Source organism: Bradyrhizobium elkanii WSM2783 (assembly GCF_000472865.1).
In the GTDB taxonomy this organism is placed as follows: domain Bacteria; phylum Pseudomonadota; class Alphaproteobacteria; order Rhizobiales; family Xanthobacteraceae; genus Bradyrhizobium; species Bradyrhizobium elkanii_A.
In genome coordinates this window covers 57524-114471 of the sequence record NZ_AXAP01000007.1, presented here as the reverse complement: position 1 = coordinate 114471, position 56948 = coordinate 57524, and the positions used below count along the sequence as shown (strand labels likewise).

48 protein-coding genes, 1 tRNA gene and 2 pseudogenes (1 of these 51 cut by a window edge) are annotated in these 56948 nt (G+C 62.2%); 32 read left to right on the top strand and 19 right to left on the bottom strand.

Translation table 11 applies throughout. The features are described 5' to 3' along the window. Positions 1-531: 531 nt before the first annotated feature. The gene (locus tag YY7_RS0109240; RefSeq protein ID WP_028162987.1) at positions 532-792 is read right to left on the bottom strand and encodes a hypothetical protein; all 261 of its coding nucleotides are present in this window, start codon (positions 790-792) and stop codon (positions 532-534) included. Between the two features lie 129 nt (positions 793-921). Here YY7_RS0109240 and YY7_RS0109235 point away from each other — a divergent pair, with 129 nt between their 5' ends. From YY7_RS0109235 to YY7_RS0109225, 3 genes are read left to right on the top strand one after another with little or no spacing between them, the layout of a single operon-like run. Continuing rightward, positions 922-2994, top strand: a complete 2073-nt coding sequence (locus YY7_RS0109235) for a M3 family metallopeptidase (RefSeq protein ID WP_028162986.1) — start codon at positions 922-924, stop codon at positions 2992-2994. A 10-nt stretch (positions 2995-3004) separates the two neighbouring features. Further along, positions 3005-3640 (top strand): DUF1007 family protein, encoded by a 636-nt coding sequence (locus tag YY7_RS0109230; RefSeq protein WP_028162985.1) that lies wholly within the window; start codon positions 3005-3007, stop codon positions 3638-3640. Next, the gene (locus YY7_RS0109225) at positions 3637-4743 is read left to right on the top strand and encodes a nickel/cobalt transporter (protein ID WP_028162984.1); all 1107 of its coding nucleotides are present in this window, start codon (positions 3637-3639) and stop codon (positions 4741-4743) included. Before YY7_RS0109230 ends, YY7_RS0109225 begins: the two co-directional genes overlap by 4 nt. 130 nt (positions 4744-4873) lie before the next feature. Here YY7_RS0109225 and YY7_RS0109220 read toward each other — a convergent pair whose 3' ends face one another. Next, positions 4874-5272: an MAPEG family protein gene (locus YY7_RS0109220; protein WP_028162983.1), complete on the bottom strand. Its 399-nt coding sequence runs from the start codon at positions 5270-5272 to the stop codon at positions 4874-4876. Between the two features lie 87 nt (positions 5273-5359). Between YY7_RS0109220 and hemH the strand changes: the two genes are divergently transcribed. The 3 genes from hemH to YY7_RS0109205 all read left to right on the top strand — a co-directional run bounded on the left by hemH (position 5360) and on the right by YY7_RS0109205 (position 8102). Beyond that, positions 5360-6394 (top strand): ferrochelatase, encoded by a 1035-nt coding sequence (gene hemH / locus YY7_RS0109215; RefSeq protein ID WP_028162982.1) that lies wholly within the window; start codon positions 5360-5362, stop codon positions 6392-6394. A gap of 215 nt (positions 6395-6609) precedes the next feature. Beyond that, on the top strand, positions 6610-7608 hold the full coding sequence (locus YY7_RS0109210; protein ID WP_028162981.1) for an SPFH domain-containing protein: 999 nt from the start codon (positions 6610-6612) through the stop codon (positions 7606-7608). Positions 7609-7655: 47 nt separating this feature from the next. After that, complete coding sequence (locus YY7_RS0109205) at positions 7656-8102, top strand: NfeD family protein (protein WP_028162980.1); 447 nt, start codon at positions 7656-7658, stop codon at positions 8100-8102. A 1125-nt stretch (positions 8103-9227) separates the two neighbouring features. Here the strand turns inward: YY7_RS0109205 and YY7_RS0109200 are convergent. Continuing rightward, positions 9228-10241, bottom strand: coding sequence for a KpsF/GutQ family sugar-phosphate isomerase (locus YY7_RS0109200; protein WP_028162979.1), 1014 nt, complete (start codon positions 10239-10241; stop codon positions 9228-9230). A 206-nt stretch (positions 10242-10447) separates the two neighbouring features. Between YY7_RS0109200 and YY7_RS0109195 the strand changes: the two genes are divergently transcribed. Continuing rightward, entirely contained in the window at positions 10448-12169 is a 1722-nt protein-coding gene (locus YY7_RS0109195; RefSeq protein ID WP_035689639.1) for an outer membrane beta-barrel protein, read from the top strand. 154 nt (positions 12170-12323) lie between these two features. On the opposite strand, the gene YY7_RS0109190 is transcribed toward YY7_RS0109195, so the two are convergent. Then, complete coding sequence (locus YY7_RS0109190; RefSeq protein ID WP_028162977.1) at positions 12324-13781, bottom strand: glutamate synthase subunit beta; 1458 nt, start codon at positions 13779-13781, stop codon at positions 12324-12326. Between the two features lie 183 nt (positions 13782-13964). After that, the gene (gene gltB / locus YY7_RS0109185) at positions 13965-18698 is read right to left on the bottom strand and encodes a glutamate synthase large subunit (protein ID WP_028162976.1); all 4734 of its coding nucleotides are present in this window, start codon (positions 18696-18698) and stop codon (positions 13965-13967) included. Between the two features lie 456 nt (positions 18699-19154). On the opposite strand from gltB, the gene YY7_RS0109180 reads away from it, so the two are divergent. Further along, the gene (locus tag YY7_RS0109180) at positions 19155-19865 is read left to right on the top strand and encodes a hypothetical protein (protein WP_028162975.1); all 711 of its coding nucleotides are present in this window, start codon (positions 19155-19157) and stop codon (positions 19863-19865) included. Positions 19866-20060: 195 nt separating this feature from the next. Here YY7_RS0109180 and YY7_RS0109175 read toward each other — a convergent pair whose 3' ends face one another. Beyond that, positions 20061-20531 (bottom strand): Hsp20 family protein, encoded by a 471-nt coding sequence (locus YY7_RS0109175; protein WP_028162974.1) that lies wholly within the window; start codon positions 20529-20531, stop codon positions 20061-20063. A 218-nt stretch (positions 20532-20749) separates the two neighbouring features. Here YY7_RS0109175 and YY7_RS0109170 point away from each other — a divergent pair, with 218 nt between their 5' ends. After that, entirely contained in the window at positions 20750-21697 is a 948-nt protein-coding gene (locus YY7_RS0109170) for an alpha/beta fold hydrolase (RefSeq protein WP_028162973.1), read from the top strand. A gap of 17 nt (positions 21698-21714) precedes the next feature. Here YY7_RS0109170 and YY7_RS0109165 read toward each other — a convergent pair whose 3' ends face one another. Both YY7_RS0109165 and YY7_RS0109160 read right to left on the bottom strand, forming a co-directional pair. Next, on the bottom strand, positions 21715-22455 hold the full coding sequence (locus YY7_RS0109165) for a di-heme-cytochrome C peroxidase (RefSeq protein WP_028162972.1): 741 nt from the start codon (positions 22453-22455) through the stop codon (positions 21715-21717). Positions 22456-22703: 248 nt separating this feature from the next. Beyond that, entirely contained in the window at positions 22704-24497 is a 1794-nt protein-coding gene (locus tag YY7_RS0109160) for an adenylate/guanylate cyclase domain-containing protein (RefSeq protein ID WP_028162971.1), read from the bottom strand. Positions 24498-24735: 238 nt separating this feature from the next. Here YY7_RS0109160 and YY7_RS0109155 point away from each other — a divergent pair, with 238 nt between their 5' ends. Beyond that, positions 24736-25371: a LysE family translocator gene (locus YY7_RS0109155; RefSeq protein WP_028162970.1), complete on the top strand. Its 636-nt coding sequence runs from the start codon at positions 24736-24738 to the stop codon at positions 25369-25371. Between the two features lie 15 nt (positions 25372-25386). Here the strand turns inward: YY7_RS0109155 and YY7_RS0109150 are convergent, their stop codons facing one another. Continuing rightward, the gene (locus YY7_RS0109150) at positions 25387-26139 is read right to left on the bottom strand and encodes a sulfite exporter TauE/SafE family protein (protein WP_028162969.1); all 753 of its coding nucleotides are present in this window, start codon (positions 26137-26139) and stop codon (positions 25387-25389) included. Positions 26140-26228: 89 nt separating this feature from the next. On the opposite strand from YY7_RS0109150, the pseudogene YY7_RS51145 reads away from it, so the two are divergent. Beyond that, a pseudogene (locus tag YY7_RS51145) lies at positions 26229-27118 on the top strand (LysR substrate-binding domain-containing protein). A gap of 12 nt (positions 27119-27130) precedes the next feature. Here YY7_RS51145 and hisN read toward each other — a convergent pair. Both hisN and YY7_RS0109135 read right to left on the bottom strand, forming a co-directional pair. Next, positions 27131-27910: a histidinol-phosphatase gene (gene hisN, locus YY7_RS0109140; protein WP_028162968.1), complete on the bottom strand. Its 780-nt coding sequence runs from the start codon at positions 27908-27910 to the stop codon at positions 27131-27133. 594 nt (positions 27911-28504) lie between these two features. Beyond that, on the bottom strand, positions 28505-29392 hold the full coding sequence (locus YY7_RS0109135) for an N-formylglutamate amidohydrolase (RefSeq protein ID WP_028162967.1): 888 nt from the start codon (positions 29390-29392) through the stop codon (positions 28505-28507). 310 nt (positions 29393-29702) lie between these two features. On the opposite strand from YY7_RS0109135, the gene cpdR reads away from it, so the two are divergent. Continuing rightward, complete coding sequence (cpdR, locus tag YY7_RS0109130; RefSeq protein WP_027583737.1) at positions 29703-30062, top strand: cell cycle two-component system response regulator CpdR; 360 nt, start codon at positions 29703-29705, stop codon at positions 30060-30062. A gap of 81 nt (positions 30063-30143) precedes the next feature. Further along, a tRNA-Val gene (locus YY7_RS0109125) sits at positions 30144-30218 on the top strand. Positions 30219-30472: 254 nt separating this feature from the next. On the opposite strand, the gene YY7_RS0109120 is transcribed toward YY7_RS0109125, so the two are convergent. From YY7_RS0109120 to YY7_RS0109110, 3 genes are read right to left on the bottom strand one after another with little or no spacing between them, the layout of a single operon-like run. After that, entirely contained in the window at positions 30473-32092 is a 1620-nt protein-coding gene (locus YY7_RS0109120; RefSeq protein WP_028162966.1) for a recombinase family protein, read from the bottom strand. Then, positions 32089-32598 (bottom strand): DUF2924 domain-containing protein, encoded by a 510-nt coding sequence (locus YY7_RS51140; RefSeq protein WP_051396616.1) that lies wholly within the window; start codon positions 32596-32598, stop codon positions 32089-32091. The genes YY7_RS0109120 and YY7_RS51140 overlap by 4 nt, the downstream gene beginning before the upstream one ends. 4 nt (positions 32599-32602) lie before the next feature. Continuing rightward, entirely contained in the window at positions 32603-32851 is a 249-nt protein-coding gene (locus YY7_RS0109110) for a DUF3489 domain-containing protein (RefSeq protein WP_051396615.1), read from the bottom strand. 493 nt (positions 32852-33344) lie between these two features. On the opposite strand from YY7_RS0109110, the gene YY7_RS0109105 reads away from it, so the two are divergent. The 11 genes from YY7_RS0109105 (at position 33345) to YY7_RS60155 (ending at position 42520) form a co-directional block, all read left to right on the top strand. Next, the gene (locus YY7_RS0109105) at positions 33345-34634 is read left to right on the top strand and encodes a tyrosine-type recombinase/integrase (protein WP_028162964.1); all 1290 of its coding nucleotides are present in this window, start codon (positions 33345-33347) and stop codon (positions 34632-34634) included. 2 nt (positions 34635-34636) lie between these two features. Further along, complete coding sequence (locus YY7_RS0109100; protein ID WP_028162963.1) at positions 34637-35218, top strand: hypothetical protein; 582 nt, start codon at positions 34637-34639, stop codon at positions 35216-35218. 93 nt (positions 35219-35311) lie between these two features. Then, positions 35312-35509, top strand: a complete 198-nt coding sequence (locus YY7_RS0109095; RefSeq protein WP_028162962.1) for a hypothetical protein — start codon at positions 35312-35314, stop codon at positions 35507-35509. 77 nt (positions 35510-35586) lie between these two features. Next, positions 35587-36318, top strand: coding sequence for an MT-A70 family methyltransferase (locus tag YY7_RS51135; protein ID WP_063623365.1), 732 nt, complete (start codon positions 35587-35589; stop codon positions 36316-36318). 255 nt (positions 36319-36573) lie between these two features. Beyond that, positions 36574-37641: a DNA polymerase III subunit beta gene (locus tag YY7_RS0109085; RefSeq protein WP_196237240.1), complete on the top strand. Its 1068-nt coding sequence runs from the start codon at positions 36574-36576 to the stop codon at positions 37639-37641. Next, on the top strand, positions 37634-37885 hold the full coding sequence (locus tag YY7_RS0109080; protein ID WP_028162960.1) for a hypothetical protein: 252 nt from the start codon (positions 37634-37636) through the stop codon (positions 37883-37885). Before YY7_RS0109085 ends, YY7_RS0109080 begins: the two co-directional genes overlap by 8 nt. Then, positions 37882-38883, top strand: a complete 1002-nt coding sequence (locus YY7_RS56430; protein WP_051396614.1) for a DUF7146 domain-containing protein — start codon at positions 37882-37884, stop codon at positions 38881-38883. The genes YY7_RS0109080 and YY7_RS56430 overlap by 4 nt, the downstream gene beginning before the upstream one ends. After that, a complete protein-coding gene (locus tag YY7_RS0109070; RefSeq protein ID WP_028162959.1) occupies positions 38876-41398 on the top strand; it encodes a hypothetical protein in 2523 nt (840 codons plus the stop codon). The genes YY7_RS56430 and YY7_RS0109070 overlap by 8 nt, the downstream gene beginning before the upstream one ends. A 101-nt stretch (positions 41399-41499) precedes the next feature. Further along, positions 41500-41724 (top strand): hypothetical protein, encoded by a 225-nt coding sequence (locus YY7_RS0109065; RefSeq protein WP_028162958.1) that lies wholly within the window; start codon positions 41500-41502, stop codon positions 41722-41724. Between the two features lie 96 nt (positions 41725-41820). Next, complete coding sequence (locus YY7_RS0109060; protein WP_028162957.1) at positions 41821-42375, top strand: hypothetical protein; 555 nt, start codon at positions 41821-41823, stop codon at positions 42373-42375. After that, the gene (locus YY7_RS60155; RefSeq protein WP_155255101.1) at positions 42335-42520 is read left to right on the top strand and encodes a hypothetical protein; all 186 of its coding nucleotides are present in this window, start codon (positions 42335-42337) and stop codon (positions 42518-42520) included. The genes YY7_RS0109060 and YY7_RS60155 overlap by 41 nt, the downstream gene beginning before the upstream one ends. A gap of 892 nt (positions 42521-43412) precedes the next feature. On the opposite strand, the gene YY7_RS51125 is transcribed toward YY7_RS60155, so the two are convergent. The 3 genes and pseudogenes from YY7_RS51125 to YY7_RS0109025 form a co-directional block, all read right to left on the bottom strand. After that, positions 43413-43595, bottom strand: a complete 183-nt coding sequence (locus YY7_RS51125; protein WP_051396623.1) for a hypothetical protein — start codon at positions 43593-43595, stop codon at positions 43413-43415. 906 nt (positions 43596-44501) lie between these two features. Further along, positions 44502-44851 (bottom strand): annotated as a pseudogene (locus YY7_RS57915) (transposase); the annotation flags it as partial. Between the two features lie 411 nt (positions 44852-45262). Continuing rightward, entirely contained in the window at positions 45263-45904 is a 642-nt protein-coding gene (locus YY7_RS0109025; protein WP_028162955.1) for a hypothetical protein, read from the bottom strand. Positions 45905-46396: 492 nt separating this feature from the next. On the opposite strand from YY7_RS0109025, the gene YY7_RS0109020 reads away from it, so the two are divergent. The 3 genes from YY7_RS0109020 to YY7_RS51120 all read left to right on the top strand — a co-directional run bounded on the left by YY7_RS0109020 (position 46397) and on the right by YY7_RS51120 (position 49865). Next, positions 46397-47668 carry a cytochrome b gene (locus YY7_RS0109020; protein ID WP_051396613.1) on the top strand — a complete coding sequence of 424 codons (1272 nt, stop codon included), beginning with the start codon at positions 46397-46399 and terminating at the stop codon, positions 47666-47668. Positions 47669-47762: 94 nt separating this feature from the next. Then, positions 47763-47984 (top strand): hypothetical protein, encoded by a 222-nt coding sequence (locus tag YY7_RS0109015; protein ID WP_028162953.1) that lies wholly within the window; start codon positions 47763-47765, stop codon positions 47982-47984. An 816-nt stretch (positions 47985-48800) separates the two neighbouring features. Further along, positions 48801-49865, top strand: coding sequence for a transglycosylase (locus tag YY7_RS51120; RefSeq protein WP_245287228.1), 1065 nt, complete (start codon positions 48801-48803; stop codon positions 49863-49865). A gap of 414 nt (positions 49866-50279) precedes the next feature. Here YY7_RS51120 and YY7_RS56425 read toward each other — a convergent pair whose 3' ends face one another. Next, a complete protein-coding gene (locus YY7_RS56425; RefSeq protein ID WP_080663638.1) occupies positions 50280-51704 on the bottom strand; it encodes a sensor histidine kinase in 1425 nt (474 codons plus the stop codon). Beyond that, positions 51701-52384: a response regulator gene (locus YY7_RS0108995; RefSeq protein ID WP_028162951.1), complete on the bottom strand. Its 684-nt coding sequence runs from the start codon at positions 52382-52384 to the stop codon at positions 51701-51703. Before YY7_RS0108995 ends, YY7_RS56425 begins: the two co-directional genes overlap by 4 nt. 314 nt (positions 52385-52698) lie before the next feature. On the opposite strand from YY7_RS0108995, the gene YY7_RS0108985 reads away from it, so the two are divergent. The 5 genes from YY7_RS0108985 to YY7_RS0108965 form a co-directional block, all read left to right on the top strand. Beyond that, positions 52699-53250 (top strand): hypothetical protein, encoded by a 552-nt coding sequence (locus tag YY7_RS0108985; protein WP_155255100.1) that lies wholly within the window; start codon positions 52699-52701, stop codon positions 53248-53250. A 69-nt stretch (positions 53251-53319) separates the two neighbouring features. Continuing rightward, positions 53320-54321 carry a YncE family protein gene (locus tag YY7_RS0108980; protein ID WP_035689633.1) on the top strand — a complete coding sequence of 334 codons (1002 nt, stop codon included), beginning with the start codon at positions 53320-53322 and terminating at the stop codon, positions 54319-54321. A gap of 124 nt (positions 54322-54445) precedes the next feature. Beyond that, entirely contained in the window at positions 54446-55564 is a 1119-nt protein-coding gene (locus tag YY7_RS0108975; RefSeq protein ID WP_035689632.1) for a DUF3182 family protein, read from the top strand. 329 nt (positions 55565-55893) lie between these two features. Then, complete coding sequence (locus YY7_RS0108970; RefSeq protein WP_028162947.1) at positions 55894-56262, top strand: hypothetical protein; 369 nt, start codon at positions 55894-55896, stop codon at positions 56260-56262. An 8-nt stretch (positions 56263-56270) separates the two neighbouring features. After that, positions 56271-56948: the 5' end (the start) of a hypothetical protein gene (locus YY7_RS0108965; protein WP_028162946.1), read on the top strand. The gene runs 720 nt beyond the window's last position; 678 of the gene's 1398 nt are visible here — the first part of the coding sequence; its start codon is at positions 56271-56273; its stop codon lies off the right edge, out of view.

Here is a 56948-nt window from a genome sequence, read left to right as displayed (position 1 = left end):
CCGTGGATTGGTTGGGAGATTTCCCGCCCGCTCACCTGGCAATGAAGGACAAGCCTTTTCAGTAGCCCGCGCCGGCGTTGGAATGCCGGTAGAGACCAAAAAAGCCCGCTCCGTCGTTGCTTTAAGTCGCGTCCCCCGTTGAGAGCGGGGTGCGCCGGTTCGCCTCCGGCTGCCAGTCACGGTTGCAAGAGATGGAGAGACCTTCATCGGCATCCCTTGAGAGAGATGCTGGCCGCTTCAGAGGCGACCCTCGGTTCTTCATCCCTTGGCGGCTGTCCGGCCTCTTGTCCGGATACCTACCGACTGACACACGACCACAGGCACGTGCGAAATTGGGCAAGGTTGGAAATAAGTGTTTTGACTCAGCCGCGCAAGAATTTTTTTGGGCTGCGCGCAGATTTCCCTAACGCGAGCTTGCGATTGTTTGTCGCTGCACGCGCGCACCGCGTCGAATATGAATGGACGTTAAGAGAAGCTAGCAGTCGGCTGCGCGTTTGGAGCCTTCTGCCACAGTGTTTTCGCAGTCGCGCCTCACGCGCGCCGCGTGAACGGCTCGATGCGCTGCGCCGCGCGGATGAACGCGATCATCACGAGGACGCCGAGCGCGAACAGCACCGCTTGCAGGATGTGCGCGGCGGTGTCCTCGAGCCCGAGCAGGATCGCGAGCGCCCAGCCGCCGGCGAAGGCAGCGCCGAACACTTCCGCGCCGATCAGGATCGCCGCGCTGATCACGGTGATCACGCTCGGCCAGACGATCTGGCGGTTGCCGGTGGAGGAGGGCTGCAGGCTCATGGAAGAAGGTCCTTTTTGAGGGGCGCAATGTCCCTGAAATGGGCCCTGCGATCAAGCGCAAAAGGCCCAAAATTGCCGCCCGGTGTGGTATAGTTTGCCGCAATATCTTGGACAAAAATAGGATTTCGCATGTCGGCAAGTTCGCAAGGTTTGGCCAACCCGCTGCTGCAGGGCTGGCAGACGCCGTTCGAGACGCCGCCCTTCGACGAGATCAAGCCCGAGCATTTCCTGCCCGCCTTCGAGCAGGCCTTTGCCGATCACTCCGCCGAGATCGGCGCGATCGTCCACGATCCGGCGGCGCCGGACTTCGACAACACCATCACCGCGCTGGAGCGTTCCGGCAAGCTGCTCTCCAAGGTCTCGGCGGTGTTCTATGACCTGGTGTCGGCGCACTCCAATCCGGCGATCCTGGAGATCGACAAGGAAGTCTCCTTGCGGATGGCGCGGCACTGGAACCCGATCATGATGAACGCCGTGCTGTTCGGCCGCATCGCGCTCTTGCACCAGAACCGCGCCTCGCTCGGCCTGAGCGGCGAACAGCTCAGGCTGCTGGAGCGCACCTATACGCGCTTCCGCCGCGCCGGCGCCGGCCTCGACGACGCCGCCAAGGCGCGGATGGCCGCGATCAACGAGCGGCTCGCCCATCTCGGCACCAGCTTCAGCCACCATCTGCTCGGCGACGAGCAGGACTGGTTCATGGAGCTCGGCGAGGACGACCGCGCCGGGCTGTCGGACAGCTTTGTCGCCGCCGCCAAGGCCGCGGCGGAAGAGCGCGGGATGGCCGGCAAGGCGATCGTGACGCTGTCGCGCTCCTCGGTCGAGCCGTTCCTGAAAACCTCCGATCGCCGCGACCTGCGCGAAAAGGTCTTCAAGGCCTTCACCGCGCGTGGCGACAATGGCAACGCCCACGACAACAACGCGACCATCGTCGAGATCCTGGCGCTGCGCGAGGAAGCCGCCAAGATCATGGGCTTCCCGAACTACGCCTCCTACCGGCTCGAGGATTCCATGGCGAAAACGCCGGACGCCGTGCGCGGCCTCTTGGAGCGGGTCTGGAAGCCGGCGCGGGCGCGGGCGCTCGCCGACCGCGACGCGATGCAGGAGCTGATCGCGGAGGAGGGCGGCAATTTTGCGCTGGCAGCCTGGGATTGGCGCTACTACGCCGAGAAGCTTCGGCAGATCAGCGCCAATTTCGATGACGCCGCGATCAAGCCCTATCTTGTGCTCGACCACATGATCGAGGCCGCCTTCGACTGCGCCACCCGCCTGTTCGGCGTCACCTTCGAGGAGCGCAAGGATATCCCGGCCTGGCACCCCGACGTCCGGGTCTGGGAAGTCAGGGATCGCGACGGCAAGCACAAGGCGCTGTTCTACGGCGACTATTACGCCCGCCCCTCGAAGCGCTCCGGCGCCTGGATGACCTCGCTGCGCGATCAGCAGCAGCTCGACGGCGCGGTTGCCCCGCTCGTCATCAATGTCTGCAATTTCGCCAAGGGCGCGGGCGGCGAGCCCGCGCTGCTGTCGCCGGACGATGCCCGCACCCTGTTCCACGAATTCGGCCACGGCCTGCACGGCATGCTGTCCAACGTCACCTATCCCTCGCTGTCGGGCACCTCCGTGTTCACCGATTTCGTCGAGCTGCCGTCGCAGCTTTACGAGCACTGGCAGGAGCGGCCGGAGGTGCTGCAGCGCTTCGCAAGGCACTATGAGACCGGCGAGCCGCTGCCGGACGATCTCCTGCGGCGCTTCGTCGCCGCGCGGAAGTTCAACCAGGGTTTTGCCACCGTGGAGTTCGTATCCTCGGCGCTGATCGACCTCGAATTCCACACCCAGCCGGCCGAAGCCAGCCGCGACGTCAGGGCCTTCGAGAAGCAGGAGCTCGAGAAGATCGGCATGCCCGCCGAGATCGCGCTGCGGCACCGGCCGACCCAGTTCGGCCACATCTTCTCCGGCGACCACTATGCCGCCGGTTATTACAGCTACATGTGGTCGGAGGTGATGGACGCGGACGCCTTCGGCGCCTTCGAGGAGGCCGGCGACATCTTCGATCCCGCGACCGCAAAGCGCCTGCTCGACGACATCTATTCGTCGGGCGGCTCGCGCGATCCGGAAGAGGCCTATGTCGCCTTCCGCGGTCGCGAGCCGGAGCCGGATGCACTGCTCCGCCGGCGCGGGCTGCTCGAGACTGCCGAGGCCGCCTGAAGTGAGGCGCATGTCCCGCAACTGGCTCGGCCTCCTGGCCGCCGGCGCCGTGATGCTCGGCACGGCCGCCGCACAAGCCCATCCGCATGTCTGGATTACCGCCAGGAGCGAGGTGATCTATGCGCCCGACGGCACCATCACCGGCGTCCGCCACGCCTGGACTTTCGACGACATGTTCTCGACCTATGCGCTGCAGGGCATCGAGGCCAAGACCAAGGGCGCCTACACCCGCGAGGAGCTGGCGCCGCTCGCCCAGACCAATGTCGAGTCGCTGAAGGAATACGCCTACTTCACCTTCGCCAAGGCCGACGGCAAGAAGCAGAAATTCACCGAGCCGGTCGATTATTTCCTCGAATACAACAACACGGAATTGACGCTGCACTTCACGCTGCCGGCGAAGACGCCGTTCAAGACCAGGCAGCTTTCGCTCGAAGTGTTCGACCCCGCCTTCTTCATCGACTTCAAATATGCCGACAAGGACCCCGCCAAGCTGGTCGGCGCACCGGCCGACTGCAAGCTGCAATTCCAGCGGCCGAATGACGGCACCGCGAGCGCGCAGCAGCTCGGGGAGCAGAACTTCCTGAGCGGCGAAAGCTCCAACTTCGGCGCGATGTTCGCCAACAAGATCGTGGTGGAGTGTCCATGAAGCAGGGATCATCCGTCGCGCGTAGCCTGGCGATTGCCGCCGTGGCGCTCGCAGTCTTTGCGCTGGCCGATGCCGCGATGCATGCGCTGTCAGCGCAAAATCCGTTCGGCGCCCCGCGACGGGCGGCCGAGCCGCAGGTCGGCGGTATCATCGGCTGGCTGCTCGCCAAGCAGGGGGAATTCTACCGCGAGATTTCCGCGTCCATCCGTGTTGCCAAGACCGACGGCTATGCAGTCTGGACGTTGCTTGGCGTCTCCTTCGCTTACGGGATCTTCCACGCCGCCGGTCCCGGCCATGGTAAGGCGGTGATCTCCTCCTATCTGGTCGCCAACCGGGAAACCGCGCGGCGCGGCATTGCGCTGTCGTTTGCATCGGCCCTGATGCAGTCGCTGGTCGCGGTGGTGATCGTCGGCATCTTCGCCTGGCTGCTCAATGCCACCGCCAAGACCATGTGCGGCGCGGAGAGGGTGATCGAGATCGTCAGCTACGCCCTGATCGCGGCGTTCGGCGCGCGACTAGTCTGGAGCAAGGGCGGCGGATTCTTCCGCGCGCTGCAGACGCATGTGCCGGAACCGGCCATCGCCGGCGTCCCACTTCGTCGGCATGATCACGGTCACCATCATCGGGACCATCATCATGACCACGGCCATGATCATCACCACGATCAGGGCCACGGCCACCAGCACGGCCACGCGCACGCGCATGTCCATGACGAGCATTGCGGCCATTCGCACGGACCCAAGCCGAGCGAGCTCGCCGGTCCCGGCGGCTGGCGGCGTGGCTTAAGCGCGATCGTGACCGTTGGCATTCGGCCCTGCTCGGGCGCCATCCTGGTGCTGGTGTTCGCGCTGGCGCAGGGCCTGTTCTGGGCCGGCATCGCCGCAACCTTCGTGATGGGGCTCGGCACCGCGATCACGGTGGCCACCATCGCGATCCTCGCCGTCTCCGCCCGCGGCGTGGCCCAGCGCCTGAGCGCCGGTCGCGACGGCGGCGGCACGCTCTTCATGCGCGGCATTGAGTTCGCTGCGGCCGGTCTGGTGCTGCTGTTCGGGCTCGGCCTGTTGTTCGGCTACCTCGCCGCCGAACGCGTCACGTGCCTCTAAAGTCACCTCTCCCGCTTGCGGGAGAGGTCGGCGCGCAGCGCCGGGTGAGGGTTCTCTCCGCGCAAAGACACTCTCTGTTCTTTTCGCGGAGAGAGCCCTCACCCCGACCCTCTCCCGCAAGTGGGAGAACTTAGACCGTCAAATACCCCCTTATCATCGGCAGGAAAAAAATCGCGACATTGATCGTAAAACCGATGGTCCAGAGGATCGAGCGCAGGGTTGGACGGTTGCCGAGATAGGTGAAGACGTAAGCGATCCGCACGATCAGGAACAGCACCGCGAGCTCATCGATCAGCCGTAACGGTCCCACGCGGAATTCGGCGAGCAGCACGGCGAAGGCGAAGAACGGAAACGCCTCGATCCCGTTCTGGTGGGCGCCGAGCGCGCGGGCCCGGATCGGGTCGTCGTAGAAGGCGGGATCGCGCGGGTTGGAATTGTCGAAACGGCCGCTCGCAGTCCACTTGGCGGCTGCGAGCGTCAACAGATACAGCATCAACGTTCCGAACACGCACCATTCGGCAACCGTCATGGTTCCTCCCCCGCATTGCGGAGGGGAGCCTAGCTAACGGTGCGTTGTCTTGACAAGAATGGGGCAACGCGCGAAGCCACGGCCGTCATGACCGTGGCCGTCCCAGTCCGAAACACGACGCCGGCAGCGCAAGCCCAGCCGGATCGCATCGGCGTGCTGCTGGTCAATCTCGGCACGCCCGACACCGCCGACGCCCCGGGCGTGCGGGTCTATTTGAGGGAATTCCTCTCCGACCCGCGCGTGATCGAGGATCAGGGGCTGCTGTGGAAGCTGATCCTCAACGGCATCATCCTGCGCACGCGGCCGCGCACCAAGGCTCTCGACTACCGGAAGATCTGGAATACCGAGAAGGACGAGTCGCCGCTGAAGACGATCACGCGGTCGCAGGCCGAGAAGCTAGCGGCGGCGATCGGGGAAGATCATGTCGTGGTCGATTGGGCGATGCGCTACGGCAATCCCTCGATCCGGGCGGGGATCGAGGCGCTGACGGCGCAGGGCTGTAACCGGCTGTTGGTGGTGCCGCTCTATCCGCAATATTCCGCCGCGACATCGGCGACCGTCTGCGACGAGGCGTTCCGGGTGCTCTCCAGCTTGCGTGCGCAGCCGACCTTGCGGGTGTCCTCGCCATACTATGACGATCCTGTCTATATCGACGCGCTCTCGGTTTCGATCAACGCGCACCTGGCGACGCTGCCGTTCGAGCCGGAATTGATCCTGGCCTCCTTCCACGGCATGCCGCAGAAATATGTCGATCAGGGTGATCCCTATTTCGCCCAGTGCGTCGCCACGACGGAAAGCCTGCGCAAGCGCCTCGGGCTCGATGCCTCCAGGCTGATGCTGACCTTCCAGTCGCGCTTCGGCAACGATGTCTGGCTGCAGCCCTATACCGACAAGACCGTCGAAAAGCTCGCCAAGGACGGCGTGCGACGAATTGCCGTCGTCACGCCCGGTTTCTCCGCCGACTGTCTGGAGACGCTGGAAGAGATCGCGCAGGAGAACGCGCACATCTTCAAGCAAAATGGCGGCGAGCAGTTTGCGGCGATTCCCTGCCTGAACGACAGCGAGCCCGGCATGGACGTGATCCGCCAACTCGTGCTGCGCGAACTCCAGGGCTGGATTTAGCCGAGTTGGGACCACGGTACGCTCCCTCTCCCGCAAGCGGGAGAGGCGAAGTCGAGCGCAGCGCCTGACACATCATTTACGTTCGCAGGCTATATCTGGCAGCCTCGCAAACCGCTCCTTAACTATGTGTCAACCAACAGCCGGCTGAACCGGCGTTGCGGTTTTGCAGACCAAATGCAGGGCCGCGCCGGCTTTCGCCGGTCTTGGAGGACTTTATGAGTGGTTTCGACATTTTCGCCATCGCCCTTGTTCTGCTCGTCATCGTCACGCTGTTCGCCGGGGTCAAGACCGTTCCGCAGGGCTATGGCTGGACCATCGAGCGCTTCGGCAAATACACCCGCACGTTGCTCCCCGGCCTCAATCTCATCGTGCCCTATTTCGACCGCATCGGGCGCAAGATGAATATGATGGAGCAGGTGATCGACATCCCCGAGCAGGAGGTGATCACCAAGGACAATGCCACCGTCACCGTTGACGGCGTTGCCTTCTTCCAGGTGTTCGACGCCGCGAAGGCGAGCTACGAAGTCGCCAATTTGCACCAGGCGATCACGGTGCTGACCATGACCAACATCCGCTCGGTGATGGGTTCGATGGACCTCGACCAGGTGCTGTCGCATCGCGATGAGATCAACGAGCGGCTGCTCCGCGTCGTCGACGCCGCGGTCTCGCCCTGGGGCGTCAAGGTCAATCGCATCGAGATCAAGGACATCGTGCCGCCGGCGGATCTCGTGGAGGCGATGGGCCGGCAGATGAAGGCCGAGCGCGTCAAGCGCGCCGACATCCTGCAGGCGGAAGGCCAGCGGCAATCGGAGATTTTGCGCGCCGAGGGTGCCAAGCAGGGACAAATCCTGCAGGCCGAAGGCCGCCGCGAAGCCGCCTTCCGCGACGCCGAAGCGCGCGAGCGACTGGCGGAGGCTGAGGCGAAGGCAACGCAGATGGTGTCCGAAGCGATCGCGAGGGGCGACGTCGCCGCACTGAACTACTTCATCGCCGACAAGTACATCAAGGCGTTCGGGCAGTTGGCGGAAGCGCCGAACCAGAAGATCGTGATGCTGCCGATCGAGGCATCGAGCGTGCTCGGCTCGCTTGCCGGCATCGGCGAGATCGCGCGCGCCACCTTCGGCGAAAGCACAGCTTCAGCAGCCGCCGCCGCGCGCCGCTCCTCGGTGCCGCCGGCCGGCCCGACGCCGCCGCCAATCGCGCCGGAGCGGTGAGGGCGCGGGCGTGCTAGCATTGCGTCTGCGGAATTAGAGGTCGTGTCATGACCGAGATGTTTTCGACACTGGGTAACTGGAACTGGCTGATCTTCGGCTTCATCCTGATGGCGCTGGAATTGGCGGCGCCCGGCGTGTTCCTGTTCTGGCTCGGGCTATCAGCACTCATGGTCGGACTGGTGTCGTTCGTCATCAATCCGCTTTGGCAGACGCAGTTCCTGATGTTCGCCGCGTTCGCGGTCGCTGCCGTGCCGGCATGGCGGCACTTCGCCAAGAGCGGGACCTCGGCGAGAGCGAGCAGCCCATTCCTCAACCGGCGCACCGAAGCCCTGATCGGCCGCGAGTTCACGCTGGAGAAGCCGATCATCGACGGCTCAGGCACGGTACGGATCGATGACACGATCTGGCGCGTCGCCGGCCCCGACGCCCCAGCCGGCAGCCGCGTCAAGGTTGTCAGCGCCGACGGCGCCAGTTTGACGGTGGCGGCGGCGTAGTGATGCAGGGCGGATTGGCTTTTCCCCCCGCGTCCTCCCGCGCGAACAGCGTAATCCGTCATTCCCTCGCCGCAAAATCCCACCGTCATTCCGGGGCGCGCGAAGCGCGAGCCCGGAATCCATTCGTCCACTTGCGCAAGCGGAAAAATGGATTCTCCGATGTGCAATTGCACATCATAGCTCGATGCTATCGCATCGCCCCGGCATGACAGCCGCCGTCATTGCGAGCCAGCGGGTCGCGCGAACGCGCGCCCCGCTGGCTCGCAATGACGACGTGGATGCTTTGGGTGCGACAAATCAACTCGACGGGCAAATCAGCCCAAAGTCTGTCCATCCCCTGCGCGAAAAATATTCCGCTTTCGCCGTCGGGCAAATCAGTGATTTAACTCCGCGCGTCTCACCCGAGAGAGGGGCGGCTCGCGATCGTCACGAACGTTGCGGTGAGATGCGGTGGACGCGATGGGTGTGACTGACGAGCACACGTATCACGGACGGCGAAGTCGTGTGGTCCTGGCGCCCCGACGCTGGCGCTAAGTCCTGGGGGATGGAAACATCCCTAAGGGCGACGGTGGCAAGAAAGCCCGGTCACCGAGGAGAGCACGAAGTAAGCCGTAAAACCATCGCGCAGGGAAAGCCGGAATGCTTCGGTTGAACCTGTGGTCCTACCCCCGTGCTTTTTGTTGCACGGGACCCACGGGTGCAACCAGCACCCGGCTTTCCCTGCGCCCTCTGATATCGAGGAGGGTGGAAAGTGACGCAAAGCTCGGGCAGTTCATGCCGCGAGAACGCGAACTCACATCCCCTCCGCTGTTTGACATTTGGATCAGAACTCGCGGCGACGCCGTAGGGTGGGCAAAGCGAAGCGTGCCCACCACCGCGAGCACGGCGTTGGATGGTGGGCACGCTTCGCTTTGCCCACCCTACAACCTCAAGCGCAACCACCCGCTTGCACTACAACAACTGCCTGTGGTTATGGCTCCCTGCTTTCGCAGGGACGACAGCGGTGCGCGGTTCGACGGAATCGTAGGATGGGTAGAGCGCAGCGAAACCCATCATTGGCGCCGCTTGCTTCGTCGCGATGGGTTTCGCTGCGCTCTACCCATCCTACGATCTTCCAGTGCCAGCCTACGCCACGCCCGCGCGCAGGAAGTCGTGGAAATGCACGATGCCGACCGGCTTGCCGGCGTCGACGACGATCAGCGCGGTGACCTTCGACGAATTCAACAATTCCAGCGCCTCGCCGGCCAGCGTGTCGCGGCCGATGGTTTTCGGATTCTTGGTCATGACGTCGTCGACGACGGCGGTCATCAAGTCGGAGCGCATATGGCGGCGGAGGTCGCCGTCGGTGACGATGCCGACGAGATGGCTGCGGCGGTCGACGATGCCGACACAGCCAAAACCCTTCGAGGTCATCTCGACCAGCGCGTCCGACATCCTGGTGCCGAGCGGCTTCAGCGGCACGGCCTCGCCGGCATGCATGAGGTCGCGGGTATATTTCAGCATCGCCCCGAGCTTGCCGCCGGGATGCAGCACGCTGAAATCGGTTGAGGTGAAGCCGCGGCCTTCCAGCAGCGCAATCGCCAGCGCATCGCCGAGCGCGAGCATCATCAGCGAGGAGGTGGTCGGCGCCAGATTATGCGGGCAGGCCTCGCGCGCCTTCGGCAGCGTCAGCGCGATATCGGCGGCCTTGCTCAGGCTCGAGCCCTTTTCCGCTGTTATCGCGATCACGGGAATGCCGAAGCGCGCGGCGTAAGAGATCAGGTTCTTCATCTCCGGCTGCTCGCCGGACCATGACAGCGCCAGGATGACGTCGTCGGCGGTGATCATGCCGAGATCGCCATGGCTCGCTTCGGCGGCATGGACGAAGAACGCCGGCGTGCCGGTGGAGGCAAAGGTCGCCGCGACCTTGCGGCCGATGTGACCTGATTTGCCGAGCCCGGTGACGATCAGCCGTCCCTTGGCGTTGCGGATCATCTCCGCCGCCGCGGCAAAGGGCGCCCCGAGGTCGGAGCGGAGCGCGGCGTCGATCGCGGCGACACCGCTGGCTTCCGCCTCCAGCGTCCGCAGCGCCGATTGTACGGCGGCGTCAGCGGGCTCGGTGTCCGACGATTTCGGCATCAGCGGCTTGGGCTTGGCCATATCTCTTTACCAGAAGGTCTGTTTCCAGGGGGGAGGGGCGGTGCGCCCAGAGCCGTCTCCCTTAGCACGGCCGGCGGCGGCAGGCGACGCGGCCAGCCGCTCTCAACGAGCCATTAACCATAATTGTTTTAACTCCATTAAGGACGTTCTCGGCCCCGTTCCGCGTTTGCCGTGTAAGTCAAGGAATTTGTTGAGGTATTTCTATCGTGGGACGAGGGCGAGCAAGGGGCCGGGCTGGGCGCGCGCGCTATTTGCGCGCGCCTGTCGTGTGCCTTGCCGCGCTCGCGGTGAGCGGCCCCTTCGCGCAGGCCCAGACGGTCACGCCCGATTTGTTCAGCCCGTCGCGCACGACCCAGGTGGCGCCGCCTGATTCGCCCCTGCGCAGGACCGCGGCAGAGCTGGCCGATCCGCTCAACGATCCACGATTGCGTGACCGGGATCGCGATGGCCGCGCGCCGTCACGTATTGGCCAGGTCCCGTCTTACGGCCTGCCGGCTGCGAACGGCGCCTCGACGTCAGGCTATGACTCGCTCAACCGCAAACGCCAGCAGCCGAAATATTATCCGGCGCAGGCGAGGCCGAAACGGCCCCCCGGCCCCGGCACGCCGCCGCCCGCGCCACCGCCGAGGACTCTGGCCGGACAATTGCGCCTATCGATCCCGCCGTCGGAGACCGCCAACAAGCCGCCGGTGCCGCCGGCAATGGCCGGCAGTGTGGTGGGCCAGCCGCCGCGCAAGCGGCTTAAGGTCGACGATGATCCATTCGGCGCGGTCGGCGATTATGCCGGCAGCTTCCTGATCAAGTCCGCGGTTGAACTCAGCGCCGGCTATGAAACCAATCCTGGCCGGCTGTCGGTGCCACAGGGCTCGCCGACCTACGTGATCGCCCCGGAATTCCTGGCGGTGTCCAACTGGGAGCGCCACGCGCTGGTCGCGGACCTGCGCGGCTCCTTCACCGGCTACACCCAAAACCTGACGCCGAACGCCGATGGCACAGCGCTCTCCGCGCCGCTCGATATCGATCGCCCCAACTTCATCGGCCATATCGATGGGCGGCTCGACGTCACCCGTGACACAAGGCTGATGGGGCAGGCGCGGCTGCTCGTCTCCACCGACATCCCCGGCAGTCCGAACGTGCCGGCGGGTCTCGCCAGGTACCCGATCTACACCACGGTCGGCGGCACCTTCGGCGTCGACCAGAATTTCAATCGCCTGCAGGTCTCCGCAGGAGCCACCGTCGACCGCACCGATTACCAATGGTCCAGGCTCACCGACGGCTCGTTGGACTCGAACGATGACCGCAACTTCAGCCAGTACGGCGGCGTCGCGCGCGTCAGCTACGAAGTGAACCCTGCGGTCAAGCCGTTCGTGGAAATCCAGGGCGACAGCCGCGTCCATGATCTGCGGCTCGACCGCTCGGGCTTCGCGCGGGATTCCGTGGGCGGCTATGCGAAGGCCGGCTCGTCCTTCGAGTTCTCGCGGCTGTTGTTCGGCGAAGTCTCGATCGGCTACGCCGCCCGCAACTATCAGGATCCGCGGCTGAACCGGCTGGATGGCCTGCTCACCACGGCATCGCTGACCTGGACCGCGACGCCGCTGACGACGGCCAAATTCTATTCCGACACCCAGCTCGCCGAGACCACGCTGCCCGGCACATCAGGCGTGCTGGCGCGCACCTACACCGTCGAGGTCGATCACGACTTCCGCCGCTGGCTGACCGCGATCGGCAGGTTCACCTACGGCACGCTCGACTACCAGGGCGACAACCGCCTGGACAAGATCTACTCGCTGTCAGGCGACCTCATCTACAAGATGACCCGCAGCCTCTGGATCAAGGGCACCGTCCGTCACGACGTCCTCGACTCCAACGTGCCGGGATCGAGCTCCCAGTCGACGGTCATGCTGCTGGGCGTCAGGGTGCAGAATTGAGGGAAAAAGCGGGTGCCTCATTCTCCGTCATGCCCCGCGCAGGCGGGGCATCCAGTACGCGGAAGCTTCTCGGCTTATGCTCCGACGCTGATGGAATACTGGGTCACCCGCCTTCGCGGGTGACGACAGTTGAGAGTGGTGCCGGCGCGGCGCACTACCGCGGTAGATCCGTCTTGCCCATCAGGAACGTGTCGATCGCGCGGGCGCAGAGGCGGCCTTCGCGGATGGCCCAGACCACCAGCGACTGGCCGCGGCGCATGTCGCCGGCGGAGAAGACGTTGGGCAATGAGGTCTGGTAGTCGCTCGTGTTGGCGCGGACGTTGCCGCGCTGGTCGAGGTCGACCGCGAGCTGCTTGAGCAGGCCGTCGTGCACGGGATGCACGAAGCCCATCGCCAGCAGCACGAGCTCGGCGTCGAGTACGAACTCGGTGCCGGGCAGGGGCTTGAACTTGTCGTCGACCTTGATGCAGTGCAGCTTCTTTACCTTGCCGCCAGTGCCCTCGAACTTCTGGGTCAGCACGGCGTATTCCCGGATCGCGCCTTCGGCCTGGCTCGACGAGATCCGCATCTTCAACGGCCAGTTCGGCCAGGTCACGCCCTTGTTCTCGCGCTCCGGCGGCGCCGCCATGATCTCGAGCTGGGTCACGGACTTGGCGCCCTGGCGCAGCGAGGTGCCGATGCAGTCGGAGCCGGTGTCGCCGCCGCCGATCACCACCACATGCTTGTCCTTGGCCAGGATGTCGGTCGCGCCGTTGAGCGGCTCGCCGGAGACGCGGCGGTTCTGCTGCGGCAGGAAGTCCATCGCGAAATGGATGCCGTCGAGATCGCGGCCGGGGATGGGGAGGTCGCGCGGGGCTTCCGCGCCGCCGGTCAGCGCGATCGCGTCGTACTGGCTCTGCAGATCGCTTGGATCGATCGCGCCGGGTGCATCGCCTCCGACTTGGGCGCCGTAATGGAAGGTGACGCCTTCGGCCTCCATTTGCGTGACGCGGCGATCGATAATGCCCTTCTCCATCTTGAAGTCGGGAATGCCGTAGCGAAGGAGGCCGCCCGCCTTGGCATACTTCTCATAGACATGCACGTCGTGCCCGGCGCGCGCGAGCTGCTGCGCGCAGGCCATGCCCGCCGGCCCCGCGCCGATCACCGCGACCTTCTTGCCCGTCTTCTCGGCCGGGACTTCCGGCTTCAGCCAGCCATTGTCCCAGGCGCGGTCGACGATCGCGCATTCGATGGTCTTGATGGTGACGGGGTTGTCGTCGATGTTGAGCGTGCAGGACGCCTCGCACGGCGCCGGACAGATGCGGCCGGTGAATTCGGGGAAGTTGTTGGTCGAATGCAGGTTGCGCGAGGCTTCTTCCCAATTGCCCTGATAGACGAGGTCGTTCCAGTCGGGGATCTGGTTGTTGACCGGGCAGCCGGGTGTGCCCGGCGCGACCGAGCCGGTGCCGTGGCAGTAGGGAATGCCGCAGTTCATGCAGCGCGCGGCCTGATCGCGGAGGTCCTTCTCGCTGAGCGGAATGACGAACTCGTGGAAATGCTTCAGCCGCTCGGTGACCGGCGTGTACTTGCGGTCGTGCCGCTCGATCTCGAGGAAACCTGTGATCTTTCCCATTAAGCCTGAGGCCCCTGCACCTGGTTCGTCTTGTTTCGTCATCCGGGCTCGCGTCACGCGCCCCGTTAGACCCTCATCCTGAGGACCGGCGCTCGCGCCGCGTCTCGAAGGATGAAGGCCGGTATCCTGGCCTCATGGTTCGAAGACGGCGCTTTGCGCCTCCTCACCATGAGGGTCTTGTGACTACGCTCCGATCGCGATTTTCGGCTCCGCGTCGGCGTTCGCCTTCATTTCCTTCAGTGCGCGACGGTACTCGACCGGCATCACCTTGCGGAATTTCGGCAGCCACGCCTTCCAGTCCGCCAGGATCTCGGCGGCTTTCTTCGAGCCGGTCAGCTTGGCGTGCCGCGTGACCAGCACATGGAGCCGTTCGACATCGGAATCAAGCAGGTTCTGGAACACGTCGACCCGGCCATGCGCCTCGAGATCGCCGGCATGGTGATAGGTGGCGGCGTTGATCATCTCTTCCGACAGCACCGGTTCCAGCTCGACCATCGAGAGGTTGCACAGTTTCGGGAAGTCGCCGGCTTCGTCCAGGACATAGGCGATACCGCCGGACATGCCCGCCGCGAAGTTCCGGCCGGTCTTGCCGAGCACGACGACGATGCCGCCGGTCATGTATTCGCAGCAATGATCGCCGGCGCCCTCGACGACCGCGACCGCGCCGGAATTGCGCACGGCGAAGCGTTCGCCGGCGATGCCGCGGAAGTAGCATTCGCCCTCGACCGCGCCGTACATCACTGTGTTGCCGACGATGATCGACTCCTCCGGCACGATGCCGGAATTCTTCGGCGGCTTGACGATGAGGCGTCCACCAGAAAGGCCCTTGCCGACATAGTCGTTGCCTTCACCTTCGAGCTCGAAGGTGACGCCCTTGGCAAGCCACGCGCCGAATGCCTGGCCCGCGGTACCCTTGAGGCTGACATGGATGGTATCGAGCGGCAGGCCTTCATGGCCGTAGATCTTCGCCACCTGGCCCGACAGCATCGCGCCGGCAGAGCGGTCGGTGTTGTTGATCTCCTCTTCGATTCTGACCGGCGCGCCACGGTCGAGCGCGGCGCGGGCCTTCTCGATCAGGCGACGGTCGAGCACGGCTTCAAGATGATGGTTCTGGGCCTCCGAATGGTAGATCTTCTGGCCCTTCTCCTCCTTCTGCCGCACGAACAGGCGCGAGAAATCGAGGCCCTTGGCTTTCCAATGCGCGACCAGCGAGGTCTGGTCGAGCATCTGGGTCTGGCCGACCATCTCGTCGAACGTCCGGTAGCCGAGCGTCGCCATGATCTCGCGCACTTCCTCGGCGACGAAGAAGAAGTAGTTGATCACGTGCTCGGGCTGGCCGGTGAATCGCTTGCGCAGGACCGGGTCCTGGGTAGCGACGCCGACCGGGCAGGTGTTGAGATGGCACTTGCGCATCATGATGCAGCCGGCCGCGATCAAGGGCGCCGTGGCGAAGCCGAACTCGTCGGCCCCGAGCAGCGCGCCGATCACGACATCACGCCCGGTGCGGAAGCCGCCGTCGACCTGCACCGAGATGCGGCTGCGCAGCCGCTCGCGCACCAGCGTCTGGTGAGTTTCGGCGAGCCCGATCTCCCACGGGCTGCCGGCATGCTTGATCGAGGTGAGGGGCGAGGCACCGGTGCCGCCCTCGAAGCCCGCGATCGTCACATGGTCGGCACGCGCCTTCGCGACACCGGCGGCAACCGTGCCGACGCCGATCTCGGAGACGAGCTTGACCGACACGTCGCCGTCCGGATTGACGTTCTTCAGGTCGTAGATCAGCTGCGCCAGGTCCTCGATCGAATAGATGTCGTGGTGCGGCGGCGGCGAGATCAGGCCGACGCCGGGCGTCGAATGGCGGACGCGGGCGATCGTCGCGTCGACCTTGTGGCCGGGCAACTGGCCGCCTTCGCCGGGCTTGGCGCCCTGTGCCATCTTGATCTGCATCATGTCGGAATTGACGAGATATTCCGTCGTCACGCCGAAGCGGCCCGAGGCGACCTGCTTGATCGCCGAGCGCATGCTGTCGCCGTTCGGCAGCGGCTTGAAGCGATCGGATTCCTCGCCGCCTTCGCCGGTGTTGGACTTGCCGCCGATCCGGTTCATCGCGATCGCGAGCGTGGTGTGCGCCTCGCGCGAGATCGAGCCGAACGACATCGCGCCCGTGGAGAAGCGCTTGACGATCTCCTTGGCCGGCTCGACCTCCTCGAGCTTCACCGGCTTGCGCTTCTCTTCCGCCGCAGTCTTGATGCGGAACAGGCCGCGCAGCGTGAGCAGCCGCTCCTGCTGCTCGTTCAGGATCTTGGCAAATGCGCGATAACGCTCGAGCGAGTTGCCGCGCACGGCGTGCTGCAGCGTCGAGACCGACTCGGCGGTCCAGGCGTGATCCTCGCCGCGGGTGCGGTAAGCGTACTCGCCGCCGACATCGAGCGCGGTCTTGTAGACCTGGGCGTCGCCGAACGCATCGGCATGCCGACGCGCGGTTTCCTCGGCGATCTCACCCAGCCCCACGCCTTCGATGCGGGTGTGGGTGCCGGCAAAATACTTGCCGACGAAATCGGCCTTCAGTCCGACGGCGTCGAAGATCTGCGCGCCGCAATAGGACTGGTAGGTCGAGATGCCCATCTTGGACATCACCTTGAGCAAGCCCTTGCCGATCGACTTGATGTAGCGCTTGACGATCTCCTTGTCGTCGAGCCCGCCCGGCAGGCGGTCCTTCATCGCGATGATGGTCTCGAATGCGAGATAGGGATTGATCGCCTCCGCGCCGTAGCCGGCGAGACAGGCGAAATGGTGCACTTCGCGCGGCTCGCCGGATTCGACCACGAGGCCGACCGACGTACGCAAGCCGGTGCGGATCAAATGATGATGCACGGCGGCGCAGGCGAGCAGCGCGGGGATCGGGATGCGGTCGGTGCCCGTCATGCGGTCGGACAGGATGATGATGTTGATGCCTTCGCGCACCGCGCCCTCGGCGCGCGCGCAGAGCTCATCCAGCACCTGCTCCATGCCGGCAGCGCCGAAGCCGGCGTGGAAGGTGGTGTCCAGCGTGCGCGACTTGAAATGCGTCTCGGCGACATCGGAGATCGAGCGGATCTTCTCCAGATCCGCGTCGGTCAGGATCGGCTGGCGCACTTCGAGGCGCTTGGTCGAGGCGAGCCCCTGCAGGTCGAACAGGTTCGGCCGCGGCCCGATGATCGAGACGAGGCTCATCACCAGCTCCTCGCGGATCGGGTCGATCGGCGGGTTCGTCACCTGCGCGAAGTTCTGCTTGAAATAGGTGAACAGCGGCTTCGGCTTATCCGACAGCGCCGAGATCGGCGTGTCGTTGCCCATCGAGCCCGCGGCTTCTTCGCCGGTTGCCGCCATCGGCGTCATCAGGATGTTGATGTCTTCCTGCGAATAGCCGAATGCCTGCTGGCGGTCGAGCAGCGGCAGGTTCGAACGCACGCTCTTGGTCGGCGCATCCGGCAACTCTTCGAGCTGCATCTGGGTGCGGGCCAGCCAGTCGCGATAGGGATGGCTCTTGGCCAGATCGGCCTTGATCTCGTCGTCGGGAATGAGGCGGCCCTGCTCGAGATCGACGAGCAGCATCTTGCCCGGCTGCAGCCGCCACTTGGTGACGATCTGGTCCTCCGGGATCTTCAGCACGCCCATTTCGGACGCCATCACGATGCGGTCGTCTTTTGTCACCAGATAGCGCGCCGGGCGGAGCCCGTTACGATCCAAGGTCGCGCCGATCTTGCGGCCGTCGGTGAAGGCGATCGCGGCCGGGCCGTCCCACGGCTCCATCATCGCGGCGTGATATTCGTAGAAGGCGCGGCGCTCTTCATCCATCAAGGGATTGCCGGCCCACGCTTCCGGAATCATCATCATCACCGCGTGCGGCAGCGAGTAGCCGCCCTGCACCAGGAATTCGAGCGCGTTGTCGAAGCAGGCGGTGTCGCTCTGGCCTTCATAGGAAATCGGCCAGAGCCGGCTGATGTCCTTGCCGTAGAGCTCCGAATGCACGGAAGCTTGCCGCGCCGCCATCCAGTTGACGTTGCCGCGCAGCGTGTTGATCTCGCCGTTATGGGCGATCATGCGATAGGGATGCGCCAGCGACCAGGCCGGGAAGGTGTTGGTCGAGAAGCGCTGGTGCACCAGCGCCAGCGCGCTCGCGAAATCGTCCTCGTGCAGGTCGGGATAATACTTGCCGAGCTGATCGGCCAGGAACATGCCCTTGTAGATCACGGTGCGGCACGAGAACGAGACCGGGTAGTAGCCGGCCATGCCGCGATCGCGGCGCTGATAGATCGCCTGCGAGATCGACTTGCGCAGGATGTAGAGCCGGCGCTCGAACTCGTCCTCGGTCTTGCCGACGCCGTTGCGGCCGATGAATACCTGCAGGTGATAGGGCTCGGTCGGCTTCACGGTGACGCCGAGGGAGGAGTTGTCGGTCGGCACGTCGCGCCAGCCGAGCAGCTTGAAGCCCTCGTTCTTGATCTCGTCGGCGATGATGCTCTTGATGACGTTGCGCCAGGCGGCGTCGCGCGGCAGGAACAGCGCGCCGATTGCATAGTCGCCCGGCTGCGGCAGCTTGAAGCCAAGCTCGGCCGCCTTGCGCGCGAAGAAAGCGTGCGGGATCTGCACCAGGATGCCGGCGCCGTCACCGGCGCGCGGATCGGCGCCGACCGCGCCGCGGTGCTCGAGGTTGCAAAGAATGTTCAGCGCGTCGGAGACGATCTGGTGCGAGGGCTTGCCCTTGATGTTGGCGATGAAGCCGACGCCGCAGGCATCCTTCTCCAGGCTCGGGTCGTACATGCCTTCGGCTTTGGGACGCCAATCGTGTTCGCGCGCCGGTTCGTCCGCTTTCGAGGCTGCGGCCGCCGACAACGTCTCTGTCACGATGGTTTCGCGCTCGAATTCCGACCCGCTCATGTTTCCTCTCAAATAAGGCTAAAGGGCCTCACGGTCGTTGGCGCACCTTGGGCGTTGCGGCACCCACCGGGGCCACCGCTCGTCCTCCGCGAGCCGCAATGTCTTAAATCAGGCGAGGAGCGTTCAACGTCCCTGAGGAACGGCCTTGCCCGCAGCATTCTCGGAGCCCGAAGGGCCGAGTTTCCGTTGCAATCCCTATGCCGGGAATTGCTCCGCGATTAAGACAGCTATACTGTCCTAACTCCGACCTTGCCAAATTTTTTTCTATCACACAAGCGCATGAGAGTCCTCGTCCGCATGTAGTTTTGCGCGGTGCGCGACGGGAGGGCCGCCCCCGATTTGAAGCAAACGCGCCGTGATCCGGCCCAAGGACCGCCGGAATTGCCGCTGAAGTTTCCCGCGGGCGCCAGAGGGCAAAAATGCTCCACGCCCAGCGTCTTACAGGAGCTACCGGTGATGAAGCTGTTTACGGGATGGGTCTTGTCTGCGGGCCTCGTTCTGGCGGCCCCGACCGCCAATGCGCAGTTGCTGGCGCCCAATCACGTCGAAAATCCGCTGGTCGTGACCGTGTCCGACTTCGACGGCCCCTATGCGGCGATGCCGCCGGAGGTGCCGGCGCCGCGCTATGGGCCAGCCTACGAACCCGGGCTGCTGCCGCCGATCGAAGTCTACGCCGTGCTGCGCGAAAACGGGTTCCTGCCGCTCGGCATCCCGCGGCAGCACGGGCTGGTCTACACGATCGCGGTCATCGAGCCCGGCGGCAGCGACGGCAGGCTGGTGATTGACGCGCGCAGCGGGCGTATCGTCCGCTTCATTCCGGATGACGGGATGGATGACGATTACCGAGGCGATCTGAGCGGCGCCTATGGCGCTGCCGGACCGTTGCCGCCGGCAACCCCTGTTCGCAGCAGCGTGCCGCGGCCGCCGGCCCCGATTCCGCATGTGGCGAGCCGGACCGTGCCGAAGCCCAGGCCGAACCCGCTAGCCGCGAAGCGCGCGCCGGAACCGGCCCAGCAATCAGCCGCCGTGCAGCAGAAGCCCGCGGAGACCCAGCAGGCCATTCCGCCGGCTGCCGCCCCGACCGTCGGCCAGGTCAAGCCGGCTGCTGCCGCCGCGCCGATCATTCTGCCGACCCAGGAAATGCCGCAGGTGCAGGGCTTGGAGTAGCAAACGTTCCTGTCATTCCGGGGCGATGCGTGAGCGTCGAACCCGGAATCCATTTCGCCGCCGACACCCGTGGCCAAATGGATTCCGGGCCTGCGCCTGACGGCGCATCCCGGAATGACGGAGGGGAAACAAAAACGCCCCGGTTTCCCGGGGCGTTTTGCGTTCGGCCAATATCTGCCGAAGCTGCTGCCGCGATTAGGCGGCGGCCTTGGAGCCGTCGGCGACCTGCGGTGCGGCGGAGCCGGTCGTGATCGGAATGCTGCGCGGTTTCTTGGCCTCGGGAATCTCGCGAATGAGGTCGACGTGGAGCAGGCCGTTCTCAAGCGAAGCGCTCTTCACCTGTACGAAGTCGGCGAGCTGGAACGCGCGCTCAAAGGCCCGAGAGGCGATGCCGCGATAGAGAACGTTGGTATTGTCCTTGCCATTCTCGTTGGCGGTCTTCTCGCCCTTGATCGTCAGCGTGTTTTCCTTCGCGACGATGGAAAGCTCAGCCTCGGAGAAGCCGGAAACCGCAACGCTGATGCGGTAGGCGTTCTCGCCGGTGCGCTCGATGTTGTAGGGGGGATAGCCGGGGCTGCCGTCCGAAGTCGCCTGATCGAGCAGGTTGAAAAAGCGGTCGAAGCCGACGGTGGAACGATAGAACGGGGTCAGATCGTAGGTACGCATGATAGTCCTCCAATGAGCGACTGATTCGATTGCCCGCCCGCCATCGGGCCGGGCTTTAGTCTGTGTGCAGCCTGATGTTCCGGTTCCGAAACACTGGTAGCGGCCTGGACGAAGATGATATGGGTGGGGCCATCAGGCGTTCAAGAGGCGGAAATATCGTCGCTTTTTGGCGCTCACGCCCTTGATTCCCGCCGTCTCTCACCTTGCGGTTCCCCTTCATGACGCTCGTCTCCATTCCAGCCAATCCGGTTCCGGAAGACGTCGTCAGCGGCACCATCAAGACGCCTGATCGCGCTGAATTGCGCTTTGCGCGATGGGCGCCGCCGCCGGGCCGCAAGGGGACAGTCTGCGTGTTCACCGGCCGCAGCGAGATGATCGAGAAATATTTCGAGACCGTGCGCGATCTGCGCGACCGCGGCTTTGCGGTGGCGATGATCGATTGGCGCGGGCAGGGCCATTCCTCGCGGCAGTTGCGCGATCCACGCAAAGGCTACGTGCGCAGCTTTGCCGATTACGAGATCGACGTCGAAACCTTCATACAGCAGGTGGTGCTGCCGGATTGTCCGCCGCCCTATTTCGCGCTGGCGCATTCGATGGGCGGGGCCGTGATGCTGCGCATCGCGCATGCCGGCAAACGCTGGTTCGATCGCATGGTGCTGTCGGCACCGATGATCGACCTGCCGGGACGCCGCACCTCATTTATCCCATCCGCGCTGCTGCGGATCATGCGGCTTGCCGGCCAGGGCGGACGCTACGTTCCGGGCGGCAGCGACGATCTGGTCGGGCTTTCGCCCTTCATCAACAATCCGCTTACCAGCGATCCCGTCCGCTTTGCGCGCAACGCGGCGATCCTCGAAGAAGACGCAACGCTCGGGCTCGGCGCGCCGACGGTCGCCTGGGCCGACACCGCCTTCAAGGCGATGCGCACGTTCCGCGAATATTACTATCCCTCGCAGATCCGCCAGCCGATCCTGATGCTGGCGGCGAGCAACGACACCGTGGTCTCGACGCCTGCGATCGAGGAGTTCGCCTATCACTTGCGCGCCGGCTCGCATCTCGTGATCGCCGGCTCGAAGCACGAGATCCTGCAGGAGCAGGACCGCTACCGCGCGCAGTTCTGGGCGGCGTTCGACGCCTTCGTGCCGGGCACGCCGCTGTTCGGGTAGAATATTTCCTCGATCGGCTACAAGGTCTTCAGATATTCGATCAGGGCTTCGCGCTCATTCTTGTCGAGCGCGCGGCCGACGATGCCCTTCGGATACGGTGCGGCTCCCTCGAACGAGTGGCCGCTCACACTGTTGCCGTGGATCTCTTTTCCGTCGCGATCGGTCGCCGAGAACAGCGTCTGGCCATTCCTGCACGACGTCTCGTCGCTCTTCACGTCCAAGCCGACATGCTCCGGGTCGAAATCACGCGCGCCCACGCAGAACTTTTTTGGACGCTCGGCGGCGGGTCGGAGCAGCCATTCGAGCGAGGCGACGGAGCCGTTGTGCAGATAGGGCGCCGTGGCCCAGATGCCGTTCAGCGGCCGCGCGCGATAACGCGGCGCCGGCGAAGGGTTGGGGCAGTTCTTTCTTTCGCCCCAGAGCTTCTTCTGCTGCGCCGACGGGATGTGCCGATCGTCCATCCATTTCCGGCTGACGAGGTCCACCGTCACCATCAAGCCGAGGGCGTAGGACATTTCCGTCGAGGAAGTCGGCTGAAGGTCAGGACATTCCCACCACTTCGTGAGGTCGCGCGCTGGATCGATGCCGAGGAAGCCAGGGACCTGAACGGTTCGCGTGGTCAGTATCCTGGCCTGCGCCGGGTCAGTTCCCATGTCATCCGCCGTCGTCTGGACGGGATCGAGCACCGGGCTCTCGCCGGTACGGTCCCAGCGCGGCGACGACCAGAAGCTCTTGTCCGGAAATTGGGCGTCGAACACGGGTCATTGACCGGACCGAGATGGCATTCGACGCAGATCTCGGCATACAACTCCCGGCCCTTGGCGACGCGGTCGGGCTTGAGCTTCCAGGCCTGATCGTCGAACAACTGCGACGGCCATTTCGGCGCGGTCAAACCACCGAAGCGCGGTGGCGGGGTGTTACACGACTACAGCGTGTGGCGAGGTTTGGCTGAATCCCTCAAAGTGGGTGAGCGACCGGACGGCGCTGCGCTCGGCTGCGCGCTCATTCACGACTCGGCGGCAAACTTCCGGTTTTCGACAAGGGTCAGCCGGGCGAGCGGTACGCCGGCTTTCAGGAGCCCCTCACGATAGTGTTGGATATCGGCCGGCTGCTTCCAATGGAAGTTCTTCAAATGTCGATCGACGGTGAAAGTCGGATAGTTGGACATCAGAACGCCGGTCGCGTCCGCCGCGTCCTTGGTCCGCCCCAGCTGAGCCAGCGCGGCGGCACGGATCGCCAGCGCCGGCATATGGTTCGGATTGATATAGAGCTGCTCGCGTGCCCAGGACAGGGTCGCGTCGTATTGTCCCAGGAGGTAGTGGCTGAACGCGTTCAAGGCTGCCCATTGGTAACGTGGGTCGCTGTTGCCGCGCTGCGCCCCCATCGAAAACAGCTCGATGGCCTGGCGGTGCTCACCGCTCACGAGGTGAACATATCCAAGCACGCCGCGCGCGCCCATGTCGTATGGGTTGAGCGCCACGGCGCGGTTCGCCGCATCCAGAGCCGCCTCGTAGTGTCCCTCCACCGACCGCACATAGGACAGGATCTGAAAGGCGAAGGACGAGCGCGGGTCGAGCCGAACGCTGGCCTCCGCAAGGCTCACGATTGACGTCCACAATTCGCGCGTGCGCTTGAGCCACCCAAACTGGATGCTCTGCACCTGGATCGTGGCGAGATAGGCATGCGCGATCGAAAGCGTCGGATCGAGCGCGATCGCCTCCTTGAACAGCGCAATGGAAGCCTCGTAATCTTCCCTGGTGTGCCGGTAGTAGTAGGAAAGGCCCTTCAGGAATCGATCCCACGCGGTGACATCGTTGGAAAGGCGGGCAGGCGCGGAAGCCTCGGCGCGGAATATTTCGGTGGCGATCGCCGCAGAGAGGCTGGTCGTGATCTCGTCCTGCATCGCGAACAGATCGCCCATGTCGCGGTCATAGCGGCCGGTCCACAGTTGCTCACCGTTCTCGGGCGCGATCAGCTCGGCGGTCACGCGGATCTTGCTCCCTGCGCGCCGCACCGAGCCCTGGATCAGGTAGGTCGCGTCGATCTCGCGGGCGATCAGGCGGGTGCTCACATTCTTGCCCTTGAAGGAGAATGTCGAGTTGCGGCTCAGCACCCGATAGAAGGACTGCAGCGAAAGCGCGTGGATCAGGTCTTCGGTCAATCCGTCGGAAAAATACTCGTCGCTGGAGTCGCTCAAATTGGCGAAGGGAAGCACGCCGACGATCGCGGTCCGCGACTGCCCTGGCAGGCCCGACGAATCCCGCACCTGGCGCCCAGGCGCCTCCGGGCCGCCCGGCTCCCAGGTGAAGACCTCGACGGGGTCCGCGATATTCTTGAAACGATGACTGCCGGTGTTGACCAAGGTGGCTTTGAGGTGCCTGCCGGCTTCGTGATAGGCCTTGGCCGAAGCGGCCAAGCCGCCCGGCGGGGAGACCGTCTCGAGCCGGACGGCGATGTTGACGTCATCGCCGAACAATTCCTCCTCGTCGGCCATCACATCGCCCATGTGAATGCCCATCCGGAACTGCATGACACGGTCGGCGGGAAGCTGGTTATTGCGCTCCGCCATCAGCATCTGCATCTCGATGGCGGCCTCCAGCGCTCCGACGATGCTCGGAAATTCGACCAGGAAGCCGTCGCCGGTGTTCTTCAGAATACGGCCGCCATGATTGAGGATGATCGGATGGATCGCGGTCCGATGGGCTTTGAAGGCGGCATGCGTGCCCGCCTCGTCGGCGCCCATCATCCGCGAGTAGCCGGCGACATCGGCGCAGACTATGGCAGCTAGCCGTCTCTCCATAACCGTATCTATGCTCCGGAATCGGCCAGTGACCGCCGCGTGCGCGGCCGACCGTTCCAACCCTTATAAAACAAGATGTACCTGGCGGAAGCCCGATCCTGAGATCATAGTAATGCAAACGTTCCGGAATTGGCAGCGGACGGCGCCGGAAATGTTAGCTGCATGATTTTTATGTCGTGGAATATGTGGAGCGGCTGTCCTTGTTCGTTGGCCAACGTCCGCGTGAGAGATGATGACGATGCTCGGAATTCACGAACTATGGCTTTTCATCTTGTCGGGGCTGCTGCTTAACGTGACGCCGGGGCCAGACACCGCCTATATCATCGGCAGGAGCATGCAACTCGGATGGCGTGGCGGAGCGGCGGCCGCGCTCGGCATAAGCTGTGGCTGCCTTTTTCATGTCTTCGGCGCGGCGATCGGGCTTTCGGCGCTGCTGATGACGTCCTCACTGGCCTTTACCGCCCTCAAATGGGTCGGCGCAGCCTATCTCCTGTTCACGGGCGTCCAGATGCTGTTGTCACGCCAGCGCGTGATCGCCGATGTCACCCTTCAGGGTGAGGCGCCGACGCTGCGACGGGTGTTCTGGCAGGGCGCGCTCACCAATGCGCTCAATCCGAAGGTGGCGCTGTTCTTCCTCGCCTTCCTGCCGCAGTTCGTGGCGGCTGATTCGCCACACAAGACCGCCGCCTTCCTGCTGCTCGGCGCGATCTTCGTCTTCAACGGCACGCTGTGGTGTTTCGGCGTGGCGGCCTTTGCGGCGCGGGCGGCGATGCGGATCCGCCGCTCCAGCGGCGTGATCGCCTGGATCAACCGCACGCTCGGCGGGCTGTTCGTCTATCTCGGCTTCCGGGTGGCGATGCTGGAGACGCGCTAGAGAAATCCTCGAGGCTTAGCCGTGGATCTTCACCAGCGCGCTGGCTGCGAGGTAGAACCCGAGCAGGCTCATCGCGATCAGGAACCAGCGGCGGAACGCCTCCGGCTGCAGCCGTGACCGCACCGCCTGCCCGACGAACATGCCAACGAAGGACGCCACCATCGCCACCGCCCCGGGCAGCGCGGTCGCGGCGGTCAATACGCCGGCGGCGGTGAGATTGAAGGCGAGGGCGACGGTTGCGGTGGTGAAGAACAGGCCGAGCGCCTGCACCAGCTCGTCCTTCTCCATGCCGATCGCCTGCATGAATGGCATCGACGGAATCACCTGCACGCCTGTCGCCGCCGAGATCACCCCGGTCACGACGCCGACGATGCCGCCGATCCATTTCTCGTCGCGGCGGGCGACCTTCAAGCTGAAGCGGCTGAGGCCCACGACCGCATAGATGATGAGCAGGAGACCAAGAACGACGGTGCCATAGGGCGCATAAGGCCCGGTCAGCAGCCCGCTATTCAGCCAGATGCCGACCACGGTGCCGAGCATCAGCGGCCATAGCCGCTTGAGGATGTCGCGCAGATAAGGGCCGACGAAGGTCTGCCAAATGTTGGTGACGATCGCCGGCACGATCACGATCGAGATCGCCTGCGCGGGCGGCATCGTCACGGCCAGCAGTCCCATGGAAACCGTAGGCAGGCCCAGCCCCAGCGTTCCCTTGACGAAACCGGCAAGCAGGAAGGCGAAGGCGATCAGAATCAGCATCGAGTCGAACATGGGGGCACATTGACCGATCGACGCAAGCGGCACAATCTGGAGATTACGGAGAATGCCTTCGGCTTTGCCGAAGATAGACGGAGCCCGGTATGCGTTTCGACCTGGTTGATCTGCAGCTCTTCATTGCGGTGGCGGAGACGCGCAGCATCACCAATGGCGCTTCCCGCGTTCATCTGGCACTTGCGTCCGCGAGCGAACGGATCAAGGGGCTCGAGGCTGCGCTTGGCGTCTCGCTGCTTAAGCGCGGCCGCCGCGGTGTCGAGTTGACCGCCGCCGGCGAAAGCCTGCTCGATCATGCGCGGATCGTGATCCACAATGTCGAAGCGCTGCGCGGCGATCTTGCCGCCTATGCCAGCGGCGTCAGGGCGAGCGTGCTGCTGCTCGCCAACACGTCGGGCCTGTCGGAGCATCTGCCGCGGGCGCTCGCCGCCTTCCTGCGCGAGCATCCCGACATCAATGTCGACGTCGAGGAGCGCGAGAGCGCCGACATCGCGGCTGCGATCGCGACCGGTGCTGCGGATCTCGGCTTCGCCGCCGAGCATGCGTTGCCCGAAAGCGTCGAGCGCTTCCTGTTCAGCGAGGATCGCCTGACGCTGGTGGCCTCGCGCCGCAGCGATCTCGCAGGCCGCCGCCAGATCGATTTCCAGGACGTGACCGGCTATGACTTCGTCGGGCTGACCGCCTCGACCGCGCTGCAGCCCACATCGCCAAGCATGCGGCCCGGTTAGGGGCCCGTCTGCGGTTCCGGGCGCGCCTGCGCGATTTCGACGCGATCTGCCAGATGGTCGCGGCCGATGTCGGCATCGCCGTGATCCCGGAGACGGCCGCCCGGCGCTGCGCCCGGTCGATGCCGATCACGTCGATCCGGCTGCGCGACTCCTGGGCCGACCGCAAACTCACGATCTGCGCGCGCAGCTTCAAGGCATTGCCGCGCCCGGCGAAGCTGCTTGTCGACTATCTGCGCAAGGCCGCATCGTGACGGGGGGCTTGCTCAACCGTTGAGCAGCTTCATCGCCGCCTCGTGCACCCGCGGGTCGCCCGCGGCGATGATGCGGCCGCCGCTTTGCGCTGGCTTGCCTTCCCAGGTGGTGACGATGCCGCCGGCGCCGGTGACGATCGGAATCAGGCCTGCGATGTCATACGGCTTGAGCTCTGTCTCGACCACGAGATCGAGATGGCCGGCAGCCAGCATGCAGTAGGAGTAGCAGTCGCCGCCATAGCGCGTGAGCCTGGCGGCGCTCTCGATCCGTCCAAAGCATGCCCGGTCGGTGGCGTTCATCAACAGCGGACTCGTGGTGTAGGCCGTCGCCTCCTTCAGCGACGCGCAGCGCCTGACCGAAAGCCGCCGTTCGCCGGACGGGCCGGAGTAATGGGCTGAACCATTGTCGCCGGAGAACCGCTCGCCGATGTAGGGCTGATGCATCATCCCGAACACCGGCGTGCCCTTGTGCAGCAGTGCGATCAGCGTGCCCCAGATCGGGAAGCCGCCGATGAACGACTTGGTGCCGTCGATCGGATCGAGCACCCAGACATATTCGGCGTCCTCGCGCTCATTGCCGAATTCCTCGCCAACGATGCCGTGCTGGGGGAAATTGGCCTTGATCAACCGCCGCATCACCGCTTCTGCTGCGCGGTCGGCTTCGGTCACCGGATCGAAATCGCTAGCGCTCTTGTTGTCGACTGAGAGCGAGGTGCGGAAGAACGGCAGGATGGTTTCGCCGGCGGCGGTCGCGAGGCGGCCGATGAAGGCAGTGAAATCAATGACCGGCACGGCTGTTCCTTAAAGCGAGAAGCGAACTGGCAACTCAGTGCTACTGCCTAGCTCAATCCGGGATAATCCGCACCGACATTGAGGAGGTTTGTCGCCAGCATTTTTGAACGCGAGAGGGGCGCCGCATCCCGCTATGAGTTTTGGTACTAGGTGCAATCACGAAATCGGGAGGCTGCGACTGAAGAGCAGAATTAGCCGTTCATTTCTTGACGAAGATGTTGAAAGAAAACGACAAAAATCGACTTTAGCCTTGTGTTGCGGGTCTGCAAGCCCTGCGGATAATGCATGGGAAATGAATCTAAAACCGCTTGCGTTTTGTGCGGCGCGGCCGCATATTGTTGCGGTGCGGTAGCGCCTCGCGCTATCGCTGCCCTCCTTGGGCGTTTCCTCCCTAGACTTGGGCCGCTTGTTCATTCAAGCGGCCCTTTTTTCTTTTTGGGGTTCTTGCTGTCATTCCGGGGCGTCCGAAGGACGAACCCGGAATCCATCGGGCCGCGGGCATGATGGTGAGATGGATTCTGGGTTCGCGCCGAGCCTGTCATCGGGCCGCGCGTCGAGCGGGCCCGTTGGCGGCCCCGAAATGACGGCCAGAGCTTATTCCGCTGCCGCCTGGAACGGACCGAGGTCGCCGAGCGGGACTTCCGCCAGCGCCTCCGCCAAGGTTGCGAAATCGGCGGCCAACTGCGCAAAGCGCGGCCCGCGCTCGCGCCGGCGTTCATCCATGTAGACCGCGCGGTTGAGCTCGAGCTGAACGGTATGCAGCCCGCTCGCCGGGTTGCCGTAGTGCTCGGTGATGAAGCCGCCGGCATAGGGCTTGTTGCGGCCGATCGAATAGCCGAGCCCGCTCATGACGTCTTCGACCACGTCGGGGAGCAGCGGCGCGCAGCTTGTGCCGTAGCGGTCGCCGATGACGATGTCGGGCCGGCGCGGCTCGTCCCGCGACACCCCGATCGACGGCATCGAGTGGCAGTCGACCACAACAACGGTTCCGAACGCCTGGTGCGCCTTGTTGATCAGCCGGCGCAGCGCCCGGTGATAGGGCTTGTAGAGCGCCTCGATCCGCGACAGCGCCTCATCGACATTGAGCCGCTCGCGATAAATCTCCTGGCCGTCGCCGACGACGCGCGGGATCGTGCCAAGCCCGCCAGCGACCCGCATCGAGCGCGTATTGGCAAAGCTCGGAAGCCGGCCCGTGAACATGCGCGGATCGAGCTCATAGGGCTCGCGGTTCACGTCGACATAGGAGCGCGGGAAATGCACCCGCACGACGGGAAAGCCGCGCGCGCTCAAGCCTTCGATCAACTCGTCCATGAAGGAGTCTTCCGAGCGCCTGAGCGATGTCAGATCGATCCTGGAAGCGTTGAGGAATTCGGCCGGATAGACCGAGCCCGAATGCGGCGAGTTGAAGATGATCGGCGCCCGCCAATTGACGGGTTCGACGATCTCGAACGGAGGCGGCAATTCACCGTCAGGCCTGCTCATCGTCCGGCGCCGTCCCTTCGATTCCGCTGGGGCTTCCAGCACGATTTTGCCGGAAAAACGGAGGATTTATGTGGGGGCATTGTCGGTAATCACGACCCTTCTGCCAAGCGAAAAAAATCGTGAGGCGGGCTGGAATGTCTCTTAAGAGCGGGTAACGCCCGACGTGATTGATTCGCGCGGCGTTCCGGTCCACAACTAAGTTAAGCATCCGGTCGGCCGCGCCGGCTCATCTTTCACTCGAAATTTACCGCCTATCGGGCTTAGTGTGCGGACCGTTCCTCCCAAGCCGGGATTCGACGAAATCAACGCCATGCCCAAAATCCTCCTCGCCGAAGACGACAACGATATGCGCCGCTTCCTGGTCAAGGCGCTCGAAAACGCCGGATTCCAGGTTTCCCCGCACGATAACGGTATGTCGGCCTATCAGAGGCTGCGCGAGGAGCCGTTCGAGATGCTGCTGACCGACATCGTGATGCCGGAGATGGACGGCATCGAGCTCGCCCGCCGCGCCTCGGAACTCGATCCCGACATCAAGATCATGTTCATCACCGGATTCGCCGCCGTCGCCCTGAACTCCGATTCGGAGGCCCCCAAGAACGCCAAGGTGCTGGCCAAGCCCGTGCACCTGCGCGAATTGGTCAGCGAAGTGAACAAGATGCTGGCGGCCTGATCGGCAGCCAAGATTCGCCTTCAAGCGTCCTTGCCTGCCCGCTTGGGGTCCGTTATAGGGACCCGACCCAGCCGATTTTTCGGGCGCGTAGCTCAGCGGGAGAGCACTACCTTGACATGGTAGGGGTCACAGGTTCGATCCCTGTCGCGCCCACCATCCGGTCCGACGAAACCGCAAATCCCGGCGCGGTCTCCAGATCGGCCGTTTCTTGGGGGACTTTCGCCGGTATCGTTCCGCTGCTTCAGTCTCCGGTGACGCTTGGCAGTCTCTCAGGCCGATTTTAGCCTCCCGTCTCTGCATCCAAAAATTCCGTTCCCCGCGGCTGGCGGTGACGATCGACACCGTTCGGCGACCCGGGAATTGGGGGAGTCTGGCGAGGCCAAAAGCGACGTTTCGAACCTGGTCCGTAATTATTGCGGATTCAATCCAAGGGCTTCGAACTGTCGACTCCACTCGGCTGGCGCATCGCGCAACCGCTCGACTCCAATGCCGCGTGGCAAACGGCCTTCGACCGCAGCGCGCACGAGGCCTGGTGCGAGGAATGCCAGCGAGATCGTCATGTTGACCTGACGCACGCTGCACTTTTGACGTGATGCGATCTGCTGAACGTCGGTCACGGCGCCCGAAACGATCTCGTCAAGCCAGCGACGACCTCGGGCGATGGCGCTGACGAGGCGCGCGCGACGTTCGATCCGCATCGGGCGGATTTCACTTTTGGGAATGCCGTGCGGGATCAGAATTCGCCTGGATTTCCTGGATGGCGGCTTCTGCCACGGGATTGAGAGCAAGTGCTCGTCGGCCGCGTCAGATGTTTCTTCGTCGTCCGCTGACTTCAACCGAATAGCTAGACGATCCTCATGCACATCGATACGCGCGACCTGCTCCAAGGCAGCTTTGCTATCTTTAACGTGAGTTAGGCTGAAGGCCGGCCTCTCCTTCTGAACGATCAGATGCTCGTTGAGAGACTTGACGATGATGTGTTCGATGTCGGTCGCGGGAACACGGGAGACCGACCCGACTGATGCAGTTTTGGATTCTCCGTGCAGGTGCGGAAGCGAGACGTAATAGCGATAGCGAACCCCGGATTTGGTCGCATGGGTCGGCACCATGCGATGACCGGCATCGTCGAACAAAAGTCCAGTCAACAGGTGGTCGCTCGGGTTCCGTGTCGTTGATCGGGTGGTCCACTGATCCGTGAGCTTTTGCTGAACCGCATCAAATAGCGCGCGATCCATGATCGCCGGCTGCTCGCCGGGCAGGATCTCGTCCTTGTATTTGACCTCACCGATATAGAAGCGGTTGCGCAGCAGATAGAACAACGACCCACGGCCGAAGATAACACCCCCTCGGGTGACACCGGTCGCGAGCAGTCTAGATTTGGTTCGGATATCTCGCGTCCGGAGGTCTCGCACCAGCGCGTTGACGCCGCCGAGTTCGAGATAGCGGCGGTAGATCAGCCGGACCCGTTCGGCTTCGTCCTCAACGACGGCAATCTTGTCCTCCTTGATGTGATAACCGAGGGGGAGGGGACCGCCGACCCAAAGACCTTTTCGTTTGGAGGCCGCAATCTTGTCGCGGATGCGCTCAGAAGTGACCTCCCTCTCAAACTGGGCGAAAGACAGCAGCACGTTGAGCGTCAGCCGCCCCATTGAGGTCGTGGTATTGAATTGCTGGGTGACCGAGACGAACGACACGCCATGCGCATCGAACAGTTCGACCAGCTTGGCAAAGTCGGCTAGTGATCTCGTCAGGCGATCGACCTTGTAGACGACAATGACATCGAGCTTCCGGGCGCGGATATCGTCCAGCAATCTCTGCAGGTCGGGGCGATCGGTGGACCCGCCGGAATATCCGCCGTCGTCATATCGCGAGCGGATCAGGGTCCAGCCGGCATGAGCCTGGCTCTTGATGTAGGCTGACGCGGCATGGTACTGGGCATCCAGCGAATTGAACTCCTGGTCGAGTCCATATTCCGTGGAGACGCGGGTGTAGATGGCACAGCGGACCGGCCTGATCGAGGGAGCCTTCATGATCGGGCCCCTGCGTCCAACCGATCTTCTTTGTCTCTCAGGCCAAAAAAGCGCGGACCATTCCATTTGGTTCCGGTGATCGCGAAAGCAATTTTGGAGAGACTGTCATAGGTCTGGCCATTCCAGGCGAAACCGTCAGCCATCACGATTACCCGCTGTGAGCGTCGATCCCATTCCCGTACCAAAACCGTTCCAGGCGTGAGTTCAATTCGCTTCTGATCGAAGCTGACGAGGCGCGCGGACATCTTCACGCCGGTGCTCTTTGCGTCCGTCCGATCAAGAACCTGCCTGGTCTCATGATCGAGGTCGCCAAGGCGGTCGGCTTGAATCCGATAGGCGATGATGGCGAACAGCAAATGCCGCGGCAGGTGACCGGGGGGCGGTCTCTGAAATACGCTCTGCCATCGTGAGCGAAGACCTTTGAGATTGAGACCGCGCAGATGCACGATCTCGTCCTCAATGGGAGTTTTGGTCGAGACGCGACCACTGTGACGCTTCTCCGACATCGCATCACGCCGCCTGCTTGGCGCGATCGACGGTGGCGGACGAAGCCTTTCCATCCTTGATGCGGTAGATCCGACCTTTGTCGGTCTGTTCGGAAACCAGATTGAAACCAAGCTTCTTGCGGACGACGCCGGCAAGAAATCCGCGCACTGAATGTTGCTGCCAATCCGTGGCGGTCATGATCGCAGCAATCGTCGCTCCCGCAGGCGCCCGCAGCATCGCAATGATGCGAGCGTGCTTGGTATCGGGCCGCATCGCCGTCTTTGAAGTTGAAGGCGCCAGCCGAGTTCGAGACCGAGATTTGCGAGTGGATCGTGAAGTGGAGTGGGCCGCAGCCTTGGGCTTCGATTTGGGTTTGGTCATGGGATCCTCTAAGGTTCGTGCGACGCCGTCCGCCGCACCGCCTGAGCCCCGCCGAGCAAACCACCCGGCAGGGCGTGATCCCTTGGGACGCCTCGGCCGCATCCCAGCCGGCATAGCAACGCTCCGATCAAGGACGAAAGCCAGTCATTTCTGAGCAAATAGTCACTGGAAGGGCCCAAAATCCTGCCTTCCGTATCATGGGTTCGAATCCCACTCTCTCCGCCAGAGCTACATTCCAAGAAATCCCATCTAGCCCCATCTAGCTCCGTAAGCTCTCGTTCCTGCAGCGATTTTCCACGCTCTTCGATCCGACTTGCCCCTTTTGATCTCGCCAAATCTCACGCCTAAGTGTATGTAAAGGTGTGGGTAGGCGGAGGGAATATTCATGGCGAGGGGGTACGGCAAGCTCACGGCCAAGAAGGTCGAGCAGTTATCTGAGCGCGGTCTTTATGGTGATGGCGGCGGTTTGTATTTGCAGGTCGCCAAGGGCGGCAGCAAGTCGTGGCTATTTCGGTTCAAGCAGGGCGGCCACAGCCGCTGGCATGGCCTTGGCTCGGCGCGCGACGTGAGCCTTGCCGACGCTCGGATCAAGGCCGCCGACGCTCGGCGAGTTCGACTGAGCGGAGGCGATCCCATTGAAGTCAAGCGCGCGGTGAAGGCCGCCGCTCGCATCGAGGCTGCTAAAGCGATCACCTTCGGGGCCGCTGCCAAGCGATTCATCGCGGCTAACCGCGCGGGTTGGAGGAACCCCAAACATGCAGCACAGTGGGAGATGACTCTGCTCGGCATTGATCCGAAGGGCAAACCGACCAAGCACGATTACTGCAAACCTATCCGCGACCTTCCAATTGGCGCCATCGACACCGCACTCGTGCTGCGGATCATTGAGCCGATCTGGGCAATCAAGACTGAGACGGCGAACCGCATTCGGGGCCGTATCGAGGCGGTGATCGACGCCGCCAAGGCCAAGGGCGAGTTCAAGGGCGAGAACCCGGCGCGCTGGAAGGGCCATCTGGATAACCTGCTGCCCGCAACCTCCAAAGTTCGCAAGGTTCGCAATCATCCCGCTCTGCCTTACCGACATTTGCCCGCGTTCATGAGCGAGCTGCGTGCTCGCGATGGTGTCGCCGCCGCAGCGCTTGAACTTCAGATCTTGACAGCTGTCCGTCCTGGCAACGCCGTGGGCGCGAAGTGGGACCACATCGATCGACAGGCGGCAGTCTGGACCATTCCGGCTACTCTCATGAAGAGCGATGCCGAACACAAGGTGCCGCTCAGCCGCGCTGCGCTCGCTGTTCTAGACCACATGGAAGCGCTGAAGGATGGCAGCGAATACATCTTTCCAAACTCAAAGGGCAAGCCTCTGAGCGATGCCTCGACTGCTGCCGTCATCGACAGGATGAATGAGCAGGAGCGGCGGTGGATCGATTCCAAGATGGACCGCGAAGTCGTGCCGCACGGCTTCCGTTCGACATTCAGAGATTGGGCGGCCGAATGCGGCTATGACGATGCCGTTGCCGAAGCCGCGCTCGCGCACAAGGTCAGTGATGATGTGATCGCCGCTTACAAGCGAACCACGTTTTTCGAGCTGCGCAAGCAGATGATGACGGACTGGGCGGAGTACTGTGCCCGGCTTGCCACCGGCGACGACAATGTGGTGGCCTTGCGGGCGTAGTCATGAACTCAGGTGGGAAGGAAGAGTGGGAGTTCAGATACTCGGATCAGGAGCGGCAGGCGATCGTCCACGCGGCGCCCTCTCCAGCGCCGCATGGAGTCGATCTTGATGCTGAAATCCGGGAACTGGAGGATGCAGCGAGCATCTATATCGGTGTCACCGAGACCTATAAACGGCGGTTCAAAGGAAGAGCGCCGGCGTGGCGGAAGGCGTCCAAGCTGCTGGACAAATTGCTTGAGCTCTCCGAAAATGATGGCCTTGTGGAGCTTCATAAGATGCTGCCCGGCTTGCCAGCGGCCCGCGACCGTGCACGAGTGACTGCGGACAGCACGAAAATGTCGGCTCGTGCCCATAGCAGCAAGCGGTCTCCCGAGACGCGCCAACTCTACGACCAGGTGCGCTCGACCTACGTGAAGCTCGGCGGAGAGCTTGGTGTTTCGAGGCCCAAGCCAGGCGCTCCCACCAAAGAGCCTCATGGGCCTGCGATCCGGTTTTTTGAGGCTGTCCTTGGCCCTGTGATGAAAGAAGATATGCCAGGGCGGGAAGGCTTGGTCGCGATTATCAAGGCGCGACCCTCCTCATAGGACTTTCACTTCAGAAATAATGTCAAAGTCCCATTGCGACAGCGTGGGCGCATCTGAATACTTTGTAGGCCATCCTGAACACGTGGATGGCAAATGATCAAGAACAGTTCCGATGATCGCCTCGGTAACCGCCTCGGTTGGCGCGTGCCGGAATGGATGAAGCTCACCAACACCTCGCGCCAGACCTTCTGGCGTCAGGTGAAGCGCGGCGATCTCAAGGTGGTCTACGTCGGCCACACGCCGCTCGTGCCGCGCGCCGAAGCGGTGCGCCTCGGTTTCATCAACGAATAGCCCTGAAAGCAAAAGCCCGGATCGGAGCGCTCGTGCGCTACCGCTGCCGGGTTTCTGAACATTCGGAAGCACGTAAGATGCACGCTCCGTTTTCCACCAACACCTCGTCCGACCAGGCTGGTCACGATCTCGCCGAGTCGTTCTTCCATCCGCTGGCTGCGCACAGCTACGATCTCCTCGTTGTCGATCCGCCGTGGCCTTTCAAGACGTGGAGTCAGGCGGGGCAGCGCAAATCGGCGTCGATGCATTATCGCGTGATGACGTTGGCCGACATCATGGCGCTGCCTATTCGTCAGTTGTTGCAGGATGACGGCGTTGTCCTGCTCTGGGCGACCGGCGCCCTTCTCGATCAGGCGGTCGCGGTCATGCAGGCGTGGGGCATCACCTTCAAGACCGAAATTGCCTGGCGGAAGGTCACGCGTAACGGCAAGGTCCGCATGGGCTGCGGATTCTGGGCGCGCACCATCCATGAGCCGATCCTGGTTGGCACCGTTGGCAAGCCGCGCAAGTTCGTTCCGGTTCTGCCGTCTTGCTTCGACGGCATCGCGCGCGAACACAGCCGCAAGCCGGATGAGTTCTATCGGATGATCACTGAGCGGACGCCGGGCCTGCGGCGTGCCGATCTGTTTGCGCGTGAGCGGCGTGAAGGCTGGGACGTCTGGGGCGATGAGGTCGAGAAGTTCTCGCCGGCCTCGAGCCGTGCTGAGCGAAACACGAGCTTGATGCGTGATGCGCAGCTCGAGCTGTTGGGGCGTGGCGTCTCCGCGGCCGAACACGATGCAACGACCGAAACGACGGATTACCGGTAGAAGGAGACAAGCTTTGCAGGACAATGAAGGAAAGCGCTTCGATCGTTCGGCATGCAGATTCTCTGTAGCGAAGGATTTGCTCTGCCCGAGCTGCAAGCGGGCTGCTCAGATCCACGACTTCAAGCCGATCGACCGGTCTGGATTTGAGCTCATCTGTGGCGGTTGCCATCGCACGCTGCTCAGTTGCGAGGAGCTGTGCTAATGAAAGTCTGGGCACCGGCCGGCGTCCTTTCCAAGGCAATCTCGCTTGCGAGCATGGTCAAGCGCGGCGCCGATAGCGGCGTCGCCCATCTCGCGACCACTGGAGACGCCATCTCGATCACGTGCACTGACAAGGCCGTCGGCACGATCGCGACCAGCGTCTCTGCGACGATTCACGAACCGGGCGAGACTGCCCTTTCCATCGGGCGTCTCGCCGCCCTGCTTTCCAGCCTTGCGGCCAACGCGATCGTTGAGATCGAAGCGACCGCGCGCACGATCAATGTGACGTGTGGGAGTAGCCGTATACGATTGGCTGCTGTTCCCCTTGTCGAATTGCCCACGGCAATTGCCATTGTACATGAGATTGGACGAATCGAGATCGGCTGCGCCGACGGTCTCCGGCTGCTGGAGCCGCTGGCGGTCGCTGACTCGGGCCGCTCCCGGCCTTATCTGGCCGGCGTATTTTGGCACAGTGTCCAGGACCAGCTTGTCGCCGTGTCCACCGATGGCATCAGGCTGATTCGTACCGCCGTCGCCGCCTCCACGTTCTCGGAGGACCGCACCCTCATTGTGCCCACGGAGGCCGCGATTGCGGTGCGCCGGCTGTTGCAGAAGGCTGGTGCATCTCGCGTTACGCTTCGGCGATCCCGTAGCCTGATCGCCTTTGACGCTCCGTGTTTCAGCTTCACCGCCCGCCTGATCGATGGCGGCTTTCCTTCCTACGAATCCCGCATTCCCCCGCCGGCTTCTAACTCGGTTCTGTGCAACCGTCTCGATTTGCTCGCGGCACTGTCGCGGCTCAGCGCCGCCGCCCTGAGCAATGATATTGCGCTGGTCGCACTGTCGTGGGGAACTGGCGGGTGCCTGGATCTCTATCTGGCACGGTGTCCGCTCGACGGCGCCGATGTCGTTGCCGCCGACGTGCGCGGCAGCGCCAAGGTTGCACTTTCGCTCCCGCAATTGGCGGCATTGCTGAAGGAATTCGACAGCGACCACATCCAGCTGGAAACGGAGAATGGGCAGCCGCTCGTGGTCCGGGATGCTGGCAAACTGGCGCTGATCGGCCGCTCGAAATGGAATTTCGGTGACTGCGGGGCAACCGGGGGGCAGGCCAATGATTGATCTTGCCCGGCATGTCTCTCTGATCCTGAAGCAGATCAGGTTTGTCGCAAGGCACGCCGTCTCTGGCACGCGCTCTGAGGACAGCCAGAGCATCGCCGCTATGCGCCAGATTGTGGCCGAGTTTCGCCGGTCGGCGAGTGCCATCGAAATTGAAGCCAAACGTCGGGAAGAATCGGCCCGCGACCGCGCGGTGCGTAATGCGATTCTTATGCGCGACCGCGAGCAGCCGGGAGACCGGCCATGAACATGCGCGACCCTCGCCATAGCGAGGCCAGCGTTCGCCGGCGGCTGGATGATCACGTGCGCGGGGAGCTGCGCGCTATGGCTGCACAGATCGTCGGATCGTTCTTGGGCGAGCCCAATCACAAACTGTGCACCAAGTGGCAGTGGCGGTGGGGTCGCAAAGGCTCCTTTGTGCTGAATGTAGCCGGCGACAAGCAGGGCCTCTGGTACGACCACGAGAATCAAGTCGGCGGCGACGTCATCAAGTTCCTGCAGGTCCAACTCGGTTGTTCGGTTGCGGACGCCATTGCCCATGCGTTCGGGATTCTGGGGGCTTCCTGGTTGCCGCGCAGCTCGGTGTCGAAACCGCGCCCCATCGAGGCTGAGCCGGACGATGGCATCCGGGTCGCGCAAGCGCTGAAAATCTGGTCGGGCGTGCTGCCCCTGCGCGGCTCGCTGGCGGAGCAGTATCTCGCCAGCCGTAGCATCGGCGTGCCGGATGAAGCGCTCGACGTGCTTGGCTTCCACCCGAATTGCCCGTTCGGCAGCAGGCGAGCGCCGGCGTTGGTCGCGCTGATCCAGGATATTGTCACCGGTGAACCCGTTGGTGTTCACCGCCGCGAATTGACGTTCGACGGCACCTCTTCCGCACCGCCGATGGCACTTGGGCCCAAAAGCCACGGCGCTATCATGCTCGCGAGCCCCCGTGATGGCGAGCTCACGATTGGGGAAGGCGTTGAGACCTGCCTCGCCGGTATGATGCTTGGCTTTGAACCGGCCTGGTCGGTGCTGGATGCAGGCGGCATCGCCAAATTTCCGATTTTAGACCACGTCCAGCGCCTCACCATCCTGGTCGATAACGATGGGAGCGGGACTGGTCAGCGCGCCGCCACCACCACCTGTCACGACCGGTGGGCGGCCGCAGGCAAAGGCGTACGGCGCGTGATGCCGAACACGTCCGGCCATGATGCGAACGACCTGTTGCACGCCAACAGCGCGAGGTCGTCGCAGCATGCGTGAGCTTCGCGGCGCGATCATTGAGGAATTCGATCCGGGCGCCGCAACGCAGCCGGACGCAATGCCGGTCGAGCTTGCTCGCGCGATGTTGCGCACTGTCGTCGAGCAGCAGATGCAGAGCGCGATTCGTTTTCACGAGACCTCCGAGACGACTTCGGGTTCGCGACCCGGCCATGTCGCGATCTGCGTACCGACCGGCGTTGGAAAGTCCGAGGCTGCCCGCGCAGGCGTCGTTTGGTATGTGCAAGAGGCAAAAAGGAAAAAGAAGAGGGAAAAGAAACGCATTCCGCACCGTGTGCTCGTCCTGGTCCCAACGCATCGGCTGGGCGAGGAAGCACGCCAGCGCATGCCTGCGGACATCACGACGGCGCTCTGGCAATCCAGGAAGGCCAACGATCTCGCGACCGGCGAGCCGTTGTGCTTGAACCCGCATGCGGTTGAAGCCGCTGAGGCGATCGGCGCCAATGTCGACCGGACGGCATGCCGTAGGGGCCGCCAAGGCCAGGAGCCCATTCTTTGCCCGTTCTACGACCAGTGCGGCTATCAAGCCCAGAAGGCCAGGGTCAAGAAGGCGGATATCGTCTTCTGTGCGCACGAGTATCTGTTCGCTCCTCCCAAGCACCTGACCAGGAAGGTCGGTCTGGTCATCATTGACGAGAGCTTCTGGCAGGCGGGGATCTCGTTTTCCCGGATCGCAGTCGAGGCCCTGGATGCTGAACTCCAGACGTTTCCAGTGCGCGATCACGGTCACGAGAAGAACGGCGACGACACCGCGCATCTTGCCGATCTCATCGACAGGCTGAAACTCGGGGTCAGGCTCGCACGAGGGGAGCACCTGATCGATGTTCCGCCCAACTTGTCGCGGGAAGACGGTTATTTGACCAAGGGGGCGCTTGTGGCCGCAGGCTTGCTGCCGAGCGACCGGTATGAAGATGGCTCCGGCGCTGCTGCCGCCAAACTGGAGTGGCGGCGCAAGGTCGAAGTCGATCTGACGCCCGAAACTGGCGAAGAAGCGGCCAAGGCGCGGGTCAAGGAATATCGATTCCTTGGGCAGCTGCGCAAACGCGCTGCCATGTGGCGAGCCGTCGATGAATTGCTCTCCGGCCCCGATGATGCGAGCGGGCGCCTGCGGGTGGAGATGAAGACCACCAAGGACGGCGCCGTGCTCTGCTTGAGGATCAACGGCCGGCGCAACGTCCACGACCGTATCGCCACGCTGCCCGTCGTCGTCCTCGATGCCACCCTCCACGACGAGGTCGTGAAGTTCTTTTTCCCCCGGATCGAGGTGGCCCTCGATCTGAAGGTCGCCTCGCCGCACGAGCACATCACGCAGGTTATCGGATTGCCGGTCGGCAAGAGCTCATTGGCACAGCTCGAACCGGGCAAGCGCAGCGCGCAGGAGGAAAAGCGCGTCGGGAACAAGCGACAGCGTCTGCTGAAGACCGTTCGCAAACTTGCTGGCGGGCGCCGTACGTTGGTGATCACGAACAAGGAGCTGGAATCGATATTTGAGGATGCCGGGCCGCACATCGAGGTCGCGCACTTCAACGCGATCGAAGGCATCGACCGCTGGCGCGACGTTGAATGCCTGGTCACGCTCGGACGGCCGTTGCCGTCGCCCAATGCGGTCGAGCACATGGCGGCCGCGTTGACGGGCAAGCCCATAGCGCTGCCATTGCGTCCGGCCCAGCGCCCCTGTGGGCGCCCGCAAGCCATGATCACGCAGGACCGACCTGTTCAGCTGAAGAGCGGCGCCGAGGTGTTGCTCCCCTCCCGGGTGTTCGAACTGCCGGAGGCCGAACTGATCAGGCAGGCGGTGACCGAGGCAGCCGTGGTCCAGGCCGTCGGTCGGGCTCGGGGTGTCAATCGGTCGGCGGCCAACCCGGTGGAGGTGTGGATGATCCTGGGTGACACGATCGTGCCGTTGGCGCTCGATGCCGTGGTCGAGTTCGGCGATCTGGAGCCAAACACGATCGACATCATGATCGAGCGTGGGCTGGTTCCGGCATGGTCGGCAGATGCAGCCAAGATCTATCCCGACCTCTGGCCGACCTCCCAGGCGGCGCGAAAGGCGTACAGCCGCGATGGCCTCGATGTCGAGCGCAACCGGCGAAGGAGTGTGACACAGTCTTATAAAGAGGATGAGGCCGCCAGCAGCCCGAGGAGTGTGACAGGCTCTTATAAATATAGATTTATAAGGAAATGTCACACTCCTCTGATCCGTTATCAACCCCAAGGCCGGGGGCAGAAATCGCGCGTCGCATTGATTGAGGCCGCCAGCCTCGCTGGTGCACGGGCTCAGATCGAAGCCGCGCTCGGGGAGCTTGCCTCCTTCGAGGTCATCGCGGGCGAGCAGCAATCAGAGCCGAAGCGGCCTGTGTTGGTGTGGGGCAAGCCCGATAGCAATCTCGCGGCTCGCTTGGCTGCGCAACCTCAGTCTCCATCAGCTGGATCTCGTCCGCGAGCAGGGAGCTTGCGGTGGCCTTTCGGTGAGAGGCCAGCGTGGAGGGACGCCTAGTGTCCATGAAGCCAAGCGTCAAAGTATTTCGCGTGCAGAGGCACCGGCTGCGGCACCCTGCGGCGCCGGTAGCAACAACGACCAATCGATGGGAGCATCAAATGTCGGACAACGAAGAACTCGGTCGAACCGTTCGTATCGTGGCTGAACATCGACACGCGACCTTGTCAGGTGATCTTGCGGACGGCGACACCGCAATCAAGCTCAACCCGGAGATGGACCAAGTCGAGCAGATGATCGAGCAATTCGTGAGTCGCTACCCGGCGATGCTGAATGATCTGCGCCGGCGCTGGAGCGAGACGTATAAGCAAGTCTCCGAAGGTTAGGTACTTGGGTCCTTGTTGGACCCCGGGGTAGATGGGGGGCCGCGCCAGCGCCCGACATATCTGTAGCGACCAGTACAGAATTGGGAGTTAGAAGAAATGGCAACGATCGCCCAGGCGGCGGCACACATTTGCTGCTCTCGTGCACAGTTTGACCAGTACCTGGCCGAATGCGTGGTTACGCGGCAGCCTAGCGGTCAATATGATCTTGACCAGGTACGCCGCGAGGTCCTGGCCCACCTGCGCTCTGTCGCTGCGGGGCGGGGTGGTGCCGCCGGTAGCAGGCTCACGGAGGAACGCACGCGTCTCGTGGCGGCAAAACGTCGCCGCGAAGAACGTCAAGACGCCATCGAAGCCGGCGAAGTTGCGAAGCTCGCGCTTGTCAAGCGAGACTTGGAACGGATGCTCTTAGTCGTGCGCAATCGACTGCTCAACCTGCCCGGTGAGACCGCCTACGCGCTCGCGATGCGTCCGCAAGCGGAATGCTATGAGGTGCTAGACGATGCCGTTCGCGCCGCCCTCGAAGAGGTCGCCGATCCGGCCGGCGCTGCCGCACGCGCCGCCGCTGCGGGTGTCGAGAGTAAGAACGATGTAGTGAACAGGAGGGAGAAGGATGACAGCGAAGAAGAAGATGATTCCGCCGACGTGGCCTGAGGGCGAAAACCCCGCTGGCTTTCGAATCGGCCCAGACGGAGAATTGGAGTGGATGACTGAGGAAGAGGCCGACGCCTTGGTCAAGCGCGCGATCGGTGAGGCGATGATTGCAGCGGGCTGGCGGCGCAAGAGGACGCTGCACTGACCGCATTCCGGCGATTCCGATGAAGCTCCGGTTCAACGGACCGGCCCGCTGGAGGGCGACGACGCGCGAGGGCGATACTCATAAACCCCGCGCCGCAGATCACGATGCGCATAGGTCCGCTGTGCCCCTGATAGCGGCGCAATCGCGGACCTCACCAGAGGTCCGGGTTGGGCCATCTCCGGACTCATGCACCGCAGCAAGCAGCATCTCCAATCGAGCATCTTAAACGCGGTAATCGCTCCGTCCGACGCGATTTGAAGAATAGCCACCCCGGTTAGGAGATAGCTTGCTCGAAGGACCCTTTAGTCGGGCTTGGCGGCGCTTTCGCATGGCACGGCCTGGCTCAGTCCCCCTGCAACGACGTTGGCGACGTGAAGCCATCGAAAATTACGTGGGCGAGGCCGCCAGAGGCTTAAGCGGTCAGTGCTTGATTACGCCGTACAGGCTAATCAACCCAACCGCGATAGACAGGAACCCGAGCGAGATCCAAATGGAGTGTAAGTCCGATCCAGCATTGGCGGCGGCAAGGATCCAAACGCCAAAGCCGACTATGCCGGCAGAAATCAGATACTCTAAAATTATTTCCATCGTCGAGATTCGTCCTCAGCCGAGGATGAATTAGCGCGCTTTTGAAGCGAGAACTGCCCTGCCTGCGCACCACAGCAGAATTATCGACCATTTCCGATGTGGGTCATGAGCGGCGGTCGAAGTAGCTCCTGCACCAGTGAACGCCAAGAAATTGCTCCACCGAGAACCGTCGTCCATTCGACGTCTGGCCGGTGCTCTCGGGATTAGAAGGGCCCTTGGAAGCCACCGGACGCGGCAGCGCCGCACGTGGGCCGCGGATCACGCCCTCCGAAGCTCAGGCTATGCCAATCCCAAAGCATCCAGCTTAGTCTTCGTCCGGCTCGCGCACGACCGGCGGTTCCTCGGTTCGGTTCTCTTCTTCTTCGTCGTCGTCTTCCTCTTCGTCCTCGTCGTCATTAGGATCTCGGGGCGGCATCGTGTTGCCCAGGATCGCGAAGACACGCCAGTCGATCCTAGTGGGAACTACCTCTGGGATTTGTAGGGTCATGTTTTGCTCCTCGGATGTGACCCTGGGGGACTTTACCCCTTTGGTGGCTGCAGGCCGGGAGACGACAGCCACTCCTGTATGCGAGCGGCAGCTTCGGCCTTACGCGCCTGGCGGTGGAGGCTGACTCAATCGTTTGCCATTGTCAGACAAACAGTTTTGCGCCTTCCGGCGTGATATTCGCGTAGGTGCCGCTTTCGTGCAGCCACAGCCAGCCGCGCTCGATCGGCCCTATCGCAACTCCACTCCAGATGACGACGCAAAAAGTAAGGGCCCAATCTTTGGGTCGGGCCCCTAGGACGAGCATCTTCGCGGGAGGTAGCTTACCCCCGAGCCGATCAGTGTCGCCAGCCCTTTTTGTCGAAGGCTGTCTCGTAGCCTTTCGAAGGCGCGGGGGTTCGCCGGGCTCCGGGCAATTGCAGACCGGGCAGGGCGCGCCGGCTCCCGCAGTCGCAGGCGTGCTCGCCTTCTTGGTGGTTCATTATCCTCGCGAAGGAGGCACCTCATTTTCGCAATCTCCGAATTTCACCCGGTTCCGCATTGGGAACCCAGCAACCTACATGCTGCTGGAATGTTGACCGCTATCACCGCACGGCCCTTGGCAACTATCGGTGATGAGAACGTCGGGCAACGCTCCCGCCTCACTCAAGGGAGCATCGTTATGCTTGGGCGGCATCGTTTCAAACAGCGTCAACCCCTCGAAGAGCGCCTCGAAGAGGCGAAGTGTCTCCGCGAGGAAGCTAAGGCGCTTCCACCCGGCGGTGAACGGAACCAGAAATTACGGAAAGCGCGTGAGGACGAAGCCGCCGCGCACATCACTGAGTGGCTACACCTCCCGGGCTAAGACCGCCGATCTAGGCAAACAGCTTAAATTTGAAATTAAATAAAAATACAACTAGTCACGTGAATCTAAAGTTCGCCACATAAAGTCTGCTGAGCTTTGTGACAGAAGCGTTTGACAGAAGCCAAGATCTGGTCTGCGGACTTGGTCCATTTGAAGGGCTTCGGGTTGTTGTTGTGCCGTTCGATGAAGGTACGGATGTCGGCCTCGAGCTGTCTGACGGAGGTGTGAACACCTCGCTGGATTTGCTTTCTGGTGAGCTCAGCGAACCAGCGCTCGATCTGATTGATCCATGACGCAGAAGTCGGCGTGAAGTGGACATGATAATGCGGCCGGCGGGCGAGCCACGCTTGATCTTGGATGTCTTGTGGGTGGCGTAGTTGTCCATGACGATATGGACATCGAGCCCTTCAGGGACGACATGGCGGGTCACCGGCGTCGATACGAGCCGGAATCCAATTGACCTTGCACCGGGCGGCGCGGTCATCGTTGCACTCGGCACCATCGAAAACGCCAGATTGGCGCTGGCCTCTTTTGACGACCTGCCGGCGGCGGTAGGAACAGTAGGCAGGGACAGCACATGAGTATCCGGCAAGAGCATGAATTCCTTGACCGCGTCATTGCCATTCGCGTCGCTCACCGCCGTACGGGCCGCCTTCATGAAGCGCGGGACTACGCTGAATTTGTTCAGCGGAAAAAAGCCGGCATGGGGCGGCCGTGCCTGCACGGCGAGTGGCGCTTCGAGCTTGAGCAAATTCAGCAGGGTCGGCTTGAGATAGACCAGTGGTCGAGGTCAGACCAAGCAACTGCGCGGGATCGGCGCCGGGCTTCAAAAGCGGGGATGGCGGAAGCGCGTTGAGCGGAAACAGACGCTGGCCATATTGTCGAAGAACTGGCGGCGCAGGCCGTTCTGCAGCTCACCGGAAATGAAATCGTTGGCTTCGTCGATTCCGATCTGTCTTGAGCTTTCATCGAAATAGCGGCCATTCAGGTCGGCAACAGTGGCTGCCGGCCAAGTCGTCATTTCCTCATCGAGAAGGCGGGGCGACCAGCCTCCCCAATACAGCGATCTGCCGCCAATCGTGTAGGCGAGCCCCTTGAACGGAATCGCCGATTTCCAGGGAATGCCCCAGACCTCGTTGCGCGGAGGCTCGGGCTGCGGCGCGTTCTCATTCAAAAAGAATGGGACCGCCGGGTCAGCAAAACCGAGGACACCAGTATTCTGGATGTGCTCGGCGACAGTGAGGAGACTAGCCTCGACGACCAGCGTACGCAATCCACCGCCTGCCTGCTTCTGACGAAACCACAGGTGTTCTGAGATCGCGGAGCCGAATGTTCCACTACCCACGATGATGAAGTCGAATGGACGCCCCGCTGCAGTCTTCCAAGCATCAACCTCCGCGAGGCTGTTGCGGAGATAGCGACCTTGAACGTCCTTTGTAAAAGAGGTCCGCTCCGTAGCCAGAGGCATGATCTGTCTCCTGGTGAATGCTCCAAGACAGCCAAGAATAAGAGTTCACACCGGGATTTCGAAAACAGCCGCGAGCAATTCCTACAATGCCCCCTGTACGCTTGATCGAACTAGTGCGATCGCAACCCGCGAACAGCCTGACCAGGACGGGCATTACACGGCACACGAAATAAATCACGCCCTTGCGCAACTTGAAGTGAACCACATCACATGGTGCTTACTATGTTGCGACGGCGTCGCGCGCCGAATTGCACCGATTGAGGAATCGATCTGGCGCGGCAGCGTCTGTCCGCCGCGCCGCTGTGTAGCTGGAGCATTTCTGACAGGAATTTCAGAAACTCTTCAGTGGCGAGAAGCTGAAAGACGATCAAGATCGGTGTTCTCCGTCGCGCGAGGGTAAGACGGAATGCGAATCACGCTGACGTCTGTCGGACATGAATTAGCTCTGGACGGCATTCTCCAGCCCATCTCCGATCGACATTGAGGACAAAGATGTCGTCGCAAATCGCTGCAAAGGTCCAACAGAAAGCCGACTTCTCGAATCCGGTCATTCGCTGGATCGATTATCGGCTTCCTATCTTCACGTTCCTAGATCACGAGCTGAATTCGTATCCAACACCGCGAAACCTGAACTATCTCTGGAATTTCGGCTCGCTGGCAGGCATCGTGCTCGTCATCATGATCGTGACCGGGATCGTGCTCGCAATGCACTACGCTCCGACGGGTGACGGAGCATTCCGGTCAGTCGAGCACATCATGCGCGATGTGAACTACGGATGGCTGATCCGATACGTCCACACGACGGGCGCATCGTTCTTCTTTGCCGTGGTCTACATCCACATCTTTCGCGGTCTTTATTACGGATCCTATAAGGCGCCGCGCGAGCTGCTTTGGTGGCTCGGCGTTATCATTCTGCTATTGATGATGGCGACAGCCTTCTTCGGCTACACCTTGCCATGGGGGCAGATGAGTTTTTGGGGCGCCACCGTCATTACGAATTTGTTCTCCGCCATTCCCGGAGTTGGGGACAGCATCGTGACCTGGTTGTGGGGCGGATTCACGGTGGGTGGTCAGACGCTCAATCGGTTCTATTCCTTGCACTACCTCCTGCCGTTTGTGATCGTTGCAGTGGTCGGCCTACATCTCGTCGCGCTGCACCGCTTCGGCTCCAACAATCCGACCGGCGTCGACACCAAGGACGCGGGCGACACAATCCCATTCCATCCCTATTACACGGTGAAGGATCTCTTCGGGTTGGTCATCCTCTTTCTGTTCTTCAGCTGGTTCCTGTTCTACGAGCCCAACGCACTTCTCAATCCGGATAACTACATCCACGCAAATCCGGGAGTTACTCCGGCCCACATTGTGCCCGAGTGGTACCTGCTCCCGTACTACGCCATCCTGCGGGCCATTCCGAACAAGCTCGTCGGCGTTGTCGCCATGCTAACCTCGATCCTTGTCCTGTTCGCGTTGCCATGGCTGGACACCAGCCCGGTCCGCTCAGGGCGGTTCAGACCGATGTTCAAGGTGTTCTATTGGTTGCTGGTCGCCGATTGCGTGTTACTGACCTACGCCGGTGGGCAGCCGCCTGAAGGCGCTTGGTTGATCATGAGCCGGATCGGAGCTGTGTACTATTTCGGCCACTTCTTCCTCGTTTTGCCTCTTGTAGCGAGGATCGAACGCCCACGTCCGCTCCCGCACAGCATCAGCCAAGCCGTTTTGCCAGTGACCAATTCAGGTGCACCGTCAAGGAGCTCGACGTGACAACGACCACAGAGCCCGAGCACAACCGCCTGGCCTTACCCTCCGTGACGAGTGGAGCCTCTATGTGGCCAATCCTTAAGTCCAGGAGCGTTTTATGGCGACCCACATTGTAATGGATCACACCGGCCACTCCCGCTACGAATTCGAAGTTGACGACAATGAAGCGCTGGTCAAGGCGGAGAGGCGCTTCAAGGAGTTGACCGCTGAAGGGTTCACAGCCGCAGTACGGAAGGCGGAAGGCGAACCGTGGCGGGTCTTTGAGTTTGATCCCACTGCGAAAGAAACGCTGTTCTTCCGGCGGCTTAGGGGTGGATAGAGGGGCGGTCGCCGTGTCTTTCATGAGCAGATGTGCAGCTCAAACTTCCCGACTTCGTGCGCTCCGGCAGCTGTATCGCGCATTTGTCAGGGAAAATTCGCCTGAAGGAAAAGGACGGACGCTTCTGCGCCAATGGCTAACGCCAGCTCAGAGGAGACAGTTCGAGGAGCAGGGTTATTTCGACGTTGTGGGCTGCACGACTCGCAGGCGATATCGAGTGCAATACGGGTCTGTGGCCAACGTGCAGGAAATCAGTTTCGAAGAGCAATCGGGAGGCATCTTGTGCTTTGCTCCCGAGGGACATCTCGTCCCAGGCGACGTCATGCTGGCTCAAAAGATTGCCCTGGAGACAGATGAACTTGGGACACTGGCCGTAGCAAAACGAGTGGCACCGGTATTCAGGCATGCGGAGCCGGCGCGGTTGCAACGTATCTGAAGAAATGATTGCGAAAGAACTCGTCGATGATTTCGGAATACGACGCTCGAGTCGGCGAAAAAAGCGAGGCTACACGAGCTGTTCTGCCTCGCTGAAGGTCGAGATAGAACTGCCCATCCCATGTGCCCCAAAGGCAAGAAACGAGTCGGTTAAGCCAATAACGAGTCCGCCACCGCCGCTGCTTGCTGAGCTTGAATGCCTGGTCTGGCCCTAGGAGCAGACGTTGAGCGCAGGTCGCATTTTGGACCCAACGCGGACATGGCCAGCGGCCCGCTTAAGTCCGCTTCCGACGCTTGGCTGACACGTGATTCGGACACATTCCGGGCTCGGTCGTGATCTCGCCATGTTGTCGCCCCGTTGCGCATGGAAAGCTCGCTGCCATGCTCGCCTTCAGGGTCATCTTCACCGGTGCGGCGATAGGTACGCTAATCCTGGTTGCGGTCCACCAACGCGCCTTGCGCCCGGCCGAGGTTGCCTCGCTTGAGCAACCGTACGAAGCGCCGGCGCTGCAGTCCGACCGCCTCGACGGTCTGGTCAAGCTACGCGAGCAGATAATGCAGGCCCTGCCGCGGCCGCAGCCCGAGCCCGCCCCTGAGCCGCCATTGCAGGAAGTCACACTTGGCTCGATGCCTGGTGCTGCTTCCGGTCCATCGTCGGCCCACGCCAAAGCAGGCGACGATTTGATCGGGACAAGATCGGTGCCGTTCGGTCACTATGATGCCACCCGACCGGCGCCGACAACGAGCGATGAGACCGGTGTTGCCTCCAATCCAGCGCCGGCGACGCAGGATCTCCAATATCTCATCTATTACGTCTGGTCCGAAGTGCCGCCCGCCCAGAAGCCGGCGGAGACCGTCCTGCGTTCGCTCAAGGACATCCCGGTCGGAACGCCGGTCGAGGAAATCAAACGTGCTTCCGACGCGTTCGGTCTCGATTTCAATTTCATGAAAGCGGTTGCCAAGATCGAGTCCAATTTCAACCCCAATCAACGCACCGGGTCGTATATCGGCCTGTTTCAGCTGAGCGAATATGAGTTCAGCAAGTTCGGCTTTGGGCAGATTCGCAGTCCCCGCGACAATGCCGTTGCGGCCGCCTACAAGGTCATTACCGAGGGCATCCTGTTCGAGTGGATCACGCACCGGAAGCCGGACTTGAACGATCTTTACCTGATCCATCAGCAGGGCTGGGAAGGCGCCGCCGAGCACATTAGCCAGCCCGATCGCATCGCCTGGAAATCCATGTGCGCCACCAGCGAAGGCAGGGAGAAGGGCGAGAAGTGGTGCAAACGCGCGATCTGGGGGAACACCCTTCCGGCCCTCAAGAAGGCGTGGAAATCGGTGGACAAGGTGACATCGGAGGCGTTCGTCGGCATGTGGCGCACGCGGGTCGCTGAATTCTATTCGAAGTACATGGCGACCGCCGTCGCCGCAGGGGCGAAGCAGTAATTCCGTTGCGTGGTCGGCAGAAGCTGCCGCATCCCGCCGCCGAGCCCGACTCACTTCACGATTCAGAAATCGCCGCTAACGAGGTGGTCGACCAAGTGCCGATGTCTACGCATGGCCCTTCTGCGACGTGCCGGTCCGGCCGGATGTCCGGTCTACCCCAAAACCGGCCGCCCCATCGGGACTCGGAATTGGGCCACGTCGCGCAACCCGGGACTTGGAATTGATCAGGATCTGACTCGAAATCTCGCTTGATAGACCAACCTGAAAATATTGACGATCTTGTCCCGCCAGATGCGCAGCTCGCTTCAGAGTACAATCCAGTCGATTTGAAAGGCGAGAACCGCCCAACCATTCTAATTGGGGCTACGGTTCAACTATTTGCCTGAATGCAGATGCAGACCGTCACAGCGCATTTCACGATGATGCGAATTCTTGTCTCTCCCTCCGCAGTTCACACGGCAACTGTCGATCCCCGCCAGCGGCGGATGAATCATCCGAAACCGGTAGAATGACCCGGAACGAGCTCCCATCCGTCCCTTCGCTTACGAGTTCAATATGCCCGCCGTTCGCCTCAATCGCCCAGCGAGCGATTGCGAGCCCCAGCCCGACCCCGCCCTCTTCCCGAGAGCGGCTTGGGTCGACGCGATAGAAGCGATCGAAAATATGGTCCCGATGCGCGGCAGGAATCCCCGGTCCGGTGTCTCGCACCTCGATTATGGCCCGCCCATCCGTTGCATTCACCCCGACGGTGATCGTGCCACCATTTGGAGTGTATTTTATCGCATTGTGTATCAAATTCATGAGGGCATGACGGATGAGCGCGGCGTCTCCCGTCGCATGGACTGGGATCGGGGCTCGAAGCACGAGTTCTTGTTGCTTTTCGTCAGCGAGCACGCGGAGCTGATCGACGACATGTCCTGCCAACCCTCCAACGTCCAGGTCCTCTGGAGCCAGTTGGACCTTTCCCGAGTCGGCGCGCGTGAGAATCAGAAGGCTTTCGACTAGCCGCGTGAGCCTGTCGACCTCCTCCAGCATGCTGCCGATGACGTCGCGATACGTGAAGGCGTCAAGTGTATTCTGCAGCGCCACTTCCCCCACGCTGCGCATTGCGGTGAGCGGGGTGCGTAGCTCGTGCGAAGCGTCGGCCGTGAAGCGGCGCAGCCGTTCGAACGCATCTTGCAGGCGGGATAGTGTGTCGTTGAATACTGTCGCGAGCTGCCCGAACTCGTCGCGGGCGTTATCGACCGGGAGCCGTTTGGCGAGCGACTCCGCGGTGATTTCCCGCGCTTCTTGCGCCATGGCGCCGACCGGAGACAATACGCGGCCGGCAAGGAAGTAACCTCCCGCGATCGCCAGGCCTGCAGCGAAGGGAATACCCGTCGCGAGGATCACTGCGAGTGTCCAGAGCGTGTCCCGCAGGGAGGTTTCCTCAACCGCGGCGGCCACGCGATAGGACGATTCAGAAATGCTATGGACGCGATAGTGACGGCCGGTTGGAGCCGTCCAAGACTGCGGCGATGGCGAGTCACCTGGCTGCAGCGCGCGCGATAGTCCTTCTCGCTCCCATACTTCGGTTTGCTGACGGATGTCGCCTGCCTCTTCTACTTGGAATAATGTGATGCCCCAGCGGGAAGGGAGATCCTTCAGCTCCTCCGGTTCCTCGCGATAGATATTACCAATGGTTGCGATCTCTCGGTCGAGCTGCGCGTCCAGCTCGGCGTAGAGGCGAGTCGCGACGAAAAGTAGAATGCCTGCGGAAAAGATGCACACGATAAGCGTCAACACGCCGGCGTGCCAGAGCGTAAGCCGCGCACGCACGCTTGGCGGGCGAAATCTCATTCTTGCCTCCCGCTCAGAATGTACCCAACGCCGCGGACCGTGTGCAGCAGCCTTTTCTCGGATGGTTCGTCGATCTTGCGACGCAGCCGCGCGACTGTGACATCAATCACATTGTCGAGCGGTGTAGCTCGGGCCGTCGCGTGCCACACGTCGCGCGCCAGCATCTCTCGCGACACCACACTGCCGCTGTGGCGCAGGAGGTATTCGAGCAAGTCGAATTCCTTCGCGGTCAGGTCGGGAGAATGCGCTCCCCTGGAGACTTTGTGTGTGACGAGATCCATCTCGAGATCCTCGTGCTGTAGCTTGAGAATCTGATCCATGCGCCCCCGGCGGACGAGCGCGCGAATGCGCGCGAGCAGCTCGGAGAATGCAAACGGCTTGGTAAGGTAATCGTCGGCGCCTTGATCGAGGCCCATTACCCTGTCCTCGACGGCGTCCTTCGCCGTCAGGACCAATACCGGCGTCTGATTGCCACATTTGCGTAACGTGGCGAGGACATCGATGCCGTCGCGGCGTGGCAGCATGAGATCGAGCAACAGAAGGTCGAAGGAGCGCTGGCTCGCGAGGAAGAAGCCGTCCTCTCCCGTCGCAGCAATCGTAACTTCATAGTGCTCCGCCTTAAGGCCTTCGCGCAGCGCATTGGCGAGCTTCTTTTCGTCCTCGATAATCAAAATGCGCACGGTGTACTCCGCTGCGAGAGTTCCTACGGCATTATAGACACGGTTCGTCGCTGCGGCAGCTTCCTGACAGTAATTTCAGAAATTCTTCAGTGGTGGCGCACTGGGAGACAGGCAAGATCAACGTGGTCGAGCCGCACCACGAAGGCGAGCACCGGCTCGACCAGTGGAACCAATCGGGGACCTGAAATGGCAACAATGTTGCGTGGCCAAAAAGACCCGATCGAAATCCGCCCCGGCCGACTTTGGATGCTTCCGTCAAATTTGAGAGGCAGTCCACAGAAGCGAACTCTCGCGCATACAAGGAGGAGCTCAACATGATGAGAAAAGGCCTGATGCTCGTTATCGCGGTCGTATTCGCGACGTTGGGGCAGAATCTTGCCTGGGCCGAAGATGCTGATCAGGCAACTCTGATCAAGGCGCTGCCAAGCGCCAAGCTGACCCTGCAGCAAGGCATCGACCAGGTGGCTAAGGGAACTGAAGTGCCCATCGAGGCGAAATACGAAATGGTCAAAGACAAGCTCATGCTGTCGATCTACACCTCGGCAAAGGGCTTTGGCACCGCTGCGGAGGACAACTCCTTCAACGAGTACATCGGCGATGTGACGACGGAGACCTGGAGCCCTAAGAAGGAAGTGTTCGCTGACCTAAAGCACATCGCTCGGTCGGCGCAGTACCACTCGCTCCTGTCAATGACCAAGGTAACCATACCGGCGATCATCCAGAAGGCGTCGTCGCTGGGTACGGTCCTGGCCGTTAGAGAGAAGATCCGTAGCGGCAAGCCCGTCTTCGAAGCCATGGTCGTCCAGGGCAATGCGATCAAACCAACTTTCTATGATCTCGTCAGCGGCGAGCCAACGGCGAGCTGAGCAAGGCTGACCGAAATCTCGCAGGGCGATATCAATCTCAAGCAGTTTGGGCCTGATGGAATGAAGACTATGCGTCAATATTGCGTGGTATGCTTCACCGTGATTGCGGTGGCGACGGTCGCAGTGGATCGATCGCTTGGTCAGGCGTCGGCGACGCCACCGCTCCAGCTCGAGAACAAGATCGCTTTGGGCGAGGTGAGCGGCCGGATTGATCACTTAGCCATCGATCTGCCCCGGCAGCGCCTCTTCGTCGCCGAGCTTGGTGACGATCGGGTCCAGATCGTCGATCTAAAGGAAAGCAGGGCGCAGCATGTCATTACCGGGCTGAAACGACCGCAAGGCATCGGCTACGTGCCGTCGAGTGACACGCTCCTTGTTGCGAATGCCGGTGATGGTTCGGTGCAGTTGTTCCGCGGTCCGAATTACGAGACAGCAGGACAGATCGATCTGGGAGATGATGCCGATAACATTCGCATTGATCCTGCATCCAACCGGATATTCGTCGGCTACGGCAATGGCTCACTGGCAGAGATCGACCCGGCGACGAATGGCAAGATCGCAGACATTCCGCTGCGGGCTCACCCCGAGAGTTTTCAACTCGCCCGCTCATCCCGTCGCATCTTCGTAAACGTCCCGAAATCGCGTGAGATAGCGGTGATAGATCGCTTTGCCAGCAAGCAGGTGGCGAACTGGCCGGTCGACACCGGCAGCAATTTTCCGATGACCCTGGACGAAGAGTCCGGACGCATTCTCGTGGCGTCCCGGAATCCCGCTCAGCTTGGCGTCTTCTCAATGCAGGACGGCAGTATCATTGCGACCGCCGATGCCTGCGGAGATTCAGACGACCTCTTCTTCGATGCGAAGCGCCATCGCGTGTACCTCATCTGCGGCGATGGATACCTGGATGTGTTCGAGGCAAAGGAAGACGCATACCGTCGCTCAGCTCACATCCCGACAATATCGGGCGCGCGAACCGCGCTGTTTGTCCCCGATCTCGATCGGCTTTTCGTCGCCGCACGCGCCAATCCCGGCGAACCAGCCGCAATCTGGGTGTTCCGTCCGACGCCGTGAACTAGGGCCAATACGTGGGGAGCTGGCGAGCCGCCGCCGGGCTTTCTTCGGGGCGCTCGCAAGGCGCCGCACGGGGGCGCCAATAGCCGAGCGGATCAGCAAACGTTGGAGTTCAGTCCTGAGAATGCCAATAGGTACCGTGGTCACTTATGCATCCCGACTTGGAAAGCCGCTACGCGTCCATCAGAGAATCATGTTGGCTGCCGACGCCAAGGCAATCGCTAAGCTAACGCAATATAAATTTGGCGGCGATTACGGCACCGCCGCCAGTAACCGCAGTGGTCATATCTACTTCGTTCCAGACGACACCCTGTTGTTGGATGAAGCAGAATCTCTTGGCATTCGAGGCGCGACCGATCTCTACGGTGGCGTTGTTCCGCATCCATTTGTCAAGACAAAGGCTATAACACATCCCCTCGTCGACAAGGACGCAGATCGGCCAGATGGATGGCTATTCAAATTCGGAGAGCGAATACGCAATGCGGTGTTGCCCGGCTATACCGCCTTCTGTCGTCGGGACGCGAGGATTGCCGCAGGCCGAATGCTCCCTCGCGGACCAATCCGCGTGAAAGACCCGCGAGAGGCTGGAGGTCGAGGCCAGACAGTTATCACCGCGCCCAACGAGCTGGACGAACTCCTCGATCGCTTCCCGGTGGACAATCTCGCTCACTATGGCTTGGTGCTTGAAGAAAACCTGCATCAAGCTGCGACGTTGAGCGTTGGTCACGTTGCGGTAGGTAATTTTAGCTTCACGTATTATGGAAGGCAAAGAGTGACGACGAATAACGAGAAGCGCCCGGTTTACGGTGGCTCGGATCTCGTCTGCGTACGGGGAGGATGGGGTACCCTGTATCAGCTGCCGATGACCAATGCGGTTCGCGTCGGAGTCGAAAAGGCAAGAGTCTATGACGAGGCGGCAAACGTTTACCCCGGTTTCGTGGCCTCGCGCCGAAACTACGATGTCGGCTTGGGTCTTGATGTGAATGGTCATTACGGATCGGGGGTCTTCGAGTCCTCGTGGCGGGCCGGAGGGGCCACGGGCGCGGAAGTGGCGGCCTTCGCTGAATTCATGCGAGATTCCTCGGTAGAAGTCGTCGAGGCATCTCACGTGGAAGAATTCGGCAGGAATCGTGAACCGCCACCAGAAGCTCTCGCCTCCATTAGGCTCGATGATCCCCAAGACGGGCCTATGATCCGGTATACGGTCGTCCGACGCATTGAACGAGCCAAGCGTCGGACTTGAGACTTTGGGAAGACCATCCAATGAAGCTTGCGAATGACGGTTACGAATTGTTTGCGGGTGGCGCTCCATAAGACGGCGAGTACGTAGCTGGTAGCTCGGCGAATTTGCGTGCGTCTTTTCTTCTCGACGACCAAAATGCGCGCACGGTGTGCTGTGCTTCGTGACTTCCTCCAGCGTTATAGACGCGGTTCCCTTCGGCCCCAGCTTCCTGACAGGAATTTCAGAAATTCTTCAGTGGTGGCGCGCTGAGAGACGGGCAAGATCAACGTGGTCGAGCTGGCGTCTTACAGGAGGATACGATGAGAACTGCCCCAATGTGGATTAGCCTAATGCTGACGGCCGGCGTGGTGACGGTCGGTCTCGGAATTGATAGTGCAGGCTGGAGCGGCGCCGCGGTTGCCCAGAAGAGGTCCCAAGGCCGGGAATCGGTGGACCGGATCGTGAGTTCGTTGCGCGCGGTGGATACAGCCTACGCGTCAGGCAACGCCGCCGAAGCTCAAACCCGGTTTGGCGAAGCGCGTACGGCTTGGAACAGCTTGGCGCCAAGGATTTCAGCGCGTGAAGCTCGCGAGCAACAATTGTTGTTCGATTCGCTGGACAAGGAGCTCACGAGCGGCGCGCCCGCCACCAAGGTAAAATCGACCATTTCCGGTATGATCGGCGAGCTCCATGAGGATATCGAGCGCGAACTGAGATAGGAACGATCGTGTATCGCGGGCTGATTTGGCTCGCCTTCGTCGATCTCAAGAGGGCGTGGCTGCGGTCCCTAGTGACCGCACTGGCGATAGCACTCGCACTGATCGCAGTCACGTTCTTTGTGGGCCAGATAGGTCTTCGACAGGCGGAGCTCTTGACCGACTATGAAGCGTCCGGAGCAGCGACATTTGTTATTGAGCTCGGGAGCGTACCTGCGAACGACGTCGCGAATCTGGTCCAGTCGCTGCATTCGATTTCCGGCGTGCAGTCGGTCGATGCTCCCTATAATGGGACACAACTCGGCTTGGTGGCCGACACCTCCTTTGTGGTCTTCGAAAACGAGAAGCAGCAGGAATCTCTCGGTGCCCGGACAACTGTGCTAGGCGTCGATCGGTCATTCGATCCAGTCCGCGACTATTATGTGAATTTCCACGATCTGAATCCAGAGGCGCCCGCGGCAGTTCTCGGTGCTCCCCTGCTTGCGACATCTGGAACGGTACGTCCGCCTGATCGCAATGAGATTGTTGTTCCCTCAGGGGTCACCGACTACGTCGGTATTCGACCTGCTGCTGAAGCAACCGTCGATCTGACGTATCTGAACGCAGATCCACCAATCGTTCGGCGCTACGAGAAGCTAAACCTGATCGGGACATTCGAGTTCGTAGGCCCGGACCAGGGGCGATTTGAG

Excerpts from the sequence above, each read along its gene's own strand:
- YY7_RS0109175 (WP_028162974.1), bottom strand. The coding sequence starts at position 20,531 with ATGCGTACCTACGATCTGACCCCGTTCTATCGTTCCACCGTCGGCTTC.
- YY7_RS0109240 (WP_028162987.1), bottom strand. The coding sequence starts at position 792 with ATGAGCCTGCAGCCCTCCTCCACCGGCAACCGCCAGATCGTCTGGCCG.
- cpdR (WP_027583737.1), top strand. The coding sequence starts at position 29,703 with ATGCCCAAAATCCTCCTCGCCGAAGACGACAACGATATGCGCCGCTTC.
- YY7_RS0109180 (WP_028162975.1), top strand. The coding sequence starts at position 19,155 with ATGAAGCTGTTTACGGGATGGGTCTTGTCTGCGGGCCTCGTTCTGGCG.
- YY7_RS0109155 (WP_028162970.1), top strand. The coding sequence starts at position 24,736 with ATGCTCGGAATTCACGAACTATGGCTTTTCATCTTGTCGGGGCTGCTG.
- YY7_RS0109065 (WP_028162958.1), top strand. The coding sequence starts at position 41,500 with ATGTCGGACAACGAAGAACTCGGTCGAACCGTTCGTATCGTGGCTGAA.
- YY7_RS0109160 (WP_028162971.1), bottom strand. The coding sequence starts at position 24,497 with ATGGAGAGACGGCTAGCTGCCATAGTCTGCGCCGATGTCGCCGGCTAC.
- YY7_RS0109135 (WP_028162967.1), bottom strand. The coding sequence starts at position 29,392 with ATGAGCAGGCCTGACGGTGAATTGCCGCCTCCGTTCGAGATCGTCGAA.
- YY7_RS0109200 (WP_028162979.1), bottom strand. The coding sequence starts at position 10,241 with ATGGCCAAGCCCAAGCCGCTGATGCCGAAATCGTCGGACACCGAGCCC.
- YY7_RS0108975 (WP_035689632.1), top strand. The coding sequence starts at position 54,446 with ATGCCAATAGGTACCGTGGTCACTTATGCATCCCGACTTGGAAAGCCG.
- YY7_RS0109015 (WP_028162953.1), top strand. The coding sequence starts at position 47,763 with ATGGCGACCCACATTGTAATGGATCACACCGGCCACTCCCGCTACGAA.
- YY7_RS0109085 (WP_196237240.1), top strand. The coding sequence starts at position 36,574 with ATGGTCAAGCGCGGCGCCGATAGCGGCGTCGCCCATCTCGCGACCACT.
- YY7_RS0109020 (WP_051396613.1), top strand. The coding sequence starts at position 46,397 with ATGTCGTCGCAAATCGCTGCAAAGGTCCAACAGAAAGCCGACTTCTCG.
- YY7_RS0109150 (WP_028162969.1), bottom strand. The coding sequence starts at position 26,139 with ATGTTCGACTCGATGCTGATTCTGATCGCCTTCGCCTTCCTGCTTGCC.
- YY7_RS51140 (WP_051396616.1), bottom strand. The coding sequence starts at position 32,598 with ATGTCGGAGAAGCGTCACAGTGGTCGCGTCTCGACCAAAACTCCCATT.
- YY7_RS0109220 (WP_028162983.1), bottom strand. The coding sequence starts at position 5,272 with ATGACGGTTGCCGAATGGTGCGTGTTCGGAACGTTGATGCTGTATCTG.
- YY7_RS56430 (WP_051396614.1), top strand. The coding sequence starts at position 37,882 with ATGAACATGCGCGACCCTCGCCATAGCGAGGCCAGCGTTCGCCGGCGG.
- YY7_RS0109025 (WP_028162955.1), bottom strand. The coding sequence starts at position 45,904 with ATGCCTCTGGCTACGGAGCGGACCTCTTTTACAAAGGACGTTCAAGGT.
- YY7_RS0109190 (WP_028162977.1), bottom strand. The coding sequence starts at position 13,781 with ATGGGAAAGATCACAGGTTTCCTCGAGATCGAGCGGCACGACCGCAAG.
- YY7_RS0109205 (WP_028162980.1), top strand. The coding sequence starts at position 7,656 with ATGACCGAGATGTTTTCGACACTGGGTAACTGGAACTGGCTGATCTTC.
- YY7_RS0109235 (WP_028162986.1), top strand. The coding sequence starts at position 922 with ATGTCGGCAAGTTCGCAAGGTTTGGCCAACCCGCTGCTGCAGGGCTGG.
- YY7_RS0109225 (WP_028162984.1), top strand. The coding sequence starts at position 3,637 with ATGAAGCAGGGATCATCCGTCGCGCGTAGCCTGGCGATTGCCGCCGTG.
- YY7_RS0109110 (WP_051396615.1), bottom strand. The coding sequence starts at position 32,851 with ATGCGGCCCGATACCAAGCACGCTCGCATCATTGCGATGCTGCGGGCG.
- YY7_RS51125 (WP_051396623.1), bottom strand. The coding sequence starts at position 43,595 with ATGACCCTACAAATCCCAGAGGTAGTTCCCACTAGGATCGACTGGCGT.
- YY7_RS0109230 (WP_028162985.1), top strand. The coding sequence starts at position 3,005 with ATGTCCCGCAACTGGCTCGGCCTCCTGGCCGCCGGCGCCGTGATGCTC.
- YY7_RS0109095 (WP_028162962.1), top strand. The coding sequence starts at position 35,312 with ATGATCAAGAACAGTTCCGATGATCGCCTCGGTAACCGCCTCGGTTGG.
- hemH (WP_028162982.1), top strand. The coding sequence starts at position 5,360 with ATGACCGTGGCCGTCCCAGTCCGAAACACGACGCCGGCAGCGCAAGCC.
- YY7_RS0108985 (WP_155255100.1), top strand. The coding sequence starts at position 52,699 with ATGATGAGAAAAGGCCTGATGCTCGTTATCGCGGTCGTATTCGCGACG.
- YY7_RS0109100 (WP_028162963.1), top strand. The coding sequence starts at position 34,637 with ATGAACTCAGGTGGGAAGGAAGAGTGGGAGTTCAGATACTCGGATCAG.
- YY7_RS0108980 (WP_035689633.1), top strand. The coding sequence starts at position 53,320 with ATGCGTCAATATTGCGTGGTATGCTTCACCGTGATTGCGGTGGCGACG.
- YY7_RS60155 (WP_155255101.1), top strand. The coding sequence starts at position 42,335 with ATGACAGCGAAGAAGAAGATGATTCCGCCGACGTGGCCTGAGGGCGAA.
- YY7_RS51120 (WP_245287228.1), top strand. The coding sequence starts at position 48,801 with ATGCTCGCCTTCAGGGTCATCTTCACCGGTGCGGCGATAGGTACGCTA.
- YY7_RS51135 (WP_063623365.1), top strand. The coding sequence starts at position 35,587 with ATGCACGCTCCGTTTTCCACCAACACCTCGTCCGACCAGGCTGGTCAC.
- YY7_RS0109170 (WP_028162973.1), top strand. The coding sequence starts at position 20,750 with ATGACGCTCGTCTCCATTCCAGCCAATCCGGTTCCGGAAGACGTCGTC.
- YY7_RS0109210 (WP_028162981.1), top strand. The coding sequence starts at position 6,610 with ATGAGTGGTTTCGACATTTTCGCCATCGCCCTTGTTCTGCTCGTCATC.
- YY7_RS0109080 (WP_028162960.1), top strand. The coding sequence starts at position 37,634 with ATGATTGATCTTGCCCGGCATGTCTCTCTGATCCTGAAGCAGATCAGG.
- YY7_RS0109120 (WP_028162966.1), bottom strand. The coding sequence starts at position 32,092 with ATGAAGGCTCCCTCGATCAGGCCGGTCCGCTGTGCCATCTACACCCGC.
- gltB (WP_028162976.1), bottom strand. The coding sequence starts at position 18,698 with ATGAGCGGGTCGGAATTCGAGCGCGAAACCATCGTGACAGAGACGTTG.
- YY7_RS0109070 (WP_028162959.1), top strand. The coding sequence starts at position 38,876 with ATGCGTGAGCTTCGCGGCGCGATCATTGAGGAATTCGATCCGGGCGCC.
- YY7_RS0109060 (WP_028162957.1), top strand. The coding sequence starts at position 41,821 with ATGGCAACGATCGCCCAGGCGGCGGCACACATTTGCTGCTCTCGTGCA.
- YY7_RS0109105 (WP_028162964.1), top strand. The coding sequence starts at position 33,345 with ATGGCGAGGGGGTACGGCAAGCTCACGGCCAAGAAGGTCGAGCAGTTA.
- YY7_RS0108970 (WP_028162947.1), top strand. The coding sequence starts at position 55,894 with ATGCTGACGGCCGGCGTGGTGACGGTCGGTCTCGGAATTGATAGTGCA.
- YY7_RS56425 (WP_080663638.1), bottom strand. The coding sequence starts at position 51,704 with ATGAGATTTCGCCCGCCAAGCGTGCGTGCGCGGCTTACGCTCTGGCAC.